Below are 40,909 nucleotides of genomic sequence, written 5' to 3'. Positions count from 1 at the left end.
TTCGACTGCGTTCTACTTTAAACTGTTCGTTTGTTTCGTGTCGCGTCATCAGCGAAGAAGGCGAACTATACGCCTCCACAAACCCCCTGTCAACTCCTGCCTGCATTTATTTTTGACTTTCTCCTCATTCAACTGTTTTTCCTGTGTTTATTTTTGGTGCCTTTGACTCAGTTTGATTATTTTTCAAACTTCCATGACTTGCTTTGTCTGTGTGTTTATTAAATGAGTTGTGTATTCATATTCGTTAGTTCTAAAGATTAATACTCTTTAGATTGCGAAAAGGTATCATTGTTTATAATTTGTATTAATGGACATGTATTAATGGACAATTTGTGTTTTTTTAGCTATACCTGCAGCAGAATTTTATCAGTAGCTACAGCTGCTATATCACAACAGCAGAAGCAGCGGTTTTAGCTTGTTCAAGAACCCCAGCTTGTATTTTGGCTGTTGTGGGAGGAGCTAAATATGTACTAGATAGCTTAACGATTCCCGATTTAAATTCAACATTGAATAATGAATCAATATTTTCTCAGCGTACTGAAGAAGGAACTGAAGTTAATAAATTAGAGAGTTGTGAAGAAGAGGTTATACCTGTTTTGGATGATCCAACATGTATACCGGATGGGGATCTTTATGAAAACTATCAAGAACCAAAGAAAAGAAATAATAAGGAAGGTTCTTGTAATGTGCCAAATTTATCAATTTTTGAATTAACAGAGAGAATCAAACTAAAACAGGATTTCTATCGGGCAAGAAAAAACACCATGATTATTGTTATCAAGGTGGAGATAAAGGACATAGAATGAAATTAGAACAAATAGATAGAGAAATAAAGGGGTGTTTTATGAAACGTAAAGCACTGGAAACTTCATTATGGCGAAACGTATGGTGCAAGAACAATTAACTGGAGATACTATGGTTTTTATGGATGAGATAAAGGATATTCAGAAAGAATACGACAAAAAAACAGAGAAAATATTATTTAACAAAATAGAAAAGGCGTTTTCAGGGAGAGAGCGCCCGAAAGATATGCACCAATTAAGCCTTAACTATACTAAAATAATAATGCATGATGATATGGTAGCCTTAAAGCAATTTTTGGGTAAAGATTGGCGAGATATAACATTTGAAATATATAAAGAATATTTAGATGCTTTATATGTATTTACGCCATCGGCCTATGCTTATTATCTACCCGGATTATTAATCACTACCGCTAACGTAAAAACTGATGAATTTTTAATCAATAGTGTAATATTTTCTCTTATGGATTATGAAAAAATAATTACAGATAGTTATTTATATGAAAGATGGGCAAAATTAACTATAGATGAATACATCGTTATTAAGGAATGGTTAAGATGGATTTCTAGAAATGAAATTTATAATAATCAAGAAGTCATGGACGCAATTATCAATATTGATAAACTTATTAACCGGGCTCAAAAGTTAGAAATTAAAAGCTAATAAATTATTTAATTTAATCTTTTATAGCAAATTCATCAAGCTGATATAAGAATGGGGGTTTGTAGATTTATTTAAATGTATGGCTTATAGATGAGGTATTTTTATACTCGTTTTTGTATTTCTATAAACAATTAGAATAGTCATTTAATTTTTTAAATGTTAATCCGGCTATTTTTATTCTCTGGATTATTGATTGATTTTTTTACTACTATTATGCCCCGTTTTTATTTACCGCCCAGTGTTTTAGTTTCAGATGCATTCTCTTTACCTGATACGGCTGCTCGCCATGTACAGGTGTTACGCTACCAGCCAGGTGAGGTAATTGAGCTTTTTGATGGGCTTGGAAAGGTCTATCAGGCTGAAATTACGTCAATGGGTAAGAAAAATGTGGATGTACTGATTCGTGAAAGTACAGATATTAATTTAGAGTCACCATTAAATATTACATTGATGCAATCCATATCAAGTAGTGATCGTATGGATTTAACTATTCAAAAGGCTGTGGAACTGGGTGTAACTATGATTCAGCCAGTACTAACGGAACGCAGTAGCCAGCGCTTAAGTGGCGAACGGGCAATGAAAAAACTTGAGCGCTGGCTGGATATTGCTATTGGTGCCTGTGAACAATGCGGCAGAACGGTAGTACCTCAAATTCAACCGATAACGGGATTGTCAGATGCATTGTGTGCTCTGGGTGTGGATGATTTAAAACTGCTGATGAGTTTAAACCAGCCCCGAGCATTAAATCAGTTTACACAGCCACAGGCAGTAGTATTGCTGGTTGGTCCTGAAGGCGGATTAAGCCAGGCTGAAGAAGAGCTGGCAATTAATCATGGCTTTAATGCAATCAGCACAGGACCCAGAGTATTACGGACAGAAACAGCATCTTTGGCAGCTATTGCGGCAATGCAGTTGCTATGGGGAGACTTTCGCGGGTAAATTAGAAAAATTCGGAACTGATAATAAAACCAGCCAGTTTAGTCTGCTATCTGGCTGGTTCTGTATTAATATTCTTCTGGTATATAACGATAGGGATAATTAGGTTCCTGATAATCACCCTTATCCTGACGTTTTGGTAATTCGACCTTTTTCCGTGGTGTCTTTTTATACGGAATTTCACTCAATATATGTTTAATGATATTCAGACGCGCTTTCTTTTTGTCGTTAGAATCAACCACGTACCACGGTGCCCATGAGGTATCAGTTGCCATAATCATTTCATCACGAGCCCGGGAGTAATCATACCAGCGACTGTAGGACTTGATATCCATGGGAGAAAGCTTCCAGATTTTACGCGGGTCGTTAATTCGACCAAGCATACGTCTATGCTGTTCTTCCATACTCACTTCAAGCCAGTATTTAAGCAGGATGATACCGGAATTAACTATAGCTTTTTCCATAAATGGAATAACTTCTAGAAATTCCTTACTTTCTTCTTCGGTACAGAATCCCATCACGCGTTCTACACCAGCACGGTTATACCAACTACGGTCGAAAATAACGACTTCTCCAGCCGCAGGTAAATGAGGAATATAGCGCTGCATGTACATTTGTGACTTTTGGCGTTCACTTGGTGCCGGCAAGGCAATAGTTTGAAAAATACGAGGACTAACTCTCTCAGTGACAGCTTTAATTGCACCACCCTTACCTGCTCCGTCGCGACCTTCAAAAATAATACATACTTTTTGTCCGGAGGCTTTTACCCATTCTTGCAGGGCAACCATTTCACCCTGAAGTTTTTCCAGCTCTTTGTAGTATTTCTTTTGGGATAATTTTTTATGTTTGGTATTTTTATCTTGATTATGTTTGGTAGTTTTATTCGGACAAGTGTTATTCTGGCTTTCTCCCTGCTCAGTATCAGGTATTTTGGTTTCAGATTGCTGCTGGTTTGCAGTCATAATACTTCCCCTATCTGTTGTTATTAATAATTAAAGTAAATTTAATATTAACAGATTATTAATGTTAACAGTTATTTGCAACATCAGTTACATGTTTTTACAATATTATTTACTGTTCTGTATACATGAATAAACTTAGTTATTGCAGATTTGCGGCAGCAGTGCGCTGTTCATCTTTTACTGTAAACCACCATACGATTAAACCGATGATAGCAAGAGCGACGCCAACCCATGCTGTACTTGTCCATCCCCAGCCGGCGGCAATGGTTAAGCCGCCTAAATAGGGTCCTAAGGCATTGGCAGCATTAAAAGCACTATGGTTGAGTGCTGCAGCCAGTGTCTGAGCTTCTTTAGCTACATCCATCAAACGAATTTGTAATAATGTACCTACAGCACCGCTCATGCCGATTAGTACAACCTGAATACATATCCAGTAAGGATGATGCACTGCAAAAGGATATAAGGCCAGCATAGCAGCAGACCAGGCCAGTAAGCATGCTAATCCACCCATTACATGGCGACCGACCATGCGTGGCACGATAATATTGCCAAGAGTCATGCCTACACCGTAAAGACACATCACCAGTGGTACGCTTTTAGGTGACATACCGGTAATATCTTCAAGTGTTGAAGCCATGTAAGCATATATGCCAAACATGCCGCCAAAACCAATGGCTCCTATAGCCAGTGTCAACCATATTTGCCGGTTGGTCAGTGCACTAAGTTCACGCAGCGCATTGCTACCGCCTCCCTGCATACAATTTGCCGGTAAAAAAAGAGCTACCAGTATCACTGTTAAAGCAGCCAGTATGGCAACGATAAGAAAAACAACCCGCCAGCCTACTGCTTGAGCCAGCCAGCTACTCAAAGGCACGCCGATGGTGGTAGCAATGGTTAAACCGATCATCATTAATCCTACAGCCTGAGTTCTCTTATCCGGAGGCACCATAGCTGCGGCAACCAGTGCACCAACACCAAAATAGGCACCATGCGGCAAGCCACTTAAAAAGCGAAATAACATCATACTGCGGTAATCTGGAGCCAGCATCGTGCCGAGATGTGTCAGAGAGAAAAATGCCATAAGCACCAGTAACAGGCTGCGCCTGCTAAAGCGTGCACCAAATATGGCAATAACCGGAGCGCCTATGACAACACCCAGTGCGTAAATGCTGATTAAATGGCCTGCTACGGGTTCGCTTATATTTAAACCACTAGCGATATAGGGCAAAACACTCATGGTGGCAAATTCTGTAGTGCCGATTGCAAAACCGCCAACAGCAAGAGCAAATAAAAGCCAGCGGGGATGAGGAATGCGATTAGGTTCTGTGTTCATAGTTGTGTGATTAGGCTGGTCAATAGTAGCCAGTAAAATTGTGTGTTTATTGTGATTTAAGTCTAACTGATTGAGAAATATTAGTAAAAATTGATTTTAGTTTTTTTGCATAAGTCTATTGCGGATAATTAAATATTGTTTAGTTTTGTGAATATAAAATTTTATTTGGTTAGGGTGCAATCTATATATTGTCAGTGAATTGCTAAGCCAATATGTTTTACACATTTTCTTTTTTTAAATTAAGTGCAAAGATAATTGAATATTGAGCAGATAATGGTTTTATCAGGTTATTAGCCTTTGTTTCTTACGGTTTTGATGCTTTAGCAGGATATAATAGTATTAATTATGTACTTTTTATTAAGATGTTTTATTTTAAATGAATGGAATAAATGATGAGTAAGCCTAGTGCTCAAATACTTGTAAATCGTCCTGATGATGCACAGTTACTGGCAGATGAAGCAAAGTACTGTTCGTTTGGTGATACGGTACATTATGTGAATCCGCCAAAAATCTTTGATGGCTGCGAAGGCAGCTATATGTACGATAAAAATGGTACGCCTTATCTGGACTTACAGATGTGGTATTCGGCCTGTAATTTTGGCTATGCAAATGAACGGCTGAATGCTGTGCTGAAGCAGCAGGTTGATACATTACCGCAATGTGCCAGCCAGTATTTGCATCCTACTAAAATTGAGCTGGCTAAAACCATTGCTCTGGATATGAAACGTAAATTTGGTCACGATGGTCGTGTGCATTTCAATGTCGGCGGTTCTCAGTGTATTGAAGATTCATTGAAAATTATCCGTAATGCATCTGAAGGGCGTTCATTAATGTTTGCCTTTGAAGGTGGCTATCATGGACGTACTTTAGGTGCATCTTCGATTACCTCCAGCTTCCGTTATCGCCGGCGTTATGGCCATTTTGGTGATCGCGCTATGTTTATTCCGTTTCCTTATCCGTTCCGCCGTCCTAAAGGAATGACAGCAGAAGAATATGGTGAACATTTGGTGGCAGATTTTGCACGCCTGTTTGAAACAGAATACCATGGTGTGTGGGATCCGAAAGCTGGGCAAGCTGAATATGCAGCCTTCTATGTGGAACCACTGCAAGGAACAGGCGGATATATTGTACCGCCACGCAACTACTTTAAAGGACTGAAAAAGGTTCTGGATCAATATGGTATTTTGCTGGTTGTTGATGAAATTCAGATGGGTTTTTATCGCACCGGTAAATTATGGTCAATTGAACACTTTGATGTAAAACCAGATATGCTGGTATTTGCTAAGGCACTGACCAATGGTATGAATCCGCTTGGTGGTCTGTGGGCGCGGGAAGAACTGATTAATCCTCAGGTATTTCCTGCTGGTTCTACTCATTCTACTTTTGCCTCAAATCCATTAGGAACAGCGGTAGGTCTGGAAGTATTCAAGATGATGGCCGAAACTGATTATGAAAAAATGGTTATGGAAAGCGGAGCGTATTTCCTTGAGGGCTTAAAAACACTGGAACAGCGCCATAAGGAAATAGGTGAAGTAGACGGTCTGGGGCTAGCTTTACGTGCCGAAATCTGCACAGAAGACGGATTTACTCCGAATAAAGCTCTGGTAGACAAAATGGTGGATATTGGTATGTCCGGCGATCTGGACTGGCAGGGTCAGAAAATGGGGCTGGTACTGGATATTGGCGGTTATTACAAAAATGTCATTACTTTTGCGCCTTCATTACATATTACTAAACAGGAAATTGATCAGGGTATTGAATTGCTGGATCAATTGATTACACGTGCTAAAAAAGAGTTAACAGCTTAGGGCTGGTAATGGCAGCCGGCTGATGTTCAAGCTGGCTGCCGTATTAGTAAATTATGAATTATCTGACTCAACTGGAACCGAATGAACTGGTCGACACTTTTCTGACCAGTCCGCCTCAGGATTTTACAGCATGGCAATTAACAAGCGGGGTACCGGCATTTGCTGCACGGTTTGATTTACTGACTACCGCAGAATCTGATTTTCAGCAAAAAATTCGCCATTGGCCGTTATTTAACTGGTGGCAGCAGTTTCTAAAACCTGAAACTTGTTTTATTGGTACTACTGTATCGGAATATGCGCTGTTTACTCAACAACAATCTGTGCAGCAATTAGCTACGGAAATTAAACAGCATTATGGCAAAAAATATCCGCTGCTGATTGTGAAAGATATTCCTCAGCAATCACCATTACTGAATCATCAGGCAAATGAATATGCTGCATCGCTGATACAGGTATTGCAACAAGAAGGATTTATTGCAGTAGAAGGTCAGGCATTAGCCTGGGTACCGATAGATTTTAATGATATTGATGAATATCTAGGCCGTCTGTCTTATCAGCGGCGTAAAAACTTCCGGCGCAAATTAAAAACGCAATCGCTGGTAGAAATCGGTTGTATACACAGTGGTGATGCCTATTTTCAGAATAAGGCCGTTTTAGATGAATACTATCAGTTATATCTGAATGTTTATAATCAAAGTGAAATCCATTTTGATTTATTAACCAAAGATTTTTTTGTGCGCCTGTTACAAGACAGCAGCAATCAGGCCAGGATTTTTACCTACCATTATCAGCAAGAACTAATTGGTTACAATATCTGTTTTGTTCTGAACGGTATGCTGGTAGATAAATATATCGGTTTTGTTTATCCTCAGGCACGGGAACTGAATCTGTATTATCTGAGCTGGTTTTACAATCTGAATTATGCCAAAAAGCATGGGCTTAAAGTTTATGTCGCCGGCTGGACGGATCCGCAAGTTAAAGCATCTTTAGGTGCACAATTTACTTTTACCAAACATATGGTTTATGTCCGCAATCCTGTTTTAAGAAAGCTACTGGCAAAAATCAGTACTCGTTTCGAACAGGATAAAATCTGGCAGGAAAATAGCAATCAGCCTACTCAGGATAGTAAAAAACATGAATAAAACGGTAATTCTGGATTTTGACCACAGTACAGGATCTATACCAGATGCAGTAAGAATTGAACTTGGTCAATGGCAGGAAGTTATTCGTTTTGGTTGCTCTCAGACCAGTTTTAAGAAATTACAGGCTGAACTAAATCAGCAATTACCCGAACATTATGGTACGGTATTAACCGGCAGTGGCGACTATCATCATATTTCACTATTGTTGATTAACCGTTTACAGCAATTTTTCAGCGCCTCCAATCCGATACAAGTCATTATTTTTGATAATCATCCGGATAATATGCGTTATCTGTTCGGAATTCACTGTGGTTCGTGGGTCAGTTACGTGGCGCAATTGCCTTTTGTCAGCCATGTACATGTATTAGGTATTACTTCAAATGATATAGGGGTGGCACACAGCTGGGAAAACCGGCTGGCGCCATTATTTCAGGGTAAATTAACCTACTGGTGTATGGATGTGCGGGTTGGCTGGGCAAGAACAATTGGTCTGAAACAGGCTTTTCGGGCATTCTCCTCACCAGAAGAACTGGTAAGCGCTTTTATCCAGACACAGCAAAAAACTAATGAACCTGTATATATTTCGATAGACAAAGATGTTCTGGGTAAGGACGTAGTACAAACCAACTGGGATCAGGGGCGCATGCAACTGGAACATTTATTAACTGTGATTAACGCTATGAATCAGCGGATTATCGGCAGCGATATTACTGGTGAAGTATCTCAGTGGGAATATACCAGCCTGCTAAAACGCTTACTAAGTGCAATGGACAAACAGGAACCCATTCCAGCTACTACACTGACTGCATGGCAAGAAAAACATCATGCTGTTAATCAGCAATTGCTTGCCGCTCTGGCTCAGAATCAGCGCACAGCATCCTGAATAACTTTACATATCCGGGAAAATTGAGCATCAGTAAGCCACAGGCTGTTGGTAATAGTTAACATACGTGCAGCAAAATCTTCAGCATTCGGCATGGATGAAGCTGGTACAATCGGCTGCAAATAATCGTATTGAGACAGTGGGTGAATAAATAACCGCGTTACCCCCAGCGGACTAGTCCATAGCTGTTTTAATACAGCATCGCGATGTTGGCCTGCAGGCAATAACACCATTAGAAAAGGCCATACACCCCGACCATGCTGATCGACGATCACCTCTATTCCGGAAATACTCTGCAATTGTTCAATACGCTGGTAGGCCTGCTTTTGCAACATATCTAGAAATGCCGGTAAACGCAGGCAAGCATTAGCAGCTACATGCTGACGCCAGCGACTAACCCGATGCATTGGAATATCAAAATCAAAATCATCTCCAACGGCTGCAATCCATTGCTGCCGGCGCAATGCCTTTCTCCTACCTTGCCCATAAACAAAATGTAAACCAGCAGGATTATACAAAGCAGTGTATCCAAATAATTCCAGGGTTCTCAGCAACTCCCATTTGCACCGGCGTGGCAATAATTTTTCGGACATACCTTGTAAATTACTGCGTAATTGCATATCACTGGCGGTTAACAAACCGCCTTCATACATAGTTAGCCCTTTACCAGCCGCCAGACTGAACAGCACAATATCGCCATGCTGCCCTACTTCTGCACCCAATGCCTGCGCTGCATCCTCTATCACACTAATCTGATAGGACTGAGCCAGTTGTTTAACGGTACTGACATCTGTCACCCGGCCGCCCAAATGTGTAGGTATCACTGCCAATACCTGCTCATTTAACAGAGTACTTAACTGAACGATATCCATATCAATGCTACCGGGTTTTAAATCACATAACTGTAACTGTAAACCACAATGATGAACAGCCAGCGCAACCAGCGGACAGGTATATGCCGGTACAATTACGGTTTTACGCTGTGGATGTTGCTGTACCAGTGTTGTTAACGCAATAATCAGTGCTGCTGTACCTGAACAGGTAAGCTGTAAGGGCGGCAGATGCAATTGTTCGCTGACTCTGCTCGTAAGTGACTGACCAGCCGGCCACCAGTCAGACCACTTTAGCGGTAATCCGGCAGTAGGCGGGTTCTCATAGTAGTATGACATATATAATACTAATCTTCTGAACCGGAAAAGTTAACACGGCTCATCATCTTTACTATGTTCCTCGGTTTCCATGATCTCTTTTTCAGCCAGTGCTAAAAAGATAATACCAGCCACAATAAATATCGCGCCGAGGATGCGAATATTTGTAATGTGCTCATGAAACAGAAAAGCTGAAACCAGCATTACCGTAACTACTTCCAGATGCGATGCAGCAAATGCCGGACCAACCGGTGCTTTTTTCAACAGCATCATCCAGGTAAAAAAAGCACCAATATAGCCGGCAATGGCAATATATACCCACGGCTGAGTAAATACACGGGAAATCCAGTCCCAATCCGCAGCAAGTGGCTGCGCATGAATAGCAGTTAATTTAAAACTGCTCTGCCCCAATGTATCAAACAATAATAAGAGCGCAAAACCAACTATATAAAATTTACGCATTATGACGCTCCTACCAATACTACTCCGATGGTAATACAAAACATACCGACTAACCGGAAACGGGTAAGCTTTTCCTGAAACAAAACCCGTCCTACCAGCATCAGTACGATAATGTTAATTGAACCAAGCAAAATACCCTGTGACAATGGTACCTGACTTAAAAATGCCAGCCAAAGCAAAAATTCAGCGACATAGGAACCAATCCCAATCCACAACCAGTAATTACTGAACAGATCAATCCAGTAATACCAGCCATTGCGGTTATCTGGCGCAATGGCTGCATATTTAAATGCTATTTGCCCGAGCGTATCAAAACAGATATTGGCAAACCATAAAATGAATACAAGCATCGTCATATAATATTTCCTTTGCTGCGAGATAGATATTCACTTACGCTGTTTGCGCTATATGCTCGAAAAAGGCAACTGATTCATTGATTACTTCGCGCCGCTGGCGATCAATGGTAATCAGGTGATAGCTGTCATCCAGAACAATAAATTTTGTTACTCCGCTGACATACTTTTCTACCAGACGCGCATTAGTTTTGATATTGGCAATATCATCATGACCGGAATGCATAATCAGACAGGGAGCTGTAATCTGTGGCAATTGTCGCCGCACTATTTTGGCCAGTGCCTGCATTTCTGCCAGCGCCGGAAACGGATTACCGGCCAGACCGGCACTGGCACTATCGCCACTGAACATACTGGCAGCAACAGTTGCACGAATACGTTCATCTTTCAGCCCATACGGTGGTTTCTCTATAAATGAGGTTTTCTGAAATAAATGAAATTTTTTAAAAAAAGGTAGTAGCACAAAAGATTGTTTTGCCCAGAATGGAATAGACCAGCCATCATAGCTGAATGTTACACCATAGACACCCACACCCTTTACAAGCTCAGGCTGATCGGCCGCCAGTTTCAATGCCAGTAGCGCGCCCATCGATAATCCTGCTACAAACAGACAATCGACTTTTTGTTTTAGAAATTGCGCAGCCTCCTGCACACTGGCATACCAGTCACGCCAGGTAGTCTGACATAAATCAGCTTCATCACCGCAATGACCAGCCAGCTGCATGGCATAGACAGTAAAACCTGCCTGATGCAGCCCTTTGGCCAGAATACGCATTTCATTGGGTGTACCGGTAAGACCATGTACCAGCAGAACACCATTGCGATTACCGGGTAAAAAATAGGAAGAATCTTGAATCATAATTATAAATCAGGTATTAATGCCTTATGCTGGAATCAGGCAGCTATTCTCGGTCGAAGCTTTAAGCAACTCAGGCAAAATGGCAGTAACATCGCCAAAATTCTTGATTGGATAATACGCAATCCGCTGTTGCTGACAAAAATCAATTAATTTATCTTTGGCAAATACCATATCTACTTTATCTGCCACACAAAAATCCGATGTACCATCACCAACATAAAAAATCTTTTGAAAACCAGTCAGTTTCCGGCGGTGCTGACATTTACAATTACCACTGGCTTTAAGGCAGTGATCATTGGCATAAGGAAAATCCAGTGCCCAGTCTTGCTGTTGATTATGCAATAAGCGATTGGCAAAAACCGGTAAAAAGTTCAGATTATACCGCTTAAGGATGGACTGAATAGCATAGTCCAGTCCATCACTGACAATATGTACATTTAAATTTCTGCTTTGTGCAAAACTGATAAACTCACTAAAAGCAGGATCAATTTTAATTTGTGCCAGCACACTGTCCAACTCAGCCTGACTGGCCTGCATATTAGCAATCTGCTGATGCATGCATTCCCGCGAACCAATAATACCTTCCTGCCACTGCTGCTCAAATAAGGCACATTTCTCATTACCAAAATGATTCAGTAAGGTATCAGTAACATCTTTTTCACTGATGGTTCCGTCAAAGTCACACAATACTGAATACTGACTCAAATCGTTAGCATAAAAAAGTGACTGATGATTTTGCGGGCTTTCCGCAACGGGGAAGAAACAACTCATATTGTTCCATATAAAAATTACAAATGAAAACAGGCTGGCATTGTAACAAGGAAAATGAAAGATAATGCAAGATGCTTGAATATCTTAGTGTGTAAAGGCTAAACGTAAATAATTTCACTAAATTTTAGCCAATTACCCTAACATGATAATTGGCTAAATATGGCTGATAGATCGGAGATTAAGGGTACTAAATATATATTCTATCAATAGAATAATACCCGTTCACTTTGAACACTAATTTCAGTTTAATATAAAATAAACGAAAATACATGTCAGAAATGTATCTTATACTTTGCTGAAACTCAGATTACCTGTCTGCTATACCAAGCCACCAAATCTGTCCACAACAGAACTAATCCATACAGATAGCTGATATGTCTAGATATTTTAACCGAATAATTGATCTATTTTAAAACATTTCTGCCAGAAATTAAACTGACTGGATTTAAGTATACTTAATGCAATATCAATACTGGAAAGAAGTCAGCTAATAATTGTTATTTTTTCACAATAATTTATATTATACAGATAATTTATTTAAATCAAATGGCATAAAATAATCAGAACTGATACTCAGCAAAGACGATTCAGAAACAAATAATTGTTTATCCGATATTCATTATTCTGATAAATATCTGATAATTAGTATAACTGCTATTTTTAGCAGCAGAGAATTTTGATGTCTATGCTTATAGAGAGCAATAGATAAAACTATATAAAATAAAAGTGCGGATATATCCGCACTTTTATTCGATTCATTTCATCAGTAATACATTTTTTACCAATATATTATTCGCTGTTTCAATTAGTGAATTTCTTTGAATGAATTGATTAGGTAAGTTGAGTCCTGTGTAACATCATCCAGATCATGACCCGGGTTCATTACTAAATCTCCTATCTGCACAGCTTGAGATGCATTAATAATAAGAGCTGAAGACAAATTATCACTTACCCGATAAATCAGTGCCAGACCAACTTCCTCTGCCGGAATACTCAGATATTTAACCACACTGCGTGATTTCTTAGGCTCATTAGATAAATCAGCCTTAAGTTGGCGACTTTTTTTATACAGGCTAACTACGGTACCTTTATCAACTCCGTCATTAGTACCTAAATTCAAAGTAATTGTCTGATAAGGACCTGCTTCCTGAATACCGTCCATTACAGAAACAATTTTACCTTTAATCTGAGTAGTGGGCCCATGAGGCATCATTTGGAACGGATCATGCTCATCTGTAATTTTTAACAGATAATCACCCTTATTAATTTCTGACGCTGAATTGGTAATAACCAGTGGCTGAGCTGTACGCGTAGGAACCTTAATCAGTGATGTCTTACGGGTATAATACTCATCTTCGGGCAAGCTGGCTGCATCCTTTGGACTGCGTTCAGCCAGAGCAGTGTTCTGTCCGGCCAGCGTTGCTGCTTCACCACTAAAGCGTACCAGCTGTCCCAGATATTTATGGGTATCAGGATCAGTAATATTCTGTTCTATACGGTAAATCAGATAGCGGCCAGGCTCTAACTGACGATCCGCATAGATACGGTCACCTGTAGAATAAATAACCCGGTTATCCGGTCCGGCAATCAGACGTGGTGCCTCTCTGGTTTGTTCTTTACTAATTACTTGCGGGTGCTGCATAAACATACGGAAAAAATCGACATCTATGGTACTGATGCCATAACCAGAAGACAGATTACGTATTTGTGGCTGCAGTTTAATGGTCGGAATACCTCCGCTGTTATCAAAACCCAGACGAGGCTGCCCGTTAACATAGCGCAGACTTAAAACCTGTCCCGGATAAATTTTTTGCGGATTCCGAATCTGATCCCGGTTAGAACCCCACAGCTGCGGCCATTGCCAGGGGCTGTAAAGATACTTACCGGATATGCTCCACAAAGTATCACCACTTTTCACTACATATTGTGCCGGTGCATCCGGACGTAATTTTAATTTGGCCATTACCGGTGCAGATATTGCCATACTTAGTGCACACAGCAGAGTTATAATATGTTTATGCATGTAAGGTATCCTTAGGGAGTTTGCTATTTTAAATGATTGTGATATGACATAGTATGGATATTAGTATCAGTTTACCTGAATCCATATCAACAATCTTTAAAAAATCCATATTGCCATCATGTACTCAGGTCAGATTGATTGAACAAGGAATTAAACACATAATGGCCCTCTTAAACATTTTACAATATCCTGATGAGCGTTTACATACTGTTGCGCAACCTGTTACAAAATTTGATGACAGAATTCGTACGCTGGTACAGGATATGGCGGAAACTATGTATCAGGCACGTGGTATCGGACTGGCGGCAACTCAGGTTGATGTGCATGAACGTGTAGTAGTAATGGATCTGTCTGAAGAACGTAATCAGCTGCGTGTATTTATTAATCCGGTTATTACTTACAGAGAAGGTGATACCGAGTACGAAGAAGGCTGTTTATCTGTTCCCGGTATTTACGAGATGGTACACCGCTCTGAGCGCATTACCGTTGAAGCCTATGATGAGCATGGTGAAAAATTTACACTGGAAGCAGACGGATTACTAGCCATCTGTATTCAGCATGAACTGGATCACCTTGCCGGCAAGGTATTTGTAGAATATCTGTCGCCACTGAAACAGAACCGTATCAAAACTAAGCTTAAAAAACGCGCACGCGAAAGAATGTAACAAAACCTGTTGTCGGAATTTTTTATTGGCATAGCGATAGCTGTTATGCCTGTTGTGGATTTATTGCATGAAGCCTTCTGTTATTTTCGCCGGAACCCCTGATTTTGCTGCGGCTGCACTCAATGCTATTGTTGCAGCCGGTTTTAACGTGCCTCTGGTATTAACCCAGCCAGACCGCCCTAGCGGCCGCGGGTTAAAGTTACAACCCAGTGCAGTCAAAAAAGCAGCACTGACACACGGCCTTACCGTAATGCAGCCAACTACATTAAAAACGGCCGAAATTCAGGCAATATTGGAAAATCAGCAGGCTGATGTTATGGTTGTAGCTGCTTACGGGCTATTACTGCCACAGGCAGTGCTTAATATTCCCAGATACGGCTGTCTCAATATTCATGCGTCGCTGTTGCCGCGCTGGCGTGGTGCCGCGCCGATTCAGCGTGCAATTGAAGCCGGCGATCAGGAAACCGGGGTATGTATCATGCAAATGGATGCCGGCCTGGATACCGGCTCAGTAATCAGTCGTCATAAATATACTATTAAAACAGACGATACAGCGAGTGAAGTACATGATGCATTAATGCAGCTGGGTGCTGATGCAATTGTTGCTGATTTACAACAAATTAACCAACTACAGCCAATTCCACAAAGTGAAACAGGTATTACTTATGCTTATAAATTAAGCAAAGCTGAAGCACAAATTAACTGGACCCGACCTGCTGCAGAAATTGTACGAAAAATTCGTGCTTTCAATCCAGTACCCGGAGCATGGACTGTCTGGCAGGATAAACCGCTTAAAATCCGGCGCGCTAAAGTAGTTTCATACACAGGCATACCGGGAATGGTTTTACACAGTAATGAACATGAACTGATTGTAGCCTGTGGCAAAGACTCCATCAGTATTGAAGAGATTCAGAAAGCGGGTAGCAAAGCTATGTCTGTAACCGCATTCCAAGCCGGTAATATCTTGCAACAGGGTACATTACTTGCTTCAGCGGAGACTGATGCATGAGTATGGCTCGCGCCCAGCAACTGGCAGCAAATATTATCGGAGAAGTCCTAAACGGATGTAATCTCAATGAAATTCTGATTCAGGTAATACAGCAGTATCCTGAACTGTCAGCCTCTGACAGAGCTGCCTTGCAAGATCTTACTCATGGTAGCCTGCGTTATTTAGGTCTGTTGCAACAACTTGTACAGCAAATGACCACAGCTTCACCACCGGCAGATATTCGCCATCTTCTTATCATTGCTTTATACCAATTACATTTTACTCGCAATGCACATCATGCTGTCGTGAATGAAGCTGTGAATCATGCACGCCGATTGCACGGTGGTCGTTACCAGAAACTGGTTAATGCTCTGTTACGGCGCTTTTTACGCGAGCATGAGGACTTATTAGCCAATGCACTTAAACAGGATACAGCCCGTTTCAATCTGCCTGCATGGTGGTTAAACTATCTTAAAAAGCATTATCCTCAGCATTGGCATAATATGGTTACAGCAATGGCTCAGCATCCGCCTATGACATTGCGAGTCAATCGTCGCTATACTGATGCTGAGCAATATCAAACCAAACTGACCGCAGCTGGTATACCAGCCAGAATTCTCGATACACACAGCATTATGCTGCAACAGGCAGTAGCCGTATCAAAGCTACCGGATTTCGCTTCAGGACATGTGTCTGTACAGGATTTTGGTGCTCAGCAAGCCATTCCTTTGCTGAATCCGCAAGCCGGTGAGCGCATTCTGGATGCATGTGCTGCACCGGGTGGTAAAACAGGACATATGCTTGAATGGGCAGACTGCGATGTAACGGCACTGGATATAGATTCGCAGCGTCTTGAGCGCGTACAGGAGAATCTGCAACGCCTGCATCAGCAGGCACATTTGCATTGTGCCGACGCAAAAGATCTGCACTCATGGTATGATGGCAACACTTTTGATGCCATTCTTGCTGATGTTCCCTGTACGGCTTCAGGTGTAGTAAAACGTCATCCTGACATCAAATGGTTACGTCAGCCTCAGGACGGACAAAAAACTGCACTACAGCAGGAAGCTTTACTGGATAATCTGTGGCTTACTTTAAAATCAGGTGGACGCCTGCTTCTGGCTACCTGTTCGATTTTTACAGAAGAAAACCAGCAACAAGTAACTCGTTTTTTAACCCGACATGCGGATGCCCGCGAGCGTCTCTCACGTATTTTATTACCGAACAGCAGACAAGATGGCTTTTTTTACGCGCTTATCGATAAAATCTAGTCTACTTTTTACCTGTCTCCTCTGCCTGAGCATTACTGCAGCACTGGCCGAAGGCATAAGCACTACCCGTGCTCAGGCTAATATTACCAGTAATGGTCAGCTTTCCATCAATACACGTTTTAATACCCAGCTGCCCGACCAACTGAAACAGGCTCTGACTCAGGGCGTACCATTAAATTTTGATCTGAACTATCAGTTAACAGCTCCCACGCTCGCTTCTTACCGTAATCGGATTAATAACCTGATTGGCGGTGATAACCTTATACAGTACAAACTCGCTTATCACCCGCTGACTAACCGCTACCGTGTCAGCATGGGTTCCACATTCTCTACCGAATACAACAGCCTTGATACCGCACTTAGAGCCGTTGGTGCCGTAGCCAACTGGCGCGTCCTGAGCAATGGCACACTCAGCGGTGTCTCTGCGAATGAAGTGCGTGCTGATGTTCGCCTTAGTCTGAGTATCAGCCAGTTACCCAAGCCATTTCAGATTAATGCACTCACTTCCCATAGCTGGCAACTAGATTCGGGCTGGCATCGTCTAGTCATTAATGCGGACTGACCACAATGAGACGGCTGATTCTGGTCATGGCAGTACTCTGTGTAGTGACCTTGTATGTTCTGGCTGTCGCTACCGGCAACACTAATGTTTTTTCAAAATATTTCTGGTTTGCTTTTGGATTTGCCTCACTACTGGTACTGGCACTGATGCTGATGGCCGGTTCTTATTGGTGGAAATTGCTGCAAAGCCGGCACAGACAGGAGTTCGGTTCCAAAATTGCATTGCGTTTGGCTTCCATGTTTACCCTGGTAGCTGTATTACCCGGCTTATTTCTGTTCGGAGTATCCGCACAGTTTATTTCACACAGTATTCATTCGTGGTTTGGTAACGATACAGAAGAAGCACTAAACCGCAGTATTAGCCTGAGTAAATCGGCTCTGGATTATGAGCTAGACAACACAGTTCGCCGGGCGGCCAATATTCAGATCGCCCTGATTGCAGCCACTGGTCTGGAACAACCACTAGTACCCGTTCTAGAAAAAAATGGCAAAAGCAGACAATTCAGTCAGTTAGATATTTATAATTTAAACAATAAATGGCTTGATGCCGAATATAATCCTCAGCACCTGTCCACTCCTGGACTTAACCCGAATCTGATTCAGCAGTTGCATAATTCAGGCTCTGTCCGTGAGATTGAAAGTATCAATAATATTCTTTATGCACAGGGCTGGTTGCTTTTACCCGGACACAATAGCGATAAAGCCCTGTTTTTCCGCCAGCCAATTCCGGCCAAAGTAGCACGGGATGCAACTCTGATTGAAGCGGCACGGGCAAAATATGGAGAGCTGAGCTTTACTAAACAAAGTCTGCAAACCTTTTTTCTGGCTACTTTACTAATGGCTACCCTGTTGTCCATTATTCTGGCTCTGTTGGTAGCGTTATATTTTGCCCGGCAATTTGTTGCCCCTATTCTGTCACTTGCCGATGGTGCCCGTGCAGTGGCCAAAGGTGATCTGGACGTACAACAAACCATTTATCGCAATGATGAGCTGGGGAAATTAACCGGACTGTTTAATCACATGACAATACAGCTACGCCACTCACGTGAACAACAGGAAGCGGCCAGACATTATCTGGAACATATACTTAATAGCCTGACCACTGGTGTAGTTACCCTCAATCCAGAAGGATGCCTGATTACCTTTAATCAAATGGCGGAGAACATCCTTGGCCAGAATCTGAATCCGATACTCGGGCAAAATATCAGCCAGCTTACAGAACAAAGCCCGCAAACAGCAATGCTGGCTGATGTATTTCAGCAGATACTGACTACAGAATATCAGAACAAACCGGCGCAAATTACCTATAATCACAAAGATGAGGCTTTGATATTACTTGGGAAGGCCACACCTCTGCCCAAAGACAGCGGTGGCGGTACTGTACTGGTGTTTGATGATGTTACAGCTCTGGTAAGTGCTCAGAAAGAAGCAGCATGGGGTGAAGTTGCCCAACGACTGGCACATGAAATCCGTAACCCGCTGACACCAATTCAACTATCCGCCGAACGGCTGGCGTGGAAGCTCAGTGATAAATTAAACGAAGCGGATAAACAAATTTTAAGCCGTGCTACTAATACCATTATCCGTCAGGTAGCAGCAATGAAAGATATGGTTGAGGCATTCCGCAATTATGCCCGTTCACCGGCATTAAAATTCACAAACCTTGATTTAAATGAACTAATACGCGAGGTTTTGGTACTTTATGAAGGTAGTAATTGTACATTTACAGTTAATTTGAGTAAGATAGTAATGAATGTTAACGCTGACAGCGGAGCTTTACGTCAGGTTATTCATAACTTGCTTAAAAATGCAGTAGAGGCAGCTGCAGCATCTGACTCTCCTGAAGTAAGCATACAAACTGAATTAAATAGCGAACATATTCTTTTCTACGTAAGTAATAATGGTAAAACATTTAGTCAGGAGATGTTATTACATGCATTTGACCCTTATGTAACAGACAAACCCGGTGGTACCGGACTGGGATTGCCGGTAGTAAAAAAAATCATTGAAGAACACGGCGGGCGGATCCAAATCAGTAATCAGAAAAACGGACTGGCTTGTGTCAAAATAACCTTACCATTACAGGTGAATAGAAATGCGAAGCAGTGATATTTTAATTGTTGATGATGAAATAGGTATCCGCGATTTATTATCGGAAATCTTGCAGGACGAAGGTTATACCGTCACCACAGCCGAAAATGCCGATACTGCCCGCCAACTACGCCAGCAAACACGCCCTGCGATGGTATTACTGGATATTTGGATGCCTGATTGTGATGGGATTACCTTACTTAAAGAATGGGCAAAATCCGGACAGTTAACTATGCCGGTAGTGATGATGAGCGGCCATGCCAGCATTGACACTGCCATAGAAGCCACAAAAATTGGCGCACTGGATTTTCTGGAAAAACCTATTTCCCTGCAAAAACTGCTTAGTACCGTAGACCGTGCTTTAAAATACGGGCAAATGCAGGCCGCTTCCAATCTGACACTGGATAAGCTCGGTCACAGCCCTGCAATTAAAGAATTAAATCAGCAACTGGAACGTATAGCTAAATTCAGTACTCCGGTATTACTAACCGGTGAACTGGGCTCTCCTTTTGAACTGGTAGCACGCTCATTTCATAAAAGCTCAACTCCCTGGGTAGAACCATCCAAAGTAGAACAAATCGTTGACGCTCCTATTGAATTATTGCAGAAAGCCACCGGTGGCATACTTTATCTGGGCGATATAGCCCAGTATGGTAAAAGTACCCAGCAAAGTATCGGTTTCATTCTGACTAAAGCAGACCGCTACAACGCTCGCATTATCTGCGTTTGCAGCAGGTCAATTAAAGAAATGATTACCGATCCGTTACAGGATAACAAGCTGCTTAATACTTTGTCATCACTAATTGTTGCCATTCCTCCGTTGCGTTCGCAACTGGATGATATGGTATTTCTGGTGGAACAAATAACGACCGAACTGGCAGAAAGCCAGAAAATTCCGCCAGTAAAATTCACTACTGCTGCCTTGAATGAATTGCGTCAGTACGACTGGCCGGGTAATCTCGAACAGTTGCGCAGTGTTGTTAAAAGCCTGATGCTCACAGCAGAAAATAACGAAATTGACGTTAATGTCGTCAGTACTATTCTGAATCAGTTCAAACATAACCAGCCTCATGAAACCATGAACGGCTTCAATTTTGATCTGCCTCTGCGTGAACTGAGAGAGGATCTGGAACGACGCTATTTCGAATACCATATTGCTCAGGAAGGACATAACATGAGTAAAGTGGCTCAGAAAGTAGGGCTGGAACGAACTCATCTTTATCGTAAACTTAAACAGCTTGGTATTCAGTTTTCGCGCCGGCAGGCTGAAAAATAAATCAGATAAACCGGATAATAAATTCTCTGTAAATTTTATTATGAATTTTATTCATATTATTTAGCGGATTTTTCAAAGAAAATCTGCAATAAAACATTGATTGAGCATGTCTGAAACGTTATGGTTAGATATCTAACCATAACCTACGGAGAAACTGTTTAATCATGAGTTTTACCCAGTTGAGCTTTGAATTTTTTCCGCCGCGTACTGAAGAGGGACGGCGCAAACTGGCCATCACCCGCAAACAGTTAAGCCAATATCAACCTGAATATTTTTCATGTACTTATGGTGCAGGCGGAACTACACGAGCCGGTACATTGCAAACAATTACCGATATTATGAATGATGGAGTAGCAGCCGCTCCCCATCTGGCCTGTATTGGCGCCAGCCGTGAAGAAATGATCAACCTGCTCCAAACCTACAAAGACATGGGCATTCGTCATATTGTAGCCTTACGTGGTGACGTTCCATCAGGCGTGGGCTTTGGACATCAGGGGCTGCGCTATGCAAATGAGCTGGTTGCTCTTATCCGCCAGGAGTTTGGTGACTGGTTTCATATTGAAATTGCTGCCTATCCGGAGTTTCACCCTCAATCACGCAGTGCTGAAGACGATATCAATCATTTTGTACGTAAATGTCAGGCCGGCGCCGATTCAGCAATTACCCAATATTTTTTCAATGCAGACAGTTATTTCTGGTTTGTGGACGAAGTACAAGGCAGAGGAATAGATATTCCCATTATTCCCGGAATAATGCCTATTGCCAGCTTTTCCAAATTGGCACGCTTTTCAGAAACCTGTGGCGCAGAGATTCCGCGCTGGTTACGCCTAAAACTTCAGTCTTATGCAGATGATACAGCATCAATTAAAGCACTTGGGCTGGATGTAGTAACTGAAATGTGCGACCATTTGCTTCAGCAGGGAGCACCCAGCCTACATTTTTATACCCTGAATCAGGCCGGACTAGTATCAACTATATGTCAGCGATTAGGTTACTAAAACTGAATAATAAATAAAATTAAAATATAAATTTTTTTAATACAGTACAAATGAAATAAGCCCTTATCGTCTTAATGATAAGGGCTGTAAAATCTGATTATTTCTTTATCAGCGAAATTATATGACTGTCTAATTTAAATTAATCACAGCAAAATAATTAATAGCTAATGAGTTAACAACTGATTAAGAAACTGCTGAGCTCTTTCATGTTGCGGACGCTGGAAAAATTCTTCCGGAGTAGCCTCTTCAACAATTTCACCATGATCAATAAATACTACCCGATCAGCTACTTCACGGGCAAAACCCATCTCATGCGTGACCACCATCATTGTCATACCACTAAGCGCCAGATCTTTCATAACTTTCAGCACTTCACCTATCATTTCCGGATCCAGAGCAGAAGTCGGCTCATCAAACAGCATTACTCTTGGCTCCATAGCCAGACCGCGGGCAATGGCGACCCGCTGTTGCTGACCGCCCGACAACTGCTGCGGAAAAGCATCGCACTTATGCGCCAGCCCTACTTTAGCCAGCAGTTCCTTAGCTTTGGCTTCAGCCTGCGCGCGACTTTCTTTTTTCACCTTCATCGGTGACAAAATAATATTTTCCAGAACTGTAAGATGCGGATATAAATTAAAATGCTGAAATACAAAACCAACCTCAGTTCGTACCCGATTTAAATCAGCTTTCGGATCAGCAACATTAATTCCGTCAACCCAGATTTCACCCTGCTGGATTTTTTCCAGCTGATTTACAGTACGAATCAGCGTAGATTTACCGCTGCCAGAAGGACCGCATACCACTACCACCTCCCCCTGACTAACAGTCAGATTCACACCATTAATAACATGCAAATCTTTAAACCATTTATGGACATTCTTAAATTCAATCATGTATTCCCCACATCCTGTAACTGTCTGCATTAATCATTCAGACAGAAGCGCCATTGTGCAACAAATGATTACTTAATGCCACATAAAGCTCTGGCGTAACCCGTTCTGGCCGACTGCCGGGATCAATACCTACAGCCATCAATGCTGCATCATCTACAGATTCTTTCAGATTATTATGAATAGTTTTACGTCTCTGTTGAAAAGCCTGTTTGACCAATGCAGCAAAATGATTAAAATCCTCAGCAATACCAATGCGACCACACTGCGGAATCATTCGTACCACAGCTGAATCTACCTTTGGTGCAGGTATAAAGGCCTGAGGCGGCACATCAAGTAAATTTTCCATCTCAAAAAAATACTGCAACATAACACTTAAACGCCCGTAATCATTACTGCCTGCTACTGCCACCATACGTTCAACCACTTCTTTTTGCAGCATAAAGTGCATATCTATAATATCATCAGCATACTGACCAAAACGAAATAACAACGGCGTGGAAATATTATACGGCAAGTTACCAACAATCTTTTTTTTACCGGGTACAGTATTAAAATCAAATTGCAGGACATCACCCTCATGAATTAATAGTTTTGATGCAAATGGCAGCGTACGTAATCGGGCTACAATATCACGATCAATCTCAATCACATGCAGTTTATTGACAGCCATAGCAAGAGGTTCCGTAATTGCGGCCAGACCCGGACCAATTTCAATTACCGTATCCTCAGGATGAGGGCGAACCGCACGCACAATATCCTGAATAATACTTTTATCCTGCAGGAAATTCTGACCAAAACGTTTGCGGGCACGATGTTCTTTCATAATACTTCCTTCAATTTTGCCCAATTATAAAATAAAACCACCATTCTCAACTTACCAGACTAATCAGTACAACGTACCTGTTAACATCTGCTTTCAGTAGTCTGACGCTAATTTGACAGATAACGTAAAGGATTAACCGCCTTACTATTCACCCGAACCTCAAAATGCAGTTTTACACCAGTGGTTCCGCTGTCTCCCATAGCTGCGATTGTCTGTCCGGCCTGAACTTTCTGCCCATTAACAACTTTCAGGGAATCATTGTACGCATAGGCCGTCATCGTACTGTTACTATGTTTAATCAGTACCAGTTTGCCATATCCGCGCAGTTCCTCTCCGGCATACTCTACGATACCCGCTGCCGCTGCTTTAACCGGAGTACCCCGGCTACCGGCAATATCAATACCCTTTTGCGTCTGACCATTAAATGTACTGATTACTTTGCCCTGCACCGGCCATCGTAAACGAATATCAGGAGCAGCTGTTGTAGTCGTTCCGATATCCGGTTTAGGTGTAACACGACCAGGCTGTCGTTTTACTCTCGCAGAACCGCCTGATACAGAATCTGGTTTACGTACCCGAATCAACTGCCCCACTTCAATAGCATGAGGATTAGCCAGATGATTCCAGCGAACAAGCGTATTCACATCCTGATTAAATCGCAAACCAATGCGATATAACGTATCTCCGCGCTGTACCCGGTAATAACCATTTTGTGCCCTGCCATTCATTACCGGCGCTTTAGCCGGATTATTATTGGCACAGCCGCCCAGCAACAAACAGCCGCCCAGCAACACGCTTAAACCGGAACGCCATAATATTCCGCTCAATTTCCATATCTGTATCATTGATTTACCAAAATCTTAACAAGAATCTGTATAGCATAACTTGTTTAGCTAATCTTAGCTTGATATTAACATAGCTTTTCCCACCTCATTGACTAGTAAGCCCCTCTTTTCATACAGGCAGAGAAATCCATTTCACAACTGCTATATTGAATTCTTCGATCCTGCAACCATCTGTTAAAAATGTTATAGCTTAAAAGGGTAACTTACATGCGTTACATAGGTTGGGCATTACCGATACTGGCAGTACTGGAAGTCCTTTCCATTATTCTGGTTAGCAATCTGATTGGTGGCGGCTGGACACTGCTTATCATCTTACTGTCAATTGTCTGCGGTATTTTCATGCTGCGTAATATTGGCGTGTCCGGCTTATTTCTTGCAATGGCTACCATTCGTACTGGCAACAATGTATCGCTTTACCAGCTATTATGGCCAGTGCGCTACATATTCGCCTCCATCATGCTTATTAGCCCCGGATTTGTCTCAGATATATTTGCTGCCTTGTTATTACTACCTATTAGCGGCAAGCCTCTGACCGGCACAACCCAATCCTTCTCCCGTTCAACACAACCGGAACAGGGGGACATTATCGAGGGTGAGTACACTGTAGAAACCGATAACGAACAAACAGCTCACTCCGGCACACAATCAAATCTTCCGCATAAATAACCGAATAACAAAACCAAAAGCCGCACAGAATTAATCTGGCGGCTTTTAAATTACAGAAAAACGATTCTGACTACTCTAAACGCATTTGCGGAAACAGAATAACATCACGTATTGTTTGAGCATCTGTCAGCAGCATAATCAGACGATCCATGCCAATACCGCAGCCGCCGGTTGGCGGTAAACCATATTCCATAGCACGAATATAATCTGCATCGTAATGCATTGCTTCATCATCACCAGCATCCAGCTGTGCTACCTGAGCTTTGAAACGCGCAGCCTGATCTTCAGGATCATTTAATTCCGAATAGCCGTTAGCCAGTTCGCGTCCGACCACAAACAACTCGAAACGCTCGGTTAAACCCGGTTTAGTATCCGATGCACGTGCCAGTGGTGATACTTCTACCGGATAATCCACAATAAATGTAGGCTGCCATAATTGCGCTTCCGCGCACTCCTCAAATAAAGCCAGCTGCAAACTGCCCAGACCCTGAGCCATAGGTAAAGCTCCGCCCAGTTTTTTAATTTCAGCCTTCAGCCAGGCTTCATCCGTCAGCTGTTCATCCGTATACTGCGGATTAAAATATTTAATTGCTTCTACAATAGTCATACGAGCAAACGGCTGGCTTAAATCTACCTCCTTACCGTTATAACTCACCACCGCACTGCCTGTTGCCTCAATAGCAGCAGCACGGATTACCTTTTCTGTCATGTCCATCATGCGCTGGTAATCACCATAAGCCTCATAGAATTCCATCATCGTGAATTCCGGATTATGGCGTGTACTCATGCCCTCATTGCGGAAATTACGGTTAATTTCAAACACACGCTCCAGACCACCCACAACCAGCCGTTTCAGATAAAGCTCAGGTGCCACACGTAAAAATAAATCCATATCCAGAGCATTATGATGCGTGACAAACGGCTTTGCTGTAGCTCCGCCCGGAATCGGATGCATCATCGGTGTTTCCACCTCCAGATAGCGCTCACTTACCATCACATTCCGTATTGCCTGAATAATCCGGCTCCGTTTCACAAAAGTGTCACGCGTCTGCTCATTGGTAATCAAATCTACATAGCGCTGGCGATATTTCTGTTCCTGATCAGCTAAACCATGAAACTTATCAGGTAATGGTCGCAAAGACTTAGTCAGCAACCGCAGACCAGACACCCGTACCGTAAGCTCACCGTGATTGGTTTTCATCAGTTCACCTTCAGCACCCACAATATCACCCAAATCCCAGTGCTTGAATGTATCATGAACTTGCTCACCAACACCCTGATTGTTGATATACAGCTGAATACGGCCGGTCATATCCTGAATGGTCGCGAAGCTGGCTTTACCCATATGACGTTTCAGCATAATACGTCCGGCAACCTTTACCGGAATTGCCTTTTCTGCCAGCACATCCTTATCAAACTCATCATAAAGCTGATGCAAATCTCCGGCAAAAGCATCCCGTTTAAAATCATTTGGAAAAGCAATTCCCTCAGCACGAATCGCCGTCAACTTCTCACGGCGGTGTGCCATAATCTGGTTTTCATCCAGTTGTTCTTCTTGCGCGGCAGCTACCGGCGCATTCTGCTGTTCACTCATATGCATCCTCATACTATATGCAATTGTTATCAACAAACAACTGCCCGCCTGACACCATTGAGCATAGTATTAAATTCAGGCAATAAAAAATTAAAAATAACTGCCTATTTTAAGTCAAAACAGCCAGTTTGACATCTAAAACACCTGATTCAGTTACAGCAATCCCATATTGTCATAACAAATTTCTTTACCCAGCAGCAATAACTTAACACCATCCGGCAGCAATAACTTTAAATATCATCCCAAACAAATAAAATATTACCAAACTGTAACCAAAGCATATAAACCTGCCCGGGTAAATTAATGATAGCAACATCTCTGATATCAGCTAAACAGAAGAGCACACCTGAACATAAATTTATCAGCAGCAATCTATAAATAGCCAATATCGGATATATATTTCTTTATTATTTATTAAAATAGCATAAAAATAACAATAAAATATTAACCGTCAGCCTGTACCATATCCGTTAGCGCATACGAAAATACCAACAGTCTATTATTTGTTTTAATAACAATTACATTGAAATACAACTCATTAACCCATTACCAGCGAATAATAATTTTAATATTAAATTTAACAACCTTATCGCTGTATCACCAATAAAACCCAGATATATCTTTCAGGAGATGAACATGTATCAGTTACATCTTTATGACACACCTATTGCGATGAATACAGCTCTGGCTACAGCTATTATTGCCAACCTGCAAAATGCAATTAATCTGCGCAATTGCGCTTCTCTTGCCGTTTCAGGCGGTCCGACTCCGATAGAGCTGTTTCAGATACTAAGCAAAGCGCAACTGGCATGGGAGAAAGTTTATATTACTCTCGTGGACGAGCGCTGGGTAGATAAACACCACGAAGACAGCAACGAACGGCTGATTCATACCCATTTACTACAAAATAAAGCTAAAGCAGCACACTTTATCAGCCTAAAAACCGTAGCTGAAAATCCATATGATGGTGTAGATGAAATTCAGGCACGTCTGGAGCAACTATTACCCCTACCCATAGATGTACTGGTATTAGGTATGGGAGACGACGGGCATACTGCATCACTTTTTCCTCATGCTGAAAATTTATCCAAAGGCCTGGATATGCACTCCGAGAGAATGGTAATAGACATGAAACCCCTGACTGCACCGCATGATCGTATTTCCCTGACTTTACCGGTAATATTAAACAGTAAACATTTATATCTGCAACTTTCCGGCAAAAAACAACAACAGGTACTACAACAGGCACTGGCCGGAATCAATAGTAACGATATGCCAATCAGAGCTGTTCTGCATCAACAGAAACTACCATTACAGATTTATCTGGCTCAATAAAAAATGCGCCGGGTAAAACCGGCGCATTGACAAAATTCAGCATAATTACCAGGAATAGCGATAATTAAAATTAATGCCGAATTTCTGCTCTGTATGCTGCCCGCTCGCATAATCAAGCTTGAAATCAGCGTGATTATTTGAATTAAAATCCACACCCAGCCCTGCTTCATACAGACCACTGTTACCAGCTCCGGTAATACGCATATTGCTATCATCAACAATAGCATATCCCAGACTGTTTTTATCATGTAACCAGTAAGCACCTGCATACGGATGCAGATTCACCTTATTCAGTGCCAGAGCAGTTTTAACTGCCGCACCTAACTGACTACGATAAAAAGTCGTACTCTTCGTATAATCATCACCGGATAAACGACCGGCAGTTATACCAGCTTTAGGTGTGATTACCCATTTATCAGAAAGGCTGAAATCTTTACCCGCATCAACACTCAGACTATTACTATGCCATGTAGCCTTATCCATTTTGTTGGCATTAGCTTTCAGATGGCTATAACGATAAGCCGCATCGGCAAACCAGCCTGCTGTATTATACCAGCCGACATAAACACCAGTAGTAAGTGCTTTCAGATTACCGTCCTTATAATTACCATTAAAATCTACACTAGAATGCCCCTGTCCCGCAAAAGCACCCAAATAAGTCTGATTACCGTCATTACCCAACGGTAACAAATGATCATAACCTAATTGCAAACTATATGATTTTTGCTTAAAACCAGAGGTAGTCAACCCATAGCTTGAGCCAGTACTGTCAAAATGATTATTGGTATAATTACTGTCCAACCACATATTATTAACATGTGACTCATTTTTCAGACTGTTGAAGCGTGCATTTAAAGGTTTTTGCATCTGATATACAAACTGGCTGGCAGCCTGACGCATACTGATAAGTGAATTGGCAAAATCACTGATTTCATGCCGGGGGCCATAATGACCGCCTCCGGCTGATGCGGCACCATTATCATTACTCAGAATCCAGTCATTTCCGTTCTGATGGAAGAAATAGCGATATCTGCCAACATCAACATAATTCTGAACCATAGAGAATGATCCGTCACCACCTTCAGACTCAACCAAAGTTATCTGAATATTCGGTTTTTTAGGCTGTTTACGACTATCTGCCACACTGATTTTATGTTCACCATGAACCTGACCATGAATTTTAATCTTATCAGATTGTCCATCGGCCAGACTGGTATTCATATTAAACAGACTATTGCTACCATTTAAATCGCCATTTATTGTCAGAGTTTTAAATTTACCACCCTGACTGAAAGAAACAACTGAATCATGAATATTCAGCTCATCCAAGACACTATCACCATTGATTGTCCATGAAGAACCATTATTCAGATTAAAAGTTATTTTAGGTGCCCGCTTCGGATCCTGATCAATATAAATACGTCCTGCCAATTGAGAATGATCCGCAGTTAAAGTAAATGGCTGTAATGCAGCAACCTGCTCATCTCCTATAGCATCATCCTCCTCAGCATCTTCAACATAATAACGATGATCATTGACACCTAGTAAAGCATCCTGCCCGATTAACTTACTGTCTTTAATTGTAAATGTATGTTTATCCGCTTCCGTCTGAGTAGTTGCCAGCATAATGCCAATACCTGACTTTATAGTACTATTTTTAACATTTACTTCACTTCCGTTATTCAGATAAAAACCTGAACTGAGTGGATTAGTAAGATTTATTTCTGTGTTGCTAACATTGGCAACAGCATGATTCTCTGAACTCTGATTCACTATATCTATGCCAGAATTAATATATCCATCACCTTGTATTTTCATATTATTGACATTGACGAGTGCATTATTATTATCCGAAACTTCTATTGAAATTGCAGCTGAATAATCACTATCTTTACCTAACTTTATTTCTGAATCATGAATATTCACTGTGCTGGTAGCTGTACCAGCCCCAGTAGCCGCTATATAATATGCATCAGAATGAGGAGCAGTGATTGTAAAATCAGCCTGTGAATCCAGATTTCCTCCGCTAAGTTCAATTCCTGTAATACCTCCTTCAAATTCTTTTGGCTGCCCCTGCAAGCTAAAATGAACACCCTTAGGCATCACAAACTGTGCAGTTCCCGTTTCTGATTCAAAACTGACACCTGTATGGTCTATATCCTCCCGATGATCTCCGTACTTTTTATTATTTAAATACGATGTATCTATTGTAATTTCAGTATTTGGAGAAAATTCTGCCGTTAATGATTGTGCAGCATTATTTGATTCATGAATCCGGAACATCGATAGTCTTTGACCATCTTCTCCGGGAGCTCCGGTAAACAACTCTTTAAATTCACTCTCAGTAGGAATGCCATTATAATATTGATCAGCTGTAATAATAATTTTATTATTTTCCGGATCTGGCACCTTACATCCGTCTATAGCATGACAAGTATTAGCAGCTACACTATAAGCCGACAATGATCCCAAAACAACTAGCAGAATAGTTTTTAACTTTAATGGCGGGTGTATTGATTTCATCATATAAATTAACCTTTTAACACAAATAAAAAAATAATATCACAATATTTATAAATTAAGTTAATATTTGTTTATTAAAATTAAATTATTTTTTATCATATAATGAATTTAATTACACTCTTGCCTTAAAATTCTGTTGTATTAATTTATTCATTTAAATTATAAAGTGTATTCATAACTAAATATATTTATATAATGCATATATAATATAAATACACACAATAGTTTTATATAAAAAAACTGAATCCTGCAAAAAACAGGATTCAGTACTTGTATACAGCCCTATTATTATAATTATCAGGCCGAGCAAGATAATTTAGATTTTGTCAGAATGACATTTATTATTATTATTATTAAAATAAAACAGCTTCCCTCAGATTACAGCCCTTTAGATTGTAACCGTGCGGCATGATCCAGATAAATGCTTACAGGATCCGGTTTAGTAGGATGTGCACCAGCAATCTGATTAATTGCATCCAAATGATCCATCTGGTAATCAGAACCAATAACTTTACCCAGATGAGTGGCATAACGACCAACCAAACCATCATTTTGCTTACGTTCTTTTTTGAAGAACGCACCTAATGCTATAAGGATAGCATGGGATGGATCAACAGTATTCAAACCTTCATTAATTGCGTTTGACTTAATAATACCGCTCCAGGAATAATAATAAACACCATTAGTTTCCAGCTCTTTACCCTGACCACCCCATGTTTTTGGCAGACCTTGCGGATATTTTTTATTAAATGCATTAGTGCCTTCAGTTGACAGACTTTTCAGAGCACCTTCAAAATCCTGAGGTAATAAAGGTTTAGTACTTAATAAACTGATCAGTTTCATAAAAGACTCTACAATAAGATCAGCAGTAGCACCAACAAGCTTGCCTGAAAGGATATCCAGCATCAAATCTGCAATTTCAGAACCAAAATTTACCCCGTTTACAGACGTTACAGAACCCACCAATTCCGGATGCAGTGCAGCAACATAACGACAGGTAGGCGCACCCTGACTATGTCCGATCAGATTTACCTTTTGAGCACCAGTCTTTTTCAGAATATCTTTAACTTCAACCAGTAACTGTTCACCACGCTCTTCAGTCGTATTGGTAGCAGAAACAGCTGCAGTAAAAACTTCACATCCCAGTTTTCTCAGAGAATCAGCGATATTAAAAAAGTAGGGATATCCCATAATTCGGTCAAAACCAAAAAGACCATGTACAAGTACAAGTGGATATTTTGTTTTAACAGTAGTTTGTTTAGCTGGTTTTTTTAAATTTATCATTTAATTTTCCTCTTTGTTATTATATATTTTGAATAAATTATTATTTAATAAATAAGTACGATTCAGAAATAAAAGTTTAAAAATAAACTTTTCGGATAATCTATTTCTTCGAATAGTTTTATGCCAATCTCAACCGTGGAAGAATAATATCATTTCCAATCAAATAATGCAAAATAAATTTTTAAAATTATTTTATAAACATAATTATAATTGCATATTTATGCAATTTAGATAGAAAATATAATATTACATTATAATGTTAACTGGTATATGTTTTCATATATTATTATTTTTTATATTTAAATACAATATATTATATATTTGTATTAGGAAATTTATCAGAAAATTAAATTTTTCTAATTAATTTAAATTATTTTTTTAAATTATTGCATAATCGGATATTAGTCAGTCTGTTATGCAAAAAACCTCTTTTGCATAAATTGATATAAATCTTGTTATTAATAACAAGATAAAGATTCTGTCTGACATTAATTTTGAGAATAAAATAGTTTTAGAATTATATGGAAATCACCCGGGAGTCGTTTCAGTTTAACAAGCAGGAGCATACTGATACATATTAATGCTGCCTAGCAACACAATAGGAACGGGCTGCGTAAAGCTTCCTGTATCCGGATCATAGTACCTGAAAGTATTGTAGTGCAGTCCGGTTTCTCTGTCCAAATACTGTCCCTGATACCTCAGGTTCTGCTGTATCTCTCTATGGGCAATCTCCTGTACCGGTTTGCCCCACAGCTGGTATGAGCATTCCCAGACGATTTCACCGGCTTCATCCGTCAGCTCCTCCGGCATGTCGTTCAGGTCGGTATGGAAATAGTAGATATATTCTTCCTGATTACCGGTACGGTCTATCCTCGCCAGCGGTTCATAGCTGTTTTCGTCAGTATACAGATACAGGCTCTGCCGTTTGTCTGCACTGCTTTCCTGAATCATCTGCATCCCGTCCCACAGGAAGGTGGTGCGGTTACTGGGTTGGTTTGTAAGCTATAGCTGGAAGATTAATTTGACATAAACAGGCCTTTAATAACCATTTGTAATTGAAAAATATCACTCAGTTGCCTGAAATTATCATTAATCTTTTAGATTAATACCTTTGATATGATTATCAATCAAAAGCTGTCTTAATTTATCTGAAATAATTATACAGCTTGCTGCCTCCTCACTTCTAGCCATCCAAAAATCTTCAGTGATATCCTGCCTTAACACTATTTTTGTGAATAATTTTGGTCCATCAGGCTGACTAGTTAGCATCGCCATGCTTTCAGATTTGTCCGTATCTATACATGATATTGAACGCAACGGATTAAATACTTTAAAACCATAATGGCTCTGGCCATTGATAATCACAATTGCATCAAGCAGCTGCACTTCTTTTACGAATTCTTCATTATTTTCCAATAGACTGGCCAGTTTGGGTGAAATAAAATGAGGACCGTCACTCATATAATAATCATAAGACAGTAATCTTTTTTCACTTATTTTTTTATTCAGGGTAAAAATCAAGGGATTTTTTAAATGAATTTTTTCGCAATCCATTAAATCAGTTACGGAAATTTCCTCTCTTTTAAATTGAAACCAATAGCTATCCGGATAAACATCACCACACATCAGTCTAGATATCATCTTAACATCCTTTGGATCCTTTAGATCGGATTGAATTTTTGTTTAAAAATGTTTTGCCATTACGTAAATCTGCTCTTTTCTTCGCAGTTAGTTTGTCTAAAGCATCTTTGTATTCTTTCTGAGTCCAGTTATTATTCTTTCCTAATTTTACTAAATCATCCATTTCACTTTGTGTTATTGCTGTATATTCAGGATGAGAGCCTCTGTGAATTGTTCGGGTAGAATGGGCATCTTCCGAAGTCGGCAGATAAATAATATTATTACTTGCATGAATATTTGCGCCAGCTCTTTTAATCAATTCATGATTTCGCAATTGCTGCGGAATAATATGGTGTTTCTGATAACCGGGAATACTGGGCATATTATAATATGTCCAGTTTTTTAAGCCCCACGGATCAATCCAAATCAGCGCATTTGGCGCATACTGATAAAGATTATAGCCACCCAGCAATCCAATCGGATCAGGCTGAGTAAAGCGGCCTGTATCCGGATCATAATACCTGAAAGTATTGTAATGTAAGCCGGTTTCTCTGTCTAAATACTGTCCCTGATATCTGAGGTTTTGCTCTACTGATTCATGTTCGATTTCATGAATCCGTTTCCCCCATAACTGAAAGCTGCATTCCCAGAGTAATTCGCCGTTTGTATCGGTAAGCTCTTCCGGGCAACCATTCAGGTCAGTGTGGAAGTACATTACCCTTTCGGGCTCATTACCTCGTTTATCTATCCGCGCCAGTGACTCATAAATATTACGATTTTTATATTAATTAACTATTCGGATATTTATCTAAATAACCTTGACTTGATGGGTATTTTGTAAAAAAAGAAATTTTATTTTTATCAATAAATTCAATATCAAAAATTCTAGAACAATTTTTTTCCAAACCAATATCATAAGAATATAATTTTTCTTCAATCTCATCCAAAAGAGATATCGCCATATCATTAATAATCGAATTACATTCATTAATAAAAAAAATTACTTCTTTCGGAAAATTAGATTCAATAATCACTCCTTCATAATAATGATCAAACTTTTCAATTTTTTTATATTCTATAAGAGCATATCTCTGTTTATCTCTAAATGAAACAATATAGTCTTTCATCATTACTCTTTACATCCTTTGAAAATGCCAAATAGTTTACTTTTATTAGTATTAAAACCATTAATACCTTCTGAGTGAATTAATCTTGCATGGTTTACTCCCAACTTACCTTTAGATGGATCATGAATAACATCAAATCCAATTTTTCTAAGATCTACGACTTTTGCTTCACCCACACTTGTCGCAGGCCTATTAGGAAAAGCTTCATTCCATATTTTAGTGGCTTCATCGACACTATTAGCCCTAATAACAGAAACACCTGGTGGAGCTAATTTTCCTTTATTAATAGCTTCTATTTCTCGAGGATTGAAATCAAATCCATAATGACCATTAGTACTAATCCTATAAATTTTAGTAGCATCAGAAAGTGGTAAGCCCTTTTCTAGAGGGGTGTCAGTCAATCCCCACGGATCGACCCAAGTCAACTCATTAGGCGCATACTGATAAAGATTATAGCCACCCAGCAATCCAATCGGATCAGGCTGAGTAAAGCGGCCTGTATCCGGATCGTAGTACCTGAAAGTATTGTAGTGCAGTCCGGTTTCTCTGTCCAAATACTGTCCCTGATACCTCAGGTTCTGCTGTATCTCTGTATGGGCAATCTCCTGTACCGGTTTACCCCACAGCTGGTATGAGCATTCCCAGACGATTTCACCGGTTTCATCCGTCAGTTCTTCCGGCATGCCGTTCAGGTCGGTGTGGAAGTAGTAGATGTGTTGTTCCTGATTACCGTTTCTGTCTATCCGCGCCAGCGGTTCATAGCTGTTTTCGTCAGTATACAGATACAGGCTCTGCCGTTTATCTGCGCTGCTTTCCTGAATCATCTGCATCCCGTCCCACAGGAAGGTGGTGCGGTTGCATGGCTTGCCGTCCCGGTCCAGCTGGTGTTTTTCAATCCGCCGGCCAAGGGCATCGTAGACGTAGCCGTAGCGTTCAGTATGGTTCAGCCGTTCGATACGCACTTCGGTCAGGCGGTGTTCGGCATCGTAATGGTAATACTGGGTACCGCCGGCGGTCTGTTTGCTGCGGGTGCGTCCGTGTTCGTCGTAGCTGTATTTCAGTCCGCGGAAGCTGAGCAGCTGATTAAAGCGGATCAGGTTCTGATTGTTTTCTTCTTCACCGCGTCTTCTGTCCAGCAGATTGGTCGCAGCATCGTATTGCAATGTTTCCCAGTAGGATTCGTTGCGGCAGCTTTCGATGCGTCCGGTCACGTCGTAGCGGTAATCGCTCTGTCCCTGATGTAGGAATTAGTGGATGGAACGAGAGTTAAATAAAAAAGCTGGGTAATTTGAGAATTTTCCCAGCTTTTATGTTAAGAAAACATCTTCACAATAAATATTAAACGTATGAAAGTAGTCGTTTTTGAAGATATTCTAAAAAATCACTCGCATATAGTTGGCGATTATTCCCAATCGATATGTAGACTTTTTCCATGTCATTAGTATCAAAAAAGAACTCTTCGCCAAAATCTGTATTGGACAAAGCAATTTTCCCAGATTCCACATTATTATTAGCTATCATATTTTGATAAACTACATCTCCACCGACTGCTTCATTAAACGGAAGGCAATAAATACTGTATATTTCTTCCCCGCAAATATCCCCACCACCATAATTATTTAGAAACCATTTATAATCAGCAGGGAATTTCACTAACAATGCTTTTTCAGCAGCATCAATCCAGTCGTTACCGGGAGCATCATCAGATGTTCCCATATTTATTAAATCGGAATATTTTTCAAAGAGTTCTATCAATTTTTCTCTGTTCATAGGAAACCACTCGCTCTGTTTATCCAATATTGCTTACGCCATTCATTAAATGCAGCCCTATCAGTTCCAGAAGGAATTGAGTTCGGATTTATATGTATTACTCGATGATTAGTCTTGTGAAATGCTTGACTCATTTCTGCAATTGGCCCATTTTGAGTTTGCAGCATATGGTGCAAATTAACCGCCTTTCCGTCATATCCAATAGGTGCACGACCCGTAGCCATTCGCTCAATATTAGTTCCACGGAATACTTTTCCTTTATTACGCCAAGTTGTCATCAAGTTAGGGTCGAATAAATCATTTCGTTGATAAACTTTATTTCCCTTAAACTCTATTGGATCTTTTTTCCAAAATTTTCTATTTTTACCAGAAGCAGTATCACATTTTAATCCTAACGGATCGATCCAACTTAACGGATTAGGTGCATACTGATACAAATTAAATCCACCCAGCAACCCAATCGGATCCGGCTGAGTAAATCTACCTATATCCGGATCATAGTACCTGAAAGTATTGTAATGTAAGCCGGTTTCCCTGTCTAAATATTGTCCCTGATATCTGAGGTTTTGTTGGATGGGGATATGTTCGATTTCATGAATCCGCTTTCCCCATAACTGAAAGCTACATTCCCACAGTATTTCGCCGTTTTCGTCGGTCAGCTCTTCCGGACAGCCGTTCAGGTCGGTGTGGAAGTAGCGGATATGTTGTTCTTGGTTGCCGTCTGTGTCTATCCGCGCCAATGGTTCGTAGCTGTTCTGGTCGGTATAGATATACAGGCTGGTGGGGTGATTCGGGCCGGTTTCCTGAATCATTCTTAAGCCGTCCCACAGGAAGCGGGTACGGTTGTAAGGTTTGCCTTCGCGGTCTATCTGATGTTTTTCGATACGCCGGCCAAGGGCGTCATAGAGGTAGCGGTATCGTTCGGTTTTGTTGAGTTGTTCGATGCGTACTTCGCTCAGACGGTGTTCGGCATCGTAATGATAGTGCTGGGTTGCGCCGATGGTCTGTTTGGTCTGAGTTCTGCCGAGCTCGTCGTAGCTGTAGTGGTGCCCTCTGAAATGCAGGAGCTGGTTACAGCGAATCAGGTTGTAGTTGCTGTAGTCTTCTCTGTATTTGCTGTCCAGCAGGTTGACAGCGGCATCATATGCAAGGTTTCCCAGTATCTCTGGTTGCGACAGTCTTAATTTACGTCCGTAAGTTTACATATTCTTCAAAAAAAAATCTGAATGACGGTGCAAGAACGTTTGATATTTTTCTTGAGAAAAGATCATAATTAACTATTTGTCCATAAGTATTTTTCCTACAATCAACACACCAACATACATCGTCATCTTTAAAATAAATAACTGCCATATCTGATGGTAACGAGTATTCCTTTCGACACTGACAAGTATCATAATAAATAGCTCCTCCAGACTCAGCCAAGGCATCATTATCAACTATGCCTGATATTTCTTCACCAACAACACCTCCGCCACCAACCAATAAAATAAATTCTTTTAATTCATTTGGTAACGACAAATTTAGCTTATTTTCAAGTATGTTAATTTGTGATTCATCACAAGCTCCAAGCCAATATACTTCGTCTTGAGCGCCATGATTTAAACGCGTAACAAGATTTTTAATATCACCCATATAGTTACCTCACATAAAATCCAATGCTCTTAATTTCCAATATTCTTTTCTGAATTTATTATACTGCCTATCTAGAGCAGATGTATTTCTAAAGCTCCCTCCATTTTCAATTAATCCATGAATTTGCTTATGATATTGTTTGTGAGTTGAGGAAACTAACTCGACCATTGGGCCGGGTTCTTTTCCTAATATATGATGAAGGTTCATTTGTTTTCCATCTGGGCCTATTGGAGCATATCCATTCTTCATTAAGTCTAAGTTTGTCCACCCCTCATTTACTTTTGACTTAATATTGGAGGATATAGAGCATACGAAAACAAAAGCCTACAGTCCGCAAACGAATGGTATATGTGAGCGATTCCATAAGACGATAAAGACCGAATGTTATGATATTATGTTTAGACGTAAAATATATACAGAATTGAAAGAGATACAACAAGATATTGAGCTTTGGCTAGAGTTTTACAATCGGGAAAGAGCACATTCAGGGAAATACTGTTATGGTAAGACACCTTGGCAAACTTGGGTAGAGACAAAAGGACTGGCTAAGGAAAAGCAGCTAAAAAATTTATTTTACTCATCAGACAGTCATTGTGTTAGAACGAATGCCGATGAGTAGATAGTGTCTGTCAGATTAAGTTAAAGCTAGTACAAATTAAACTGGATATTACTAATACGTCAAGAAAGTAAAAAGCCAAAATAATCCAAGGAGAGTTTTTACTACAACCTATCAAGTATTGATTAATTTTCTTCAATATATTTGTCACTTATCATCGATAGTATATCGACCTGATTAAGTACATTTTTTAAAAACTTATATTTACTTAATTTATCAGAATTTTTTCCATTAATAAAAGATACTTTTATTAATGTACAGAATTCTTTATTTTCTTCATCTAACCACTCGTCGGATAGCGGGATATAATTATCTGTAATAGTTAATCTGTCCGCATAAAGACCACAGTAAGAGAAGTACTCCCCAAAATAATAGCTATCATGTTCAGAGCAAGTTATATCCCATTTATTATTCAACAATTCACTTATCTCTTTTTTAGATTTATTACTGCCGTATTTTAGATAATAAAATTTTTTCATTTATCGCCCGCCACATTTCCCTGGAATTCTGATTCCTTTTCCTTTAGCTTTGATTTCAACTGAAGACTTAAAAATCATAGCATTTACAGGTCTACCTCCAGACATTCTAGATAATCTTTGTAGAATATCATCTATACCTAAATCTTTAGCCATATTACTACCCATCTCAATTGGTCCAGTTCGTCCACCTTTTCCTATCCCTAAGGATTCTGCTTTCTGATATAGCTCTGGATGTGATATAGCTACATCAAAATCACTAACACGACCAACATCAAAAGGTTGTCTTTTAGAGAAGCTTACACCAGATACAGAACTTCCTTGCATGTATGAAACTGAGCTAGGATATCCTAATTTACTCAGACCAGCCTGTAATGTTTGACCAAATTGCTTAAATTGCCCATAGCTCTTAAAGCCATGTGGTACCCCTTTCTTTGAGAATCCTAAAGGATCAATCCAAGTCAACCCATTAGGCGCATACTGATAAAGATTAATGCCACCCAGTAACCCAATCAGGTCAGGCTGAGTAAAGCGGCCTGTATCCGGATCGTAGTACCTGAAAGTATTGTAGTGCAGTCCGGTTTCTCTGTCCAAATATTGCCCCTGATACCTCAGGTTCTGTTGTATCTGTGTATGAGCAATCTCCTGTATCGGTTTGCCCCACAGCTGGTATGAGCATTCCCACACAATTTCACCGGCTTCATCCGTCAGCTCCTCTGGCATGCCGTTCAGGTCGGTATGGAAGTAGTAGATGTGTTGTTCCTGATTACCGTTTCTGTCTATTCGCGCCAGCGGTTCATAGCTGCCTTCACTGGTATACAGATACAGGCTCTGCCGTTTGTCTGCGCCGCTTTCCTGAATCATCTGCAGCCCGTCCCACAGGAAGGTGGTGCGGTTGCATGGCTTGCCGTCCCGGTCCAGCCGGTGTTTTTCAATCCGCCGGCCGAGGGCATCGTAAACGTAGCCGTAGCGTTCTGTATGGTTCAGCTGTTCGATACGCACTTCGGTCAGGCGGTGTCCGGCATCGTAATGGTAATACTGGGTACCGCTGGCGGTTTGTTTGCTGCGGGTACGTCCGTGTTCGTCGTAGCTGTATTTCAGTCCGCGGAAGCTGAGCAGCTGATTAAAGCGGATCAGGTTCTGATTGCTTTCTTCTTCACCGCGTCTTCTGTCCAGCAGGTTGGCCGCAGCATCGTACTGCAGGGTTTCCCAGTACGCTTCGCTGCGGCAGCTTTCGATGCGGCCGGTCACGTCGTAGCGGTAATCACTCTGTCCCTGCCGGTTGTGTTTTTTGCTTACCAGCCGGTCCAGATTGTCGTAGCTGTAGCTGCGGTCCAGTATGATATCCGGCAGGATGCCCGCTCCCGGACGTTTGGTCTGTTTGCCGGTCAGGCGGCCGGTGCGGTCGTATTTAAAACTGGTATTCATTCTGCCCTGGCTGCGCAGGGTTTCCCGGTGCAGGTGGTCACGCTCAATGTCGCTGATAATCTTACCGTCCAGGTTAATCTGGTGCAGATGGCCGGAACCATAATACAGTTTGTTGATGGTGCGCCCGTCCGGCAGGGTGGTGGCGATGCGGTTGCCCAGTTTGTCATACTGATGCTGCAGAACACCCTGTGCAGTGGTTTCGTTCAGCAGGTTGCCCATTATGTCGTAGCTGAAGCTGATCAGTTCCGGTTCGGCTTCCGGCGGTAAACCGGCGGCT

41 protein-coding genes and 1 pseudogene are annotated in these 40,909 nt (G+C 40.9%); 17 read left to right on the top strand and 25 right to left on the bottom strand.

The genetic code is table 11. The features are described from left to right. The first annotated feature begins 440 nt into the window (after nt 1-440). The 3 genes from GYY70_RS01315 (at nt 441) to GYY70_RS01305 (ending at nt 2,406) form a co-directional block, all read left to right on the top strand. Nucleotides 441-806, top strand: coding sequence for a hypothetical protein (locus GYY70_RS01315; RefSeq protein WP_174830994.1), 366 nt, complete (start codon nt 441-443; stop codon nt 804-806). Between the two features lie 67 nt (nt 807-873). Then, entirely contained in the window at nt 874-1,467 is a 594-nt protein-coding gene (locus GYY70_RS01310; RefSeq protein WP_174830993.1) for a DUF6714 family protein, read from the top strand. A 213-nt stretch (nt 1,468-1,680) separates the two neighbouring features. Beyond that, nucleotides 1,681-2,406, top strand: coding sequence for a 16S rRNA (uracil(1498)-N(3))-methyltransferase (locus GYY70_RS01305; RefSeq protein WP_025329816.1), 726 nt, complete (start codon nt 1,681-1,683; stop codon nt 2,404-2,406). Between the two features lie 65 nt (nt 2,407-2,471). Here the strand turns inward: GYY70_RS01305 and ppk2 are convergent, their stop codons facing one another. Next, the gene (ppk2, locus tag GYY70_RS01300) at nt 2,472-3,365 is read right to left on the bottom strand and encodes a polyphosphate kinase 2 (protein WP_084547499.1); all 894 of its coding nucleotides are present in this window, start codon (nt 3,363-3,365) and stop codon (nt 2,472-2,474) included. Nucleotides 3,366-3,504: 139 nt separating this feature from the next. Then, the gene (locus tag GYY70_RS01295) at nt 3,505-4,698 is read right to left on the bottom strand and encodes an MFS transporter (RefSeq protein WP_174830992.1); all 1,194 of its coding nucleotides are present in this window, start codon (nt 4,696-4,698) and stop codon (nt 3,505-3,507) included. A gap of 392 nt (nt 4,699-5,090) precedes the next feature. Here GYY70_RS01295 and GYY70_RS01290 point away from each other — a divergent pair, with 392 nt between their 5' ends. Genes GYY70_RS01290 through GYY70_RS01280 form a run of 3 tightly spaced genes read left to right on the top strand, consistent with a single transcriptional unit; the run spans nt 5,091 to nt 8,531 of the window. Next, the gene (locus GYY70_RS01290) at nt 5,091-6,506 is read left to right on the top strand and encodes an aspartate aminotransferase family protein (protein ID WP_025329813.1); all 1,416 of its coding nucleotides are present in this window, start codon (nt 5,091-5,093) and stop codon (nt 6,504-6,506) included. 53 nt (nt 6,507-6,559) lie between these two features. After that, nucleotides 6,560-7,648, top strand: a complete 1,089-nt coding sequence (locus tag GYY70_RS01285) for a GNAT family N-acetyltransferase (protein ID WP_174830991.1) — start codon at nt 6,560-6,562, stop codon at nt 7,646-7,648. Further along, nucleotides 7,641-8,531 carry an arginase family protein gene (locus tag GYY70_RS01280; protein WP_084586903.1) on the top strand — a complete coding sequence of 297 codons (891 nt, stop codon included), beginning with the start codon at nt 7,641-7,643 and terminating at the stop codon, nt 8,529-8,531. The genes GYY70_RS01285 and GYY70_RS01280 overlap by 8 nt, the downstream gene beginning before the upstream one ends. On the opposite strand, the gene GYY70_RS01275 is transcribed toward GYY70_RS01280, so the two are convergent. The 6 genes from GYY70_RS01275 to GYY70_RS01250 form a co-directional block, all read right to left on the bottom strand. Next, a complete protein-coding gene (locus GYY70_RS01275) occupies nt 8,513-9,700 on the bottom strand; it encodes a DegT/DnrJ/EryC1/StrS family aminotransferase (protein WP_174830990.1) in 1,188 nt (395 codons plus the stop codon). The genes GYY70_RS01280 and GYY70_RS01275 overlap by 19 nt on opposite strands. Nucleotides 9,701-9,730: 30 nt before the next feature. Beyond that, on the bottom strand, nt 9,731-10,141 hold the full coding sequence (locus GYY70_RS01270) for a multidrug efflux SMR transporter (RefSeq protein ID WP_037392847.1): 411 nt from the start codon (nt 10,139-10,141) through the stop codon (nt 9,731-9,733). Then, nucleotides 10,141-10,497: an EamA family transporter gene (locus GYY70_RS01265; RefSeq protein ID WP_041881574.1), complete on the bottom strand. Its 357-nt coding sequence runs from the start codon at nt 10,495-10,497 to the stop codon at nt 10,141-10,143. Before GYY70_RS01265 ends, GYY70_RS01270 begins: the two co-directional genes overlap by 1 nt. A 34-nt stretch (nt 10,498-10,531) precedes the next feature. Then, nucleotides 10,532-11,353: a carboxylesterase gene (locus GYY70_RS01260; RefSeq protein ID WP_174830989.1), complete on the bottom strand. Its 822-nt coding sequence runs from the start codon at nt 11,351-11,353 to the stop codon at nt 10,532-10,534. A gap of 24 nt (nt 11,354-11,377) precedes the next feature. Next, nucleotides 11,378-12,124, bottom strand: coding sequence for an MtnX-like HAD-IB family phosphatase (locus tag GYY70_RS01255; RefSeq protein ID WP_174830988.1), 747 nt, complete (start codon nt 12,122-12,124; stop codon nt 11,378-11,380). 805 nt (nt 12,125-12,929) lie between these two features. Beyond that, the gene (locus GYY70_RS01250; RefSeq protein WP_174830987.1) at nt 12,930-14,147 is read right to left on the bottom strand and encodes a LysM peptidoglycan-binding domain-containing protein; all 1,218 of its coding nucleotides are present in this window, start codon (nt 14,145-14,147) and stop codon (nt 12,930-12,932) included. A 161-nt stretch (nt 14,148-14,308) separates the two neighbouring features. On the opposite strand from GYY70_RS01250, the gene def reads away from it, so the two are divergent. The 7 genes from def to metF all read left to right on the top strand — a co-directional run bounded on the left by def (nt 14,309) and on the right by metF (nt 21,997). Beyond that, nucleotides 14,309-14,812, top strand: a complete 504-nt coding sequence (def, locus tag GYY70_RS01245; RefSeq protein ID WP_025329805.1) for a peptide deformylase — start codon at nt 14,309-14,311, stop codon at nt 14,810-14,812. 67 nt (nt 14,813-14,879) lie between these two features. Next, a complete protein-coding gene (fmt, locus tag GYY70_RS01240; protein ID WP_174830986.1) occupies nt 14,880-15,821 on the top strand; it encodes a methionyl-tRNA formyltransferase in 942 nt (313 codons plus the stop codon). Further along, nucleotides 15,818-17,071 (top strand): 16S rRNA (cytosine(967)-C(5))-methyltransferase RsmB, encoded by a 1,254-nt coding sequence (rsmB, locus tag GYY70_RS01235; protein WP_174830985.1) that lies wholly within the window; start codon nt 15,818-15,820, stop codon nt 17,069-17,071. Before fmt ends, rsmB begins: the two co-directional genes overlap by 4 nt. Then, on the top strand, nt 17,037-17,633 hold the full coding sequence (locus tag GYY70_RS01230; RefSeq protein WP_084547518.1) for a DUF4390 domain-containing protein: 597 nt from the start codon (nt 17,037-17,039) through the stop codon (nt 17,631-17,633). Before rsmB ends, GYY70_RS01230 begins: the two co-directional genes overlap by 35 nt. 5 nt (nt 17,634-17,638) lie before the next feature. Beyond that, complete coding sequence (locus tag GYY70_RS01225; RefSeq protein WP_174830984.1) at nt 17,639-19,741, top strand: PAS domain-containing sensor histidine kinase; 2,103 nt, start codon at nt 17,639-17,641, stop codon at nt 19,739-19,741. Beyond that, complete coding sequence (locus GYY70_RS01220; RefSeq protein WP_025329800.1) at nt 19,728-20,999, top strand: sigma-54 dependent transcriptional regulator; 1,272 nt, start codon at nt 19,728-19,730, stop codon at nt 20,997-20,999. The genes GYY70_RS01225 and GYY70_RS01220 overlap by 14 nt, the downstream gene beginning before the upstream one ends. Nucleotides 21,000-21,163: 164 nt before the next feature. Further along, a complete protein-coding gene (gene metF / locus GYY70_RS01215) occupies nt 21,164-21,997 on the top strand; it encodes a methylenetetrahydrofolate reductase [NAD(P)H] (protein WP_084562869.1) in 834 nt (277 codons plus the stop codon). Nucleotides 21,998-22,161: 164 nt separating this feature from the next. On the opposite strand, the gene GYY70_RS01210 is transcribed toward metF, so the two are convergent. The 3 genes from GYY70_RS01210 to GYY70_RS01200 form a co-directional block, all read right to left on the bottom strand. Next, complete coding sequence (locus tag GYY70_RS01210; protein ID WP_025329798.1) at nt 22,162-22,890, bottom strand: amino acid ABC transporter ATP-binding protein; 729 nt, start codon at nt 22,888-22,890, stop codon at nt 22,162-22,164. Nucleotides 22,891-22,927: 37 nt separating this feature from the next. After that, a complete protein-coding gene (gene rsmA, locus GYY70_RS01205) occupies nt 22,928-23,713 on the bottom strand; it encodes a 16S rRNA (adenine(1518)-N(6)/adenine(1519)-N(6))-dimethyltransferase RsmA (protein WP_174830983.1) in 786 nt (261 codons plus the stop codon). A gap of 107 nt (nt 23,714-23,820) precedes the next feature. Continuing rightward, nucleotides 23,821-24,558, bottom strand: coding sequence for a peptidoglycan DD-metalloendopeptidase family protein (locus GYY70_RS01200; RefSeq protein ID WP_238791771.1), 738 nt, complete (start codon nt 24,556-24,558; stop codon nt 23,821-23,823). A 207-nt stretch (nt 24,559-24,765) separates the two neighbouring features. Here GYY70_RS01200 and GYY70_RS01195 point away from each other — a divergent pair, with 207 nt between their 5' ends. After that, nucleotides 24,766-25,224 carry an FxsA family protein gene (locus tag GYY70_RS01195; protein WP_025329795.1) on the top strand — a complete coding sequence of 153 codons (459 nt, stop codon included), beginning with the start codon at nt 24,766-24,768 and terminating at the stop codon, nt 25,222-25,224. Between the two features lie 70 nt (nt 25,225-25,294). On the opposite strand, the gene lysS is transcribed toward GYY70_RS01195, so the two are convergent. Beyond that, the gene (gene lysS, locus GYY70_RS01190; protein WP_084547514.1) at nt 25,295-26,818 is read right to left on the bottom strand and encodes a lysine--tRNA ligase; all 1,524 of its coding nucleotides are present in this window, start codon (nt 26,816-26,818) and stop codon (nt 25,295-25,297) included. A 636-nt stretch (nt 26,819-27,454) separates the two neighbouring features. Here lysS and pgl point away from each other — a divergent pair. Then, on the top strand, nt 27,455-28,153 hold the full coding sequence (gene pgl, locus GYY70_RS01185) for a 6-phosphogluconolactonase (RefSeq protein ID WP_174830982.1): 699 nt from the start codon (nt 27,455-27,457) through the stop codon (nt 28,151-28,153). A 45-nt stretch (nt 28,154-28,198) separates the two neighbouring features. Here pgl and GYY70_RS01180 read toward each other — a convergent pair whose 3' ends face one another. The 9 genes from GYY70_RS01180 to GYY70_RS12265 all read right to left on the bottom strand — a co-directional run bounded on the left by GYY70_RS01180 (nt 28,199) and on the right by GYY70_RS12265 (nt 37,289). After that, nucleotides 28,199-30,679 carry an autotransporter outer membrane beta-barrel domain-containing protein gene (locus GYY70_RS01180; protein WP_174830981.1) on the bottom strand — a complete coding sequence of 827 codons (2,481 nt, stop codon included), beginning with the start codon at nt 30,677-30,679 and terminating at the stop codon, nt 28,199-28,201. Nucleotides 30,680-31,054: 375 nt separating this feature from the next. After that, nucleotides 31,055-31,960 (bottom strand): triacylglycerol lipase, encoded by a 906-nt coding sequence (locus GYY70_RS01175; RefSeq protein WP_174830980.1) that lies wholly within the window; start codon nt 31,958-31,960, stop codon nt 31,055-31,057. Between the two features lie 549 nt (nt 31,961-32,509). Next, nucleotides 32,510-32,911, bottom strand: a complete 402-nt coding sequence (locus tag GYY70_RS01170) for an RHS repeat domain-containing protein (RefSeq protein ID WP_202984433.1) — start codon at nt 32,909-32,911, stop codon at nt 32,510-32,512. 138 nt (nt 32,912-33,049) lie between these two features. After that, complete coding sequence (locus GYY70_RS01165; protein WP_174830978.1) at nt 33,050-33,601, bottom strand: imm11 family protein; 552 nt, start codon at nt 33,599-33,601, stop codon at nt 33,050-33,052. Between the two features lies 1 nt (nt 33,602). Next, nucleotides 33,603-34,295 (bottom strand): RHS repeat-associated core domain-containing protein, encoded by a 693-nt coding sequence (locus GYY70_RS01160; protein WP_174830977.1) that lies wholly within the window; start codon nt 34,293-34,295, stop codon nt 33,603-33,605. Between the two features lie 73 nt (nt 34,296-34,368). Then, entirely contained in the window at nt 34,369-34,707 is a 339-nt protein-coding gene (locus GYY70_RS01155; protein WP_143421275.1) for a hypothetical protein, read from the bottom strand. A 2-nt stretch (nt 34,708-34,709) separates the two neighbouring features. Further along, a complete protein-coding gene (locus GYY70_RS01150; protein ID WP_174830976.1) occupies nt 34,710-35,918 on the bottom strand; it encodes an RHS repeat-associated core domain-containing protein in 1,209 nt (402 codons plus the stop codon). Between the two features lie 127 nt (nt 35,919-36,045). After that, nucleotides 36,046-36,477 (bottom strand): SMI1/KNR4 family protein, encoded by a 432-nt coding sequence (locus GYY70_RS01145; RefSeq protein ID WP_041881514.1) that lies wholly within the window; start codon nt 36,475-36,477, stop codon nt 36,046-36,048. Then, nucleotides 36,474-37,289: an RHS repeat-associated core domain-containing protein gene (locus GYY70_RS12265; RefSeq protein WP_174830975.1), complete on the bottom strand. Its 816-nt coding sequence runs from the start codon at nt 37,287-37,289 to the stop codon at nt 36,474-36,476. The genes GYY70_RS01145 and GYY70_RS12265 overlap by 4 nt, the downstream gene beginning before the upstream one ends. Before the next feature lie 165 nt (nt 37,290-37,454). Between GYY70_RS12265 and GYY70_RS01135 the strand changes: the two genes are divergently transcribed. Continuing rightward, nucleotides 37,455-37,661 (top strand): hypothetical protein, encoded by a 207-nt coding sequence (locus GYY70_RS01135; protein ID WP_174830974.1) that lies wholly within the window; start codon nt 37,455-37,457, stop codon nt 37,659-37,661. A gap of 1 nt (nt 37,662) precedes the next feature. Here the strand turns inward: GYY70_RS01135 and GYY70_RS01130 are convergent, their stop codons facing one another. Continuing rightward, nucleotides 37,663-38,112, bottom strand: a complete 450-nt coding sequence (locus GYY70_RS01130) for an SMI1/KNR4 family protein (RefSeq protein ID WP_025315295.1) — start codon at nt 38,110-38,112, stop codon at nt 37,663-37,665. Nucleotides 38,113-38,121: 9 nt separating this feature from the next. After that, nucleotides 38,122-38,403 (bottom strand): HNH/ENDO VII family nuclease, encoded by a 282-nt coding sequence (locus GYY70_RS01125; RefSeq protein WP_269147127.1) that lies wholly within the window; start codon nt 38,401-38,403, stop codon nt 38,122-38,124. On the opposite strand from GYY70_RS01125, the pseudogene GYY70_RS01120 reads away from it, so the two are divergent. Next, nucleotides 38,399-38,731, top strand: a pseudogene (locus GYY70_RS01120) (integrase core domain-containing protein); the annotation flags it as partial. The gene GYY70_RS01125 and the pseudogene GYY70_RS01120 overlap by 5 nt on opposite strands. Before the next feature lie 122 nt (nt 38,732-38,853). Here GYY70_RS01120 and GYY70_RS01115 read toward each other — a convergent pair. Both GYY70_RS01115 and GYY70_RS01110 read right to left on the bottom strand, forming a co-directional pair. Continuing rightward, nucleotides 38,854-39,207 (bottom strand): hypothetical protein, encoded by a 354-nt coding sequence (locus GYY70_RS01115; protein WP_174830972.1) that lies wholly within the window; start codon nt 39,205-39,207, stop codon nt 38,854-38,856. Then, on the bottom strand, nt 39,208-40,909 hold a 1,702-nt coding region (locus GYY70_RS01110; RefSeq protein WP_174830971.1), incomplete at its 5' end, for an RHS repeat domain-containing protein.

Origin of the sequence: Snodgrassella sp. ESL0324 (genome assembly GCF_013344955.1) — a bacterium.
Lineage (GTDB): Bacteria > Pseudomonadota > Gammaproteobacteria > Burkholderiales > Neisseriaceae > Snodgrassella > Snodgrassella alvi.
Note: the sequence above shows the minus strand (reverse complement) of the source record. Positions and strands in the feature narration are given on the sequence as shown.

Bases quoted from the DNA above. Each gene is read 5' to 3' on its own strand.
- GYY70_RS01310 (WP_174830993.1), top strand. From the start codon at position 874: ATGGCGAAACGTATGGTGCAAGAACAATTAACTGGAGATACTATGGTT.
- GYY70_RS01305 (WP_025329816.1), top strand. From the start codon at position 1,681: ATGCCCCGTTTTTATTTACCGCCCAGTGTTTTAGTTTCAGATGCATTC.
- GYY70_RS01165 (WP_174830978.1), bottom strand. From the start codon at position 33,601: ATGATATCTAGACTGATGTGTGGTGATGTTTATCCGGATAGCTATTGG.
- GYY70_RS01145 (WP_041881514.1), bottom strand. From the start codon at position 36,477: ATGAACAGAGAAAAATTGATAGAACTCTTTGAAAAATATTCCGATTTA.
- GYY70_RS01210 (WP_025329798.1), bottom strand. From the start codon at position 22,890: ATGATTGAATTTAAGAATGTCCATAAATGGTTTAAAGATTTGCATGTT.
- GYY70_RS01160 (WP_174830977.1), bottom strand. From the start codon at position 34,295: ATGTACTTCCACACTGACCTGAATGGTTGCCCGGAAGAGCTTACCGAT.
- metF (WP_084562869.1), top strand. From the start codon at position 21,164: ATGAGTTTTACCCAGTTGAGCTTTGAATTTTTTCCGCCGCGTACTGAA.
- GYY70_RS01130 (WP_025315295.1), bottom strand. From the start codon at position 38,112: ATGGGTGATATTAAAAATCTTGTTACGCGTTTAAATCATGGCGCTCAA.
- GYY70_RS01280 (WP_084586903.1), top strand. From the start codon at position 7,641: ATGAATAAAACGGTAATTCTGGATTTTGACCACAGTACAGGATCTATA.
- GYY70_RS01170 (WP_202984433.1), bottom strand. From the start codon at position 32,911: ATGATTCAGGAAAGCAGTGCAGACAAACGGCAGAGCCTGTATCTGTAT.
- def (WP_025329805.1), top strand. From the start codon at position 14,309: ATGGCCCTCTTAAACATTTTACAATATCCTGATGAGCGTTTACATACT.
- ppk2 (WP_084547499.1), bottom strand. From the start codon at position 3,365: ATGACTGCAAACCAGCAGCAATCTGAAACCAAAATACCTGATACTGAG.
- GYY70_RS01250 (WP_174830987.1), bottom strand. From the start codon at position 14,147: ATGCATAAACATATTATAACTCTGCTGTGTGCACTAAGTATGGCAATA.
- GYY70_RS01260 (WP_174830989.1), bottom strand. From the start codon at position 11,353: ATGATTCAAGATTCTTCCTATTTTTTACCCGGTAATCGCAATGGTGTT.
- GYY70_RS01295 (WP_174830992.1), bottom strand. From the start codon at position 4,698: ATGAACACAGAACCTAATCGCATTCCTCATCCCCGCTGGCTTTTATTT.
- GYY70_RS01270 (WP_037392847.1), bottom strand. From the start codon at position 10,141: ATGCGTAAATTTTATATAGTTGGTTTTGCGCTCTTATTATTGTTTGAT.
- lysS (WP_084547514.1), bottom strand. From the start codon at position 26,818: ATGAGTGAACAGCAGAATGCGCCGGTAGCTGCCGCGCAAGAAGAACAA.
- GYY70_RS01175 (WP_174830980.1), bottom strand. From the start codon at position 31,960: ATGATAAATTTAAAAAAACCAGCTAAACAAACTACTGTTAAAACAAAA.
- fmt (WP_174830986.1), top strand. From the start codon at position 14,880: ATGAAGCCTTCTGTTATTTTCGCCGGAACCCCTGATTTTGCTGCGGCT.
- pgl (WP_174830982.1), top strand. From the start codon at position 27,455: ATGTATCAGTTACATCTTTATGACACACCTATTGCGATGAATACAGCT.
- GYY70_RS01230 (WP_084547518.1), top strand. From the start codon at position 17,037: ATGGCTTTTTTTACGCGCTTATCGATAAAATCTAGTCTACTTTTTACC.
- GYY70_RS01115 (WP_174830972.1), bottom strand. From the start codon at position 39,207: ATGAAAAAATTTTATTATCTAAAATACGGCAGTAATAAATCTAAAAAA.
- GYY70_RS01225 (WP_174830984.1), top strand. From the start codon at position 17,639: ATGAGACGGCTGATTCTGGTCATGGCAGTACTCTGTGTAGTGACCTTG.
- GYY70_RS01285 (WP_174830991.1), top strand. From the start codon at position 6,560: ATGAATTATCTGACTCAACTGGAACCGAATGAACTGGTCGACACTTTT.
- GYY70_RS01200 (WP_238791771.1), bottom strand. From the start codon at position 24,558: ATGATACAGATATGGAAATTGAGCGGAATATTATGGCGTTCCGGTTTA.
- rsmA (WP_174830983.1), bottom strand. From the start codon at position 23,713: ATGAAAGAACATCGTGCCCGCAAACGTTTTGGTCAGAATTTCCTGCAG.
- GYY70_RS01135 (WP_174830974.1), top strand. From the start codon at position 37,455: ATGATAGTGCTGGGTTGCGCCGATGGTCTGTTTGGTCTGAGTTCTGCC.
- GYY70_RS01220 (WP_025329800.1), top strand. From the start codon at position 19,728: ATGCGAAGCAGTGATATTTTAATTGTTGATGATGAAATAGGTATCCGC.
- GYY70_RS01155 (WP_143421275.1), bottom strand. From the start codon at position 34,707: ATGAAAGACTATATTGTTTCATTTAGAGATAAACAGAGATATGCTCTT.
- GYY70_RS01290 (WP_025329813.1), top strand. From the start codon at position 5,091: ATGAGTAAGCCTAGTGCTCAAATACTTGTAAATCGTCCTGATGATGCA.
- GYY70_RS01255 (WP_174830988.1), bottom strand. From the start codon at position 12,124: ATGAGTTGTTTCTTCCCCGTTGCGGAAAGCCCGCAAAATCATCAGTCA.
- GYY70_RS01195 (WP_025329795.1), top strand. From the start codon at position 24,766: ATGCGTTACATAGGTTGGGCATTACCGATACTGGCAGTACTGGAAGTC.
- GYY70_RS01265 (WP_041881574.1), bottom strand. From the start codon at position 10,497: ATGACGATGCTTGTATTCATTTTATGGTTTGCCAATATCTGTTTTGAT.
- GYY70_RS01180 (WP_174830981.1), bottom strand. From the start codon at position 30,679: ATGATGAAATCAATACACCCGCCATTAAAGTTAAAAACTATTCTGCTA.
- GYY70_RS12265 (WP_174830975.1), bottom strand. From the start codon at position 37,289: ATGATTCAGGAAACCGGCCCGAATCACCCCACCAGCCTGTATATCTAT.
- GYY70_RS01275 (WP_174830990.1), bottom strand. From the start codon at position 9,700: ATGTCATACTACTATGAGAACCCGCCTACTGCCGGATTACCGCTAAAG.
- rsmB (WP_174830985.1), top strand. From the start codon at position 15,818: ATGAGTATGGCTCGCGCCCAGCAACTGGCAGCAAATATTATCGGAGAA.